This window comes from Synechococcus sp. PROS-7-1, from assembly GCF_014279795.1.
Taxonomy (GTDB): Bacteria; Cyanobacteriota; Cyanobacteriia; order PCC-6307; family Cyanobiaceae; genus Synechococcus_C.
Genome location: NZ_CP047945.1, coordinates 1,918,876 through 1,972,557, shown reverse-complemented (window position 1 = coordinate 1,972,557; position 53,682 = coordinate 1,918,876). Strand labels below are relative to the sequence as shown.

60 protein-coding genes and 1 tRNA gene (2 of these 61 cut by a window edge) are annotated in these 53,682 nt (G+C 62.0%); 33 read left to right on the top strand and 28 right to left on the bottom strand.

Annotated features, from left to right (window positions below):
* Positions 1–1,251, top strand: partial view of an aminopeptidase P N-terminal domain-containing protein gene (locus SynPROS71_RS10805; RefSeq protein WP_255442128.1) — the 3' portion only. It extends 102 nt beyond the left edge of the window; 1,251 of the gene's 1,353 nt are visible here — the last part of the coding sequence; the start codon falls outside the window, past its left edge; its stop codon occupies positions 1,249–1,251.
* Positions 1,252–1,253: 2 nt separating this feature from the next.
* Here SynPROS71_RS10805 and SynPROS71_RS10800 read toward each other — a convergent pair whose 3' ends face one another.
* Together SynPROS71_RS10800 and SynPROS71_RS10795 are read right to left on the bottom strand one after the other, a co-directional pair.
* A complete protein-coding gene (locus SynPROS71_RS10800) occupies positions 1,254–2,390 on the bottom strand; it encodes a calcium:proton antiporter (protein ID WP_186595041.1) in 1,137 nt (378 codons plus the stop codon).
* Between the two features lie 75 nt (positions 2,391–2,465).
* Positions 2,466–3,239 (bottom strand): TIGR01548 family HAD-type hydrolase, encoded by a 774-nt coding sequence (locus tag SynPROS71_RS10795; RefSeq protein ID WP_186598049.1) that lies wholly within the window; start codon positions 3,237–3,239, stop codon positions 2,466–2,468.
* Positions 3,240–3,303: 64 nt separating this feature from the next.
* Here SynPROS71_RS10795 and SynPROS71_RS10790 point away from each other — a divergent pair, with 64 nt between their 5' ends.
* Complete coding sequence (locus SynPROS71_RS10790; RefSeq protein ID WP_186595039.1) at positions 3,304–3,807, top strand: 30S ribosomal protein PSRP-3; 504 nt, start codon at positions 3,304–3,306, stop codon at positions 3,805–3,807.
* Positions 3,808–3,935: 128 nt separating this feature from the next.
* Here SynPROS71_RS10790 and atpC read toward each other — a convergent pair whose 3' ends face one another.
* On the bottom strand, positions 3,936–4,346 hold the full coding sequence (atpC, locus tag SynPROS71_RS10785; protein ID WP_011933894.1) for an ATP synthase F1 subunit epsilon: 411 nt from the start codon (positions 4,344–4,346) through the stop codon (positions 3,936–3,938).
* A gap of 82 nt (positions 4,347–4,428) precedes the next feature.
* Positions 4,429–5,892, bottom strand: a complete 1,464-nt coding sequence (gene atpD, locus SynPROS71_RS10780; protein ID WP_186598048.1) for a F0F1 ATP synthase subunit beta — start codon at positions 5,890–5,892, stop codon at positions 4,429–4,431.
* Between the two features lie 217 nt (positions 5,893–6,109).
* Here atpD and groES point away from each other — a divergent pair, with 217 nt between their 5' ends.
* The 3 genes from groES (at position 6,110) to SynPROS71_RS10765 (ending at position 8,601) form a co-directional block, all read left to right on the top strand.
* On the top strand, positions 6,110–6,421 hold the full coding sequence (gene groES / locus SynPROS71_RS10775) for a co-chaperone GroES (RefSeq protein ID WP_186583297.1): 312 nt from the start codon (positions 6,110–6,112) through the stop codon (positions 6,419–6,421).
* Positions 6,422–6,474: 53 nt separating this feature from the next.
* Complete coding sequence (gene groL / locus SynPROS71_RS10770) at positions 6,475–8,109, top strand: chaperonin GroEL (protein ID WP_186583296.1); 1,635 nt, start codon at positions 6,475–6,477, stop codon at positions 8,107–8,109.
* A 120-nt stretch (positions 8,110–8,229) separates the two neighbouring features.
* The gene (locus SynPROS71_RS10765; protein ID WP_186595037.1) at positions 8,230–8,601 is read left to right on the top strand and encodes an MscL family protein; all 372 of its coding nucleotides are present in this window, start codon (positions 8,230–8,232) and stop codon (positions 8,599–8,601) included.
* A gap of 1 nt (position 8,602) precedes the next feature.
* On the opposite strand, the gene secG is transcribed toward SynPROS71_RS10765, so the two are convergent.
* Positions 8,603–8,833, bottom strand: coding sequence for a preprotein translocase subunit SecG (gene secG, locus SynPROS71_RS10760; RefSeq protein ID WP_186471875.1), 231 nt, complete (start codon positions 8,831–8,833; stop codon positions 8,603–8,605).
* Positions 8,834–8,857: 24 nt separating this feature from the next.
* Complete coding sequence (gene gpmI, locus SynPROS71_RS10755; protein WP_186595035.1) at positions 8,858–10,489, bottom strand: 2,3-bisphosphoglycerate-independent phosphoglycerate mutase; 1,632 nt, start codon at positions 10,487–10,489, stop codon at positions 8,858–8,860.
* Between the two features lie 150 nt (positions 10,490–10,639).
* Here gpmI and pyrR point away from each other — a divergent pair, with 150 nt between their 5' ends.
* Positions 10,640–11,200, top strand: coding sequence for a bifunctional pyr operon transcriptional regulator/uracil phosphoribosyltransferase PyrR (gene pyrR, locus SynPROS71_RS10750; protein ID WP_186595033.1), 561 nt, complete (start codon positions 10,640–10,642; stop codon positions 11,198–11,200).
* Here the strand turns inward: pyrR and SynPROS71_RS10745 are convergent.
* The 3 genes from SynPROS71_RS10745 to SynPROS71_RS10735 all read right to left on the bottom strand — a co-directional run bounded on the left by SynPROS71_RS10745 (position 11,185) and on the right by SynPROS71_RS10735 (position 13,985).
* A complete protein-coding gene (locus SynPROS71_RS10745) occupies positions 11,185–11,406 on the bottom strand; it encodes a ferredoxin-thioredoxin reductase variable chain (protein WP_186595032.1) in 222 nt (73 codons plus the stop codon). The two genes, pyrR and SynPROS71_RS10745, sit on opposite strands and share 16 nt — an antisense overlap.
* 30 nt (positions 11,407–11,436) lie before the next feature.
* Positions 11,437–12,282 carry a hypothetical protein gene (locus tag SynPROS71_RS10740; protein ID WP_186595031.1) on the bottom strand — a complete coding sequence of 282 codons (846 nt, stop codon included), beginning with the start codon at positions 12,280–12,282 and terminating at the stop codon, positions 11,437–11,439.
* Positions 12,283–12,356: 74 nt separating this feature from the next.
* The gene (locus SynPROS71_RS10735) at positions 12,357–13,985 is read right to left on the bottom strand and encodes an Hsp70 family protein (protein ID WP_186595030.1); all 1,629 of its coding nucleotides are present in this window, start codon (positions 13,983–13,985) and stop codon (positions 12,357–12,359) included.
* A gap of 39 nt (positions 13,986–14,024) precedes the next feature.
* Between SynPROS71_RS10735 and SynPROS71_RS10730 the strand changes: the two genes are divergently transcribed.
* The 4 genes from SynPROS71_RS10730 (at position 14,025) to SynPROS71_RS10715 (ending at position 15,528) form a co-directional block, all read left to right on the top strand.
* Positions 14,025–14,309, top strand: coding sequence for a hypothetical protein (locus SynPROS71_RS10730; RefSeq protein WP_186583289.1), 285 nt, complete (start codon positions 14,025–14,027; stop codon positions 14,307–14,309).
* 25 nt (positions 14,310–14,334) lie between these two features.
* The gene (locus tag SynPROS71_RS10725) at positions 14,335–14,562 is read left to right on the top strand and encodes a DNA-directed RNA polymerase subunit omega (protein ID WP_006043334.1); all 228 of its coding nucleotides are present in this window, start codon (positions 14,335–14,337) and stop codon (positions 14,560–14,562) included.
* Entirely contained in the window at positions 14,559–14,948 is a 390-nt protein-coding gene (locus SynPROS71_RS10720) for a DUF1818 family protein (RefSeq protein WP_186595029.1), read from the top strand. Before SynPROS71_RS10725 ends, SynPROS71_RS10720 begins: the two co-directional genes overlap by 4 nt.
* A gap of 298 nt (positions 14,949–15,246) precedes the next feature.
* Positions 15,247–15,528 (top strand): DUF2811 domain-containing protein, encoded by a 282-nt coding sequence (locus tag SynPROS71_RS10715; protein ID WP_255442124.1) that lies wholly within the window; start codon positions 15,247–15,249, stop codon positions 15,526–15,528.
* On the opposite strand, the gene SynPROS71_RS10710 is transcribed toward SynPROS71_RS10715, so the two are convergent.
* From SynPROS71_RS10710 to SynPROS71_RS10685, 6 genes are all read right to left on the bottom strand, one after another.
* Entirely contained in the window at positions 15,480–16,253 is a 774-nt protein-coding gene (locus tag SynPROS71_RS10710; protein WP_186595028.1) for a hypothetical protein, read from the bottom strand. The two genes, SynPROS71_RS10715 and SynPROS71_RS10710, sit on opposite strands and share 49 nt — an antisense overlap.
* Positions 16,237–16,683: an EVE domain-containing protein gene (locus tag SynPROS71_RS10705; protein WP_186598047.1), complete on the bottom strand. Its 447-nt coding sequence runs from the start codon at positions 16,681–16,683 to the stop codon at positions 16,237–16,239. The genes SynPROS71_RS10710 and SynPROS71_RS10705 overlap by 17 nt, the downstream gene beginning before the upstream one ends.
* Positions 16,684–16,722: 39 nt before the next feature.
* Positions 16,723–18,111, bottom strand: a complete 1,389-nt coding sequence (murD, locus tag SynPROS71_RS10700; RefSeq protein ID WP_186595027.1) for a UDP-N-acetylmuramoyl-L-alanine--D-glutamate ligase — start codon at positions 18,109–18,111, stop codon at positions 16,723–16,725.
* A 28-nt stretch (positions 18,112–18,139) separates the two neighbouring features.
* Positions 18,140–18,211: transfer RNA gene (locus SynPROS71_RS10695), tRNA-Val, on the bottom strand.
* A 74-nt stretch (positions 18,212–18,285) separates the two neighbouring features.
* Complete coding sequence (locus SynPROS71_RS10690; protein ID WP_186595025.1) at positions 18,286–19,065, bottom strand: photosystem II S4 domain protein; 780 nt, start codon at positions 19,063–19,065, stop codon at positions 18,286–18,288.
* Positions 19,062–19,592, bottom strand: coding sequence for a hypothetical protein (locus SynPROS71_RS10685; RefSeq protein ID WP_186595024.1), 531 nt, complete (start codon positions 19,590–19,592; stop codon positions 19,062–19,064). The genes SynPROS71_RS10690 and SynPROS71_RS10685 overlap by 4 nt, the downstream gene beginning before the upstream one ends.
* A 137-nt stretch (positions 19,593–19,729) precedes the next feature.
* Here SynPROS71_RS10685 and serA point away from each other — a divergent pair, with 137 nt between their 5' ends.
* The 4 genes from serA (at position 19,730) to SynPROS71_RS10665 (ending at position 23,141) form a co-directional block, all read left to right on the top strand.
* Positions 19,730–21,316: a phosphoglycerate dehydrogenase gene (serA, locus tag SynPROS71_RS10680; RefSeq protein ID WP_186595022.1), complete on the top strand. Its 1,587-nt coding sequence runs from the start codon at positions 19,730–19,732 to the stop codon at positions 21,314–21,316.
* The gene (prmA, locus tag SynPROS71_RS10675; RefSeq protein WP_186595020.1) at positions 21,316–22,209 is read left to right on the top strand and encodes a 50S ribosomal protein L11 methyltransferase; all 894 of its coding nucleotides are present in this window, start codon (positions 21,316–21,318) and stop codon (positions 22,207–22,209) included. Before serA ends, prmA begins: the two co-directional genes overlap by 1 nt.
* 141 nt (positions 22,210–22,350) lie before the next feature.
* A complete protein-coding gene (locus SynPROS71_RS10670; RefSeq protein ID WP_006043345.1) occupies positions 22,351–22,650 on the top strand; it encodes a ferredoxin in 300 nt (99 codons plus the stop codon).
* A gap of 101 nt (positions 22,651–22,751) precedes the next feature.
* Positions 22,752–23,141, top strand: a complete 390-nt coding sequence (locus tag SynPROS71_RS10665) for a hypothetical protein (RefSeq protein WP_186595018.1) — start codon at positions 22,752–22,754, stop codon at positions 23,139–23,141.
* An 87-nt stretch (positions 23,142–23,228) separates the two neighbouring features.
* On the opposite strand, the gene psbV is transcribed toward SynPROS71_RS10665, so the two are convergent.
* Both psbV and rnz read right to left on the bottom strand, forming a co-directional pair.
* Positions 23,229–23,741, bottom strand: coding sequence for a photosystem II cytochrome c-550 (psbV, locus tag SynPROS71_RS10660; RefSeq protein ID WP_186595016.1), 513 nt, complete (start codon positions 23,739–23,741; stop codon positions 23,229–23,231).
* Between the two features lie 86 nt (positions 23,742–23,827).
* Positions 23,828–24,799 (bottom strand): ribonuclease Z, encoded by a 972-nt coding sequence (rnz, locus tag SynPROS71_RS10655; protein WP_186595015.1) that lies wholly within the window; start codon positions 24,797–24,799, stop codon positions 23,828–23,830.
* Positions 24,800–24,887: 88 nt separating this feature from the next.
* Here rnz and SynPROS71_RS10650 point away from each other — a divergent pair, with 88 nt between their 5' ends.
* From SynPROS71_RS10650 to SynPROS71_RS10640, 3 genes are read left to right on the top strand one after another with little or no spacing between them, the layout of a single operon-like run.
* Positions 24,888–26,273, top strand: a complete 1,386-nt coding sequence (locus SynPROS71_RS10650; RefSeq protein ID WP_186595014.1) for a SpoIID/LytB domain-containing protein — start codon at positions 24,888–24,890, stop codon at positions 26,271–26,273.
* Positions 26,264–27,073: a glucosamine-6-phosphate deaminase gene (locus SynPROS71_RS10645; RefSeq protein ID WP_186595013.1), complete on the top strand. Its 810-nt coding sequence runs from the start codon at positions 26,264–26,266 to the stop codon at positions 27,071–27,073. Before SynPROS71_RS10650 ends, SynPROS71_RS10645 begins: the two co-directional genes overlap by 10 nt.
* Positions 27,070–30,759 (top strand): hydantoinase B/oxoprolinase family protein, encoded by a 3,690-nt coding sequence (locus SynPROS71_RS10640; protein WP_186595012.1) that lies wholly within the window; start codon positions 27,070–27,072, stop codon positions 30,757–30,759. Before SynPROS71_RS10645 ends, SynPROS71_RS10640 begins: the two co-directional genes overlap by 4 nt.
* Before the next feature lie 18 nt (positions 30,760–30,777).
* Here the strand turns inward: SynPROS71_RS10640 and SynPROS71_RS10635 are convergent, their stop codons facing one another.
* Together SynPROS71_RS10635 and truB are read right to left on the bottom strand one after the other, a co-directional pair.
* A complete protein-coding gene (locus SynPROS71_RS10635) occupies positions 30,778–31,521 on the bottom strand; it encodes a YebC/PmpR family DNA-binding transcriptional regulator (protein ID WP_186595011.1) in 744 nt (247 codons plus the stop codon).
* Positions 31,522–31,575: 54 nt separating this feature from the next.
* On the bottom strand, positions 31,576–32,478 hold the full coding sequence (gene truB / locus SynPROS71_RS10630; RefSeq protein ID WP_186595010.1) for a tRNA pseudouridine(55) synthase TruB: 903 nt from the start codon (positions 32,476–32,478) through the stop codon (positions 31,576–31,578).
* A 79-nt stretch (positions 32,479–32,557) separates the two neighbouring features.
* Here truB and SynPROS71_RS10625 point away from each other — a divergent pair, with 79 nt between their 5' ends.
* Both SynPROS71_RS10625 and SynPROS71_RS10620 read left to right on the top strand, forming a co-directional pair.
* Positions 32,558–33,316, top strand: a complete 759-nt coding sequence (locus SynPROS71_RS10625; protein ID WP_186595009.1) for a bifunctional 2-polyprenyl-6-hydroxyphenol methylase/3-demethylubiquinol 3-O-methyltransferase UbiG — start codon at positions 32,558–32,560, stop codon at positions 33,314–33,316.
* 8 nt (positions 33,317–33,324) lie between these two features.
* Entirely contained in the window at positions 33,325–33,786 is a 462-nt protein-coding gene (locus tag SynPROS71_RS10620; protein WP_186595007.1) for a DUF2127 domain-containing protein, read from the top strand.
* 15 nt (positions 33,787–33,801) lie between these two features.
* Here the strand turns inward: SynPROS71_RS10620 and rpmA are convergent, their stop codons facing one another.
* Together rpmA and rplU are read right to left on the bottom strand one after the other, a co-directional pair.
* Entirely contained in the window at positions 33,802–34,071 is a 270-nt protein-coding gene (gene rpmA / locus SynPROS71_RS10615) for a 50S ribosomal protein L27 (RefSeq protein ID WP_186583253.1), read from the bottom strand.
* 44 nt (positions 34,072–34,115) lie between these two features.
* On the bottom strand, positions 34,116–34,490 hold the full coding sequence (rplU, locus tag SynPROS71_RS10610; RefSeq protein WP_186595005.1) for a 50S ribosomal protein L21: 375 nt from the start codon (positions 34,488–34,490) through the stop codon (positions 34,116–34,118).
* Between the two features lie 127 nt (positions 34,491–34,617).
* Here rplU and SynPROS71_RS10605 point away from each other — a divergent pair, with 127 nt between their 5' ends.
* The 3 genes from SynPROS71_RS10605 to kaiC all read left to right on the top strand — a co-directional run bounded on the left by SynPROS71_RS10605 (position 34,618) and on the right by kaiC (position 37,469).
* Positions 34,618–35,508, top strand: a complete 891-nt coding sequence (locus SynPROS71_RS10605; RefSeq protein ID WP_186595003.1) for a circadian clock protein KaiA — start codon at positions 34,618–34,620, stop codon at positions 35,506–35,508.
* On the top strand, positions 35,505–35,864 hold the full coding sequence (kaiB, locus tag SynPROS71_RS10600) for a circadian clock protein KaiB (RefSeq protein WP_011933861.1): 360 nt from the start codon (positions 35,505–35,507) through the stop codon (positions 35,862–35,864). The genes SynPROS71_RS10605 and kaiB overlap by 4 nt, the downstream gene beginning before the upstream one ends.
* A 66-nt stretch (positions 35,865–35,930) precedes the next feature.
* Positions 35,931–37,469, top strand: a complete 1,539-nt coding sequence (gene kaiC, locus SynPROS71_RS10595) for a circadian clock protein KaiC (RefSeq protein WP_006043362.1) — start codon at positions 35,931–35,933, stop codon at positions 37,467–37,469.
* Here the strand turns inward: kaiC and SynPROS71_RS10590 are convergent, their stop codons facing one another.
* Together SynPROS71_RS10590 and purD are read right to left on the bottom strand one after the other, a co-directional pair.
* The gene (locus SynPROS71_RS10590; RefSeq protein ID WP_186595001.1) at positions 37,470–39,515 is read right to left on the bottom strand and encodes an ATP-binding protein; all 2,046 of its coding nucleotides are present in this window, start codon (positions 39,513–39,515) and stop codon (positions 37,470–37,472) included.
* A 24-nt stretch (positions 39,516–39,539) separates the two neighbouring features.
* Complete coding sequence (purD, locus tag SynPROS71_RS10585; protein WP_186594999.1) at positions 39,540–40,856, bottom strand: phosphoribosylamine--glycine ligase; 1,317 nt, start codon at positions 40,854–40,856, stop codon at positions 39,540–39,542.
* Positions 40,857–40,957: 101 nt separating this feature from the next.
* On the opposite strand from purD, the gene SynPROS71_RS10580 reads away from it, so the two are divergent.
* The 9 genes from SynPROS71_RS10580 (at position 40,958) to SynPROS71_RS10540 (ending at position 49,406) form a co-directional block, all read left to right on the top strand.
* Positions 40,958–41,962 (top strand): hypothetical protein, encoded by a 1,005-nt coding sequence (locus tag SynPROS71_RS10580; RefSeq protein ID WP_186594997.1) that lies wholly within the window; start codon positions 40,958–40,960, stop codon positions 41,960–41,962.
* Complete coding sequence (gene purC / locus SynPROS71_RS10575; protein ID WP_186594995.1) at positions 41,959–42,711, top strand: phosphoribosylaminoimidazolesuccinocarboxamide synthase; 753 nt, start codon at positions 41,959–41,961, stop codon at positions 42,709–42,711. The genes SynPROS71_RS10580 and purC overlap by 4 nt, the downstream gene beginning before the upstream one ends.
* Positions 42,712–42,757: 46 nt before the next feature.
* The gene (locus tag SynPROS71_RS10570; protein ID WP_186594993.1) at positions 42,758–45,052 is read left to right on the top strand and encodes a BamA/TamA family outer membrane protein; all 2,295 of its coding nucleotides are present in this window, start codon (positions 42,758–42,760) and stop codon (positions 45,050–45,052) included.
* The gene (gene lpxC, locus SynPROS71_RS10565; protein WP_186594991.1) at positions 45,052–45,906 is read left to right on the top strand and encodes a UDP-3-O-acyl-N-acetylglucosamine deacetylase; all 855 of its coding nucleotides are present in this window, start codon (positions 45,052–45,054) and stop codon (positions 45,904–45,906) included. The genes SynPROS71_RS10570 and lpxC overlap by 1 nt, the downstream gene beginning before the upstream one ends.
* Before the next feature lie 5 nt (positions 45,907–45,911).
* A complete protein-coding gene (fabZ, locus tag SynPROS71_RS10560) occupies positions 45,912–46,382 on the top strand; it encodes a 3-hydroxyacyl-ACP dehydratase FabZ (protein WP_255440126.1) in 471 nt (156 codons plus the stop codon).
* Positions 46,383–46,384: 2 nt separating this feature from the next.
* Positions 46,385–47,239, top strand: a complete 855-nt coding sequence (gene lpxA, locus SynPROS71_RS10555; protein ID WP_370586875.1) for an acyl-ACP--UDP-N-acetylglucosamine O-acyltransferase — start codon at positions 46,385–46,387, stop codon at positions 47,237–47,239.
* The gene (gene lpxB, locus SynPROS71_RS10550) at positions 47,239–48,432 is read left to right on the top strand and encodes a lipid-A-disaccharide synthase (protein ID WP_186594987.1); all 1,194 of its coding nucleotides are present in this window, start codon (positions 47,239–47,241) and stop codon (positions 48,430–48,432) included. Before lpxA ends, lpxB begins: the two co-directional genes overlap by 1 nt.
* 23 nt (positions 48,433–48,455) lie before the next feature.
* On the top strand, positions 48,456–49,067 hold the full coding sequence (msrA, locus tag SynPROS71_RS10545; RefSeq protein ID WP_255442119.1) for a peptide-methionine (S)-S-oxide reductase MsrA: 612 nt from the start codon (positions 48,456–48,458) through the stop codon (positions 49,065–49,067).
* 156 nt (positions 49,068–49,223) lie between these two features.
* On the top strand, positions 49,224–49,406 hold the full coding sequence (locus SynPROS71_RS10540) for a hypothetical protein (RefSeq protein WP_186594985.1): 183 nt from the start codon (positions 49,224–49,226) through the stop codon (positions 49,404–49,406).
* Here the strand turns inward: SynPROS71_RS10540 and SynPROS71_RS10535 are convergent.
* Genes SynPROS71_RS10535 through SynPROS71_RS10515 form a run of 5 tightly spaced genes read right to left on the bottom strand, consistent with a single transcriptional unit; the run spans position 49,403 to position 53,128 of the window.
* The gene (locus SynPROS71_RS10535) at positions 49,403–49,651 is read right to left on the bottom strand and encodes a hypothetical protein (protein WP_186594983.1); all 249 of its coding nucleotides are present in this window, start codon (positions 49,649–49,651) and stop codon (positions 49,403–49,405) included. The two genes, SynPROS71_RS10540 and SynPROS71_RS10535, sit on opposite strands and share 4 nt — an antisense overlap.
* A gap of 24 nt (positions 49,652–49,675) precedes the next feature.
* Positions 49,676–51,166, bottom strand: a complete 1,491-nt coding sequence (locus SynPROS71_RS10530; protein ID WP_186594981.1) for a leucyl aminopeptidase — start codon at positions 51,164–51,166, stop codon at positions 49,676–49,678.
* A gap of 37 nt (positions 51,167–51,203) precedes the next feature.
* Positions 51,204–51,791 (bottom strand): GIY-YIG nuclease family protein, encoded by a 588-nt coding sequence (locus tag SynPROS71_RS10525; protein ID WP_186594979.1) that lies wholly within the window; start codon positions 51,789–51,791, stop codon positions 51,204–51,206.
* Positions 51,792–51,795: 4 nt separating this feature from the next.
* Entirely contained in the window at positions 51,796–52,368 is a 573-nt protein-coding gene (locus tag SynPROS71_RS10520) for a type II secretion system protein GspK (protein ID WP_186594977.1), read from the bottom strand.
* 34 nt (positions 52,369–52,402) lie between these two features.
* Positions 52,403–53,128, bottom strand: coding sequence for a response regulator transcription factor (locus SynPROS71_RS10515; RefSeq protein WP_186594976.1), 726 nt, complete (start codon positions 53,126–53,128; stop codon positions 52,403–52,405).
* A 125-nt stretch (positions 53,129–53,253) separates the two neighbouring features.
* Here SynPROS71_RS10515 and SynPROS71_RS10510 point away from each other — a divergent pair, with 125 nt between their 5' ends.
* Positions 53,254–53,580: a DUF1825 family protein gene (locus tag SynPROS71_RS10510; protein ID WP_011933843.1), complete on the top strand. Its 327-nt coding sequence runs from the start codon at positions 53,254–53,256 to the stop codon at positions 53,578–53,580.
* Between the two features lie 41 nt (positions 53,581–53,621).
* On the top strand, positions 53,622–53,682 hold the 5' end (the start) of the coding sequence (gene tyrS, locus SynPROS71_RS10505) for a tyrosine--tRNA ligase (protein WP_186594974.1). It continues 1,184 nt past the right edge of the window; only the first 61 of its 1,245 coding nucleotides appear in the window; it begins with the start codon at positions 53,622–53,624; the stop codon falls past the right edge of the window.

Here is a 53,682-nt window from a genome sequence, read left to right as displayed (position 1 = left end):
ACCCTGGTTACCCATCATGCCGATACGGAATGGCCGTTCCGTCAGGACAGTGATTTCTGGTACCTCACCGGTTTTGACGAGCCCGACGCGGTCGCCCTGTTCCTCCCCCATCGACCGGAGGGAGAACGTTTTGTGCTGTTCGTGAACCCGCGCGAACCGGCCGCTGAGGTCTGGACCGGACGACGCTGGGGCTGTGAGGGGGCTGTGGAGTGTTTCGGTGCTGATCTCGCCCACCCCCGCGCCGAGCTTGAGCAGCGACTGCCGGACTATCTGCAAGGCGCTGAGGGAATCGCCTTCCGCGTCGGTCGCCATCCCGCAGTCGAGCCCCTTGTGGTTGCCGCCTGGGCGGGGCAGCTCGATCGTGCGTCGCGAACTGGCAGCGCAGCCCTGGCCTTGGTGGCTCCCTGTTCCTTGCTGCATCGCATGCGTCTGCGCAAGGAGCCGGCAGAGCTGGAGCGACTGCGTGAGGCCGGACGGATTTCTGCAGCCGCCCACGAGTTGGCCCGCTCCGTTGTGAAACCGGGGATGCGCGAACGTCAGGTTCAGGCCTTGATCGAGGAGCATTTCCTCGATCAAGGGGCCCGTGGTGTGGCCTATGGCTCAATCGTGGCGGGTGGCGACAACGCCTGCGTTCTCCACTACATCGAGAACAATGCCGTGCTCCAGGATGGCGATCTACTGCTGATTGATGCCGGCTGTTCGCTGCCTGACTACTACAACGGAGACATCACGCGAACGTTCCCGGTTAATGGTCGTTTCAGCGGCGAGCAGCGTGAGCTTTACAGCCTTGTGCTCGCTGCGCAGCAGTCCGCGATTGACAGCGTCCGGCCAGGGCAGACTGCTGAGGGTGTTCATGACACGGCCGTGCGCGTTCTGGTGGAGGGGCTCGTGAGCCTTGGCCTCCTTCAGGGGGATGTGGATGGCCTGATTGAACAGGGTGCTTATCGCCACCTCTACATGCACCGCACCGGCCATTGGCTTGGACTGGATGTTCACGATGTGGGTGCTTATCGGCTTGGTGAGCATCACGTGGAGTTAGAACCTGGCATGGTGCTCACCGTGGAGCCCGGGCTCTATGTGAGCGATCGTCTGCCCGTTCCGGAAGGGCAACCCAGCATCGACGAGCGCTGGAAGGGCATCGGCATTCGCATCGAGGATGATGTGGCCGTTAGGGATCACGACGAGGTGCCCGAAGGCCATGAGGTGCTCAGCGCTGACGCCCTCAAGTCGGTTCAAGCCATGGAGCGCTGAAGTCAGACCAGATCCAGCATCAGCCAGAACAGGAACACCACGAGAAGCATCAACCCTTCGCTCCCGAGCACCTTCGGATGGGGGCGAAGCAAAAACAGGGTGAGGGCCAGCAGCACCATGGAGGCGGGCTCGAGGCCCAGGATCACCTCAGAGTGGATGATCTGCCCGATGATGAGCACCGCCGGAACGGTGAGGCTGATCGTGGCCAGTACCGACCCGAAGAGGGTGTTGAGGGCGCGCTGCAGCTGGCCACGGCGCGTGGCCTGAATGGCGTTCAGCGCCTCAGGGATCAGGATCAACATGGCCACGAGAATCCCAGCCAGAGCTCCAGGGAGTTGCAGTTCGTTCACGCCCCGTTCGATCAGCTGCCCCATGGACTCAGCGATCAGCACCACCACCCCGAGACTGGCGACCAGCAAGCCGCCTGCTCGCCACGGTCGGTTCGTGTGGATGAAGCCCTCAGGGTTGTGTTCGCTGTTGAGGGACGCTCGCTCCTGAGCATCCATGAAGAAACAGCGGTAAGGGCCCATCTGGTTGATCAGAAAGATCACGTAGACGCCGACGGCGACCACGGACAACACCACCTCGATCGGCAGGCTGAATTCACCCTCTGGAGAATCAGTGCTGAAGTTGGGGATGATGAGAACGAGCACGCTCATCGTGCTGATGAGGTTGTAAAACACCATCGATCCGGCCATGTTCGGGCCCGCGAGGTCCTCCTCACTCATTGCTTCGTCAGACTCGAGTCCCTGCCTCGATTGCCTGGAGGTGAGCGCCATGCATAACCCGGTGATGCCGGTGAGGGCGATCATCAGCACGGAGAACATCGAGTCACGGGCGAGCGTGGGGTTCTGCTCGCCCGTGATCATGGTGCTGCCGATCAGGGCCAGCTCGATCACGATCACAGATCCTGTGAGCACCAAGGTCCCGTAGGGCTCGCCGAGTGTCTCCGCCAGCAGTTCGGCCTGATTGGCCACTTGCTGGGAGAGGAGCACCACAACGGCTCCCAAGATCAGCAGTCCAGCAATGATCAACCCTGCATCACTGGCCAGCAGCCACTCCAGAACTCCGCTGAAACTGAGCAGGGCGAGCACACCGCCTCCCAGGGCGAGGGTGGACAGCTCGTTGCGGATCTCCATGACCGAGGAGGACAGTGCCGATCGGCTGTTCATGGACGCCTGGGGGTGTTCACAGCCCACACGTTGGCAGTCCTTTCAGTGCTGCGCCGAGGATTCCAGCCATTCAGTCACGGCCATGGTGCTGCTCAGGATGTGGTCAGCACCAGCCTCCTTCAACCGCTGTTCGTAAGCACGACGCTCCACAGGGTGAGCATGAAGGTGCGGAGGTGCGACTGCCAGGCTGATCCAGGTTCGTTCTGGTTGCTCTGCCCTGGCACGGATGACGGTTTGAACGTCGGCCACGGTGTCTCCGAGGTAGGCCACCGTGGTTGGTTCACGGCTGCTGAGCAGAGCATGACTGAGCTGCAACAGTCCAGTGGGATCTGGTTTGTCGGGAGCATCTCCCATGGCGATCAGAGGCGGCGCTTTGAGCCCCAGGCGCTGCTCGAGCACGAAGCGTGCGGAGGGTGGCTCTGCGCCGCTGACGAAACCCCAGGCCCATCCGAGGGCATGAATGGTCTCAAACAGAGATGCATTCACAAGCAGCGGCTCATCGCCGATGTAACCGCTCCAGCTTTCGGGTGAAGCCCCAGGATCGCCACCGAAATAAAAGTCGCTGAACCGATCGATCAGGGCCTGGCGTTCCGGCAAGGGTGAACCATGCCGTTTCAGCAGTTCGAGGCTGGCATCCCAATCGTTGTTCCATCTCCCCTCTCCCTTGAGAGCATCGATCTGCGAAGGGCTTGGTCGCCAGCCGCTGTAGTGCTCAACCGTTGCTTGCAGGGCACGGCGGTAGCTTCCGGCGACATCCCGAATGACGCCGTCAATATCGAACAGCAGGAGCTGGCGAGGATCGCTGGAGAGGCTCAGATGAGATGGGGTGAAGGCGGCTGTTAGGTTAGTTGTTTGTCCTTAATCCTTGAGCGCTGACACCATGACGGTTTCCGAAGGCGCTGCCGTCGACCAGGAGGTCGCCACTGAGGCAGCAGCAGCTGATCAGGCACCGCAAACAACTGACGCCGATCAGCAGCAGGAGCCAAAGGAAGGCCGCCCTGTGATGCGCGGCGGAAGCGCTGCACTGGCCTCTGCCACCATCGATGCCGACGGTGTTCCTTCTGGCTACACACCGAAAGCGGATGAAGGACGCTTTCTCCTCAAGATTCTTTGGCTGCCCGACAATGTGGCGCTGGCCGTTGATCAGATCGTGGGTGGCGGTCCCAGCCCTCTGACTGCTTATTTCTTCTGGCCTCGTGAGGATGCCTGGGAAACGCTCAAGGGTGAGTTGGAAGGGAAGTCCTGGATCACCGATAACGAGCGCGTTGAAGTGCTCAATAAAGCCACAGAAGTGATCAACTATTGGCAAGAAGAGGGCAAGGGCAAGAGCCTGGAAGATGCCAAGGTCAAGTTCCCTGATGTCACCTTCTGCGGTACCGCCTGAATCCAGCGCTCATTCGTGTTCTCAGTACGACCTGCAGTTGCAGGTCGTTTTTTTGTCCATCTGTTCAGATAAAAAAGCCGGGATCTTTCGACCCCGGCTTTTTTGAGAATTCAAGTGCTTGAAAACTATTAGTCCTGGTTTTTCGCTGCCTGTACGCGAGCGCGAGCTCGATCAAGGGATTGCTGAGCCTTCACTTTGTCGGCTGAAGCCGGCTGTCCCTCCATTTTGGAGACTTCGTTTCTTGCAGCTTGCAAGTCCGATTCGGCACTTGAAGCGTCAATGGAACTGCCGAGCTCAGCAGAATTCACCAGAACGGTGACGTCATCGGCATCCACTTCCGCGAAGCCACCCATGAGGGCGATGGACTTCCAACCCCCATCGGCGCGTACACGCAAAACACCCACATCAAGTGCGGCGAGCAAGGACACGTGGCCGGGGAGGATTCCAAGCTGACCAGTGGTACTTGGAAGAATCACCTCGTCAGCTGAACCGTCGAACACACTCTGGTCGGGTGCCAGCACGCGGAGGGTGAGGGACATGGAAAGGGAAGACTTGGGGTCGGTGCGTTGGAGCTGAATCGTGGTTTTGGGGACCGACCGTGGATGGTGGTCCCCGGAAGCCTCACTTGGCTTCTGCCGCGATCTTCTCGGCCTTGGCCTTGACCTGGTCGATACTGCCGACGAGGTAGAAGGCCTGCTCAGGGAGGTGGTCGAGCTCACCAGCGAGGATCTGGTTGAAGCCGGAAATGGTTTCCTCCAGCTTCACGTACACACCAGGCATGCCGGTGAAGATCTCAGCCACGAAGAACGGCTGGGAGAGGAATTTCTCAATCTTGCGCGCACGATCCACGATGCGGCGGTCATCTTCGGAGAGCTCATCGAGACCCAGGATGGCAATGATGTCCTGAAGCTCTTTGTAGCGCTGCAGTGTGGACTGCACGGCACGGGCCGTCTTGTAGTGCTCTTCGCCAACAACGGCTGGCTGAAGCATGGTGCTAGTGGAATCGAGAGGATCCACAGCGGGGTAGATGCCCTTGGAGGCCAGGCCGCGACTCAACACGGTGGTGGCATCAAGGTGAGCAAACGTGGTAGCAGGCGCCGGGTCGGTCAGGTCATCAGCAGGCACGTAGACCGCTTGAATCGACGTAATGGAGCCCTCGAGGGTGGACGTGATGCGCTCTTGAAGTTCACCCACGTCGGTGCCAAGGGTGGGCTGGTAACCAACAGCTGACGGCATGCGGCCCAACAGTGCGGACACTTCAGATCCGGCTTGAACGAAGCGGAAAATGTTGTCCACAAACAGGAGCACGTCCTGCTTGTTCACATCGCGGAAGTGCTCAGCCATGGTCAGTGCCGAGAGACCGACGCGCATCCGTGCACCGGGGGGCTCGTTCATCTGGCCGTAGCAGAGGGCCACCTTGGACTTCGACAGGTCTTCGGCATTGATCACCCCGGAGTCCTTGAATTCCTCGTAGAGATCGTTGCCTTCGCGGGTGCGCTCACCCACACCGCCAAACACAGACACACCGCCGTGCTCTTTGGCGATGTTGTTGATGAGTTCCTGGATCAGAACGGTCTTGCCCACGCCGGCACCGCCGAAGAGGCCGACCTTTCCGCCCTGGCGGTAAGGGGCCAGGAGGTCGATCACTTTGATGCCTGTTTCGAAAACCTTGGGCTTGGTTTCCAGCTCAGTGAGCTTGGGGGCTGAACGGTGGATCGGTGCCGTTGCAGAGGCGTTCACTGGGCCCTGTTCGTCAACGGGCTCGCCCAGAACGTTGAAGATGCGGCCGAGGGTGGCTTCACCCACGGGAACACTGATCGGAGCGCCTGTGTCGAGCGCTTCCATGCCGCGGACCAGGCCGTCAGTGCCGCTCATCGCCACGGCACGAACGCGATGATCACCCAGCAGCTGCTGAACTTCTGCGGTGAGGGCTACCGGCTGACCTGCCGTGTTGGTTCCCTCGATTCGAAGTGCGTTCAGAATTTTGGGCAGCTTGCCGGCGGGAAATTCCACGTCCAGAACCGGGCCAATGACTTGGCGAACAACGCCCTTGGTACCGGCGGAGGCGGGAGCAGCAGCGGCCATAGGAAAGGAGGTGTGTGAGGGACGCGACATGCGCACCCTTCTCGAGCGGCGCAACGATACCACCGCCGTGAGCGCCACCGGAGGGTTCGGTCACCCGCACGCTCAAATCATGGTCTGAGGGTGGTCGGCACGCATAGGTTGGCAGTCGGTGACCTTGAGTGCCAGCTCGGGTCGCTTTCGCGCTTCGGCGCCCTGTCCCTGCTCCCGCAAGTCCCCCATGGCAGCTGTTTCTCTCAGCGTCTCCACCGTCAAGCCCCTCGGCGATCGCGTCTTCGTCAAGGTCTCCGAATCCGAGGAGAAGACCGCTGGTGGCATCCTTCTTCCCGACACCGCCAAGGAAAAGCCCCAGGTGGGCGAGGTGGTTCAGGTCGGCCCCGGCAAGCCCAACGAAGATGGCTCCCGTCAGGCTCCAGAAGTCGGCGTCGGCGACAAAGTTCTCTACAGCAAGTACGCCGGAACCGACATCAAGCTCGGCAGTGACGAGTACGTGCTTCTGTCCGAGAAGGACATCCTCGCTGTCGTCAACTGAGACGGCACCGCTTCGGCTGAACATCACTCCACCTCCTCTGAACATCGCCTCCCATGGCTAAGCGCATTATTTACAACGAGAACGCACGCCGCGCGCTCGAGAAAGGCATCGACATCCTTGCCGAATCCGTTGCCGTCACCCTCGGCCCCAAGGGTCGCAACGTGGTGCTGGAAAAGAAGTTCGGCGCTCCTCAGATCATCAATGACGGCGTCACCATCGCCAAAGAGATCGAGCTCGAGGATCACATCGAGAACACTGGTGTTGCTCTGATCCGTCAGGCCGCCTCCAAAACCAACGATGCTGCCGGCGACGGCACCACCACCGCCACTGTCCTGGCCCACGCCATGGTCAAGGCGGGTCTGCGCAACGTGGCTGCCGGCGCCAATGCCATCACGCTGAAGAAAGGCATTGATAAGGCTTCCGATTTCCTCGTTGCCGAGATCAAGAACAAGGCCAACCCGATCAGCGACAGCAACGCCATCGCTCAGGTGGGCACGATCTCCGCTGGCAACGATGAGGAAGTGGGTCGGATGATCGCCGACGCCATGGACAAGGTCGGTAAAGAAGGAGTGATCTCCCTCGAGGAAGGCAAGTCGATGACCACCGAACTGGAGGTCACCGAAGGCATGCGTTTCGACAAGGGCTATATCTCCCCTTATTTCGCCACCGACACCGAGCGCATGGAAGCGGTGCTGGATGAGCCCTACATCCTGCTCACCGATAAGAAGATTGGTCTGGTGCAGGATCTTGTTCCCGTGCTGGAACAGATTGCCCGCACCGGCAAGCCTCTGCTGATCATTGCTGAGGACATCGAGAAGGAAGCTCTGGCCACCCTGGTGGTGAACCGTCTTCGTGGTGTGCTGAACGTGGCTGCTGTCAAGGCTCCTGGTTTCGGTGACCGCCGTAAAGCCATGCTCGAAGACATGGCTGTGCTGACCAACGGGCAGCTGATCACTGAGGACGCCGGTCTCAAGCTCGAAAACGCCAAGATCGAAATGCTGGGCACTGCCCGCCGCGTGACGATCAATAAGGACACCACCACGATCGTTGCCGAGGGCAATGAAGTGGCTGTGCAGGCGCGCTGCGAGCAGATCAAGAAGCAGATGGACGAAACCGAGTCCACCTACGACAAGGAGAAGCTGCAGGAGCGTTTGGCCAAGCTTGCTGGCGGTGTCGCTGTGGTGAAGGTGGGTGCAGCCACCGAAACCGAGATGAAGGACAAGAAGCTTCGCCTCGAGGACGCCATCAATGCCACCAAGGCGGCTGTTGAAGAGGGCATCGTTCCTGGCGGCGGCACCACCCTGGCCCATCTGGCCCCTACCCTCGAGCAGTGGGCTTCGTCCACGCTCACCGGCGAGGAACTGATCGGTGCCAACATCGTGGCCGCGGCTTTGACCGCTCCACTGATGCGCATCGCTGAGAATGCCGGTGTCAATGGTGCTGTTGTGGCCGAAAACGTGAAGGCCAAGTCCTTCAACGAGGGCTACAACGCTGCCAATGGTGAGTATGTCGACATGCTGGCTGCTGGCATCGTCGATCCCGCCAAAGTAACCCGTTCCGGTCTGCAAAACGCGGCATCCATTGCTGGCATGGTGCTCACCACCGAGTGCATCGTGGCCGATCTTCCCGAGAAGAAGGAGGCAGCACCAGCTGGTGGCGGCATGGGCGGCGGCGACTTCGACTACTGATCAGCACGAATCAGTGGCGTCGATCGGTATCGACTCTGTTCAACCTCAAGACCCCTGCTTCGGCGGGGGTTTTTTTGTGGATCTCTGCGAGCTTTAATAATTGAGAGTTGTTGGCTTGTGATGATCCTGCGTCGTTGGTTGCGCGAATTTACTGAGTTCTTCTTTCAAAAAGGCAATGCCCTCAACCTGGCCATCGCTGTGGTGGTTGGCACGCAGTTCCAGCAAATTGTGGATGCCATCAGCAAGGATCTGCTGATGCCTCTCCTCAACCCTTTGGTGCGTGGAGGGGACTGGCAAAACCTCGTGATTCCTTATTACGGAGGAGACTTGGCGATCGGGAAAATTCTCGATGTCATACTCAACTCCCTGATTGTTGGTTGGGCCCTTTTCTTCATCATCAAAGCCATCAACCGGTCACAGCGCACTCTTGAGGGTGGAGTGAAAACGATCAGAGAGTCGGTTAATCCGAAGCAGGGCAACGACGGGAACTGAACTATTTCAGCCAGCCAGCGCTGAGGATGATCGCAAGGGTGAGAAAGACCGCCAAGGTGGTCCAGGTGATGCGGTTCAGGGTTGCCTCAGCGCTGCTTGAGCTGGTGAACGTTGAACTGCCACTGGCGGCCAGTCCTCCCATGCCGTCGCCCTTGGGGCTGTGCAGAAGGACAAACAGAATCAGCAGAAGTCCACTGCCGATCCAGATCCAAGAAAGAACGGTTGTAATCATCAATCGATCCTATGGCGGTTCGGGTCAAACAGGCTGGGGCAGTCTGGCGCTGGCCGGCGCTGCCGTGTCAATCGCTTCAATCAAGCTCTGACCCGTCATGGCGGCAGGTTTCTCGAGGCCCAGCAGCTGCAGCAAGGTTGGGGCGATGTCTGCAAGACCCCCTTCGTCGCGCAGGCGCAGGGCATTGCCCATGCCAACCATCTTGCGCTTTTCACCCTCCACAAGAATCACCGGCACAGGATTGGTGGTGTGCGCTGTCCAGGCTTCTCCGTCTTCACCGCGCATGCACTCAGCGTTGCCATGATCTGCGGTGATCATCAAGGTGCCGCCCATGCGTCCCACCGCATCGAGTAGGCGACCGATGCAGTGGTCCACGGTCTGGATCGCTTCGGTGGCGGCCTCCATGACTCCGGTGTGCCCCACCATGTCGGGGTTGGCGTAATTGATCACCACCAGGGAATAGATCCCCTTTTCGATGGCTGCGATGCAACTGTCCGTGAGGGTGTCCGCCGCCATGGCCGGGGCTAGGTCGTAGGTGGCAACGCGGGGAGATGGAACCAGATGTCGGTCTTCTCCCGCGAGGGGCTGCTCGATCCCGCCATTCATGAAATAGGTCACGTGGGGGTATTTCTCGGTTTCCGCCGTGCGGTACTGCTTCAGTCCCTCGGCAGCCACCACCTGGCCGAGGAGGTCGTCGAGGGATTCGGGGGGGAAGGCGACCTCCACGGGCAGTCCGCTCTCGTACTGCGTAAAGGTCACGACATCCAGTTTCGGTCGGTGCGGACGCGGAAAACCCTCGAAACCATCAAGGGAGAGACTCTGAATGATCTGGCGTGCGCGGTCCGGACGGAAATTGAACATGAGCAGGGCATCACCGTCTTGGAGGTGGCTGTTGCTCAGCCGAGTGGGCTCTAGAAATTCATCGGTGGTTCCAGCGGCATAACTGGCTTCGAGAACCGCCTTGGGGGTGCTGCTGCTGCAGGGATACGCAGGGTCTGTGAGCAGAGCGTGGGCGCGTGAGGTTCGTTCCCAACGCTGATCGCGGTCCATGGCCCAATAGCGGCCGCACAGGCTGGCGATCTCACCCACACCGCTGGACTGGATGGCTTCTTCGATCGTGTGGACATAACGCGGAGCACTCTGGGTGGGTGTGTCCCTCCCATCCGTGATGGCATGAATGGCCACGGTCTTGATGCCTTCCGCTGCGGCCCAGCGCAGCAGTCCACAGAGGTGATCAACGTGGCTGTGCACCCCGCCATCGGAGCAGAGCCCGAGGAGGTGCAGGGTCCGGCCGCTCTCACGCAGACGCGCAGCCAGCGTGTTGAGCGCGGGCACCGCGGGGAGCTGATTCCCGCGCACCGTGTCGCCGATGCGCACCAGTTCCTGGCGAATGATTCGTCCTGCGCCGATGGTCAGATGGCCGACCTCAGAATTCCCCATTTGCCCGTCTGGGAGTCCCACATGGGAACCACTGGCGTGGATCAAGGTGTTCGGATAGGCGTGCCTCAAGGCATCCATCACCGGGGTTTCAGCCGATCGGATGGCATTGAAGTCGCTGCCGTCACGATCGCCCCATCCATCCAGGATCGCTAGCACCACAGGCGCTACTGAAGACCTCTGCTTGGGATGTCCATCCTGGCGATCAACCGCGTTCACTCAGCGTTTCTCCCTTCTTAAGGACTTCTCCAGATTCACAAGTTACCTCCGGATCCCTCCCCAGGTGAATCGCCCCCTGATGAATGGTCAGCTTTCTCGGACGCTCCGCCGGCCAAAACGCATACACTCGGCCTCCCAGGCATTGAATCCATGGGGACGGGCGCCCAGGATGAACGGGTCGAGATTCTCTCGTCCGACGAACTGAGGAGAACATTGATGCGCCTCGCTTCTCAAGTGCTTGAGAGCGTTGGCGGGCTTGATGATCTCGTCCTGCTTGGAATTCCAACGCGTGGCGTCCAGCTGGCCTCGGTTCTGGCGCGCTCACTGGAAGAGCAGGCCGGCCGCCCAGTGGCCCGAGGAACTCTTGATCCGACCTTTCACAGGGACGATCTGGAGCGCGTGGCGATGCGACCTGTGAAAGGCACCGACCTTCCGGTGGGAGTTGAGGGGCGCGACGTGGTGCTTGTGGATGACGTGATATTTACCGGTCGCACGGTGAGGGCTGCGCTTGAAGCCATTCAGGCCTGGGGACGTCCCCGCAGAGTTCTGCTGCTGGTCATGGTGGACCGAGGTCATCGAGAACTGCCCATTCAGCCAGATTTCTGTGGGCGAACAGTTCCAACGCGTCGCAGTGAAACGATCGAACTGCGTCTACTCGACGTGGATGGGGAAGAGGGGGTGTTTTTGCGTCGAACTCAGGACGAGACCTGAAGTTCATCACTGCGGAAATGTGCCTTGTAGCGACCGAAGGCCACGATCACAGGAAGGGTTGGGCTGATCGGACGCCCTTTCCACTCCGTCAGCACGGTCACCACTTCTCCCTCACTGCCCTGGAGATCGAAGGATGTGCCCCGATGTTCCGGATGGTTGTAGACCACCACTGATGAGGCGACGACGACCTTGTCACCAGGCTGCATGAAGTTACGAATCCAATGGGGCGAATTGTCTCACGGCTCCTTCGCTTTACAGAGGCTTTCAGGCCCCTCTTCCACCAGGACACCTCCAAGATCCGAGCACCCTGCGACGAAAGCGCTCCAAGGATCCATGCCTTCGCCAATGCGCTGTTCAACGGCATCGTTCAAGCGCTCCGTGTCCACGGTGTGATCAGGGAGGTCACCATGACTGGTGTGGCTTTGCTGGTCGCGAAGGTTCTTGATGGCGGTTTCGATCTGTCGTCGAAGCGGCAGGGCATGGCGTTGCCACCAGGGATGGTCGAGTTGGTTCAGCACACTCAGGGCTTCCCACCACTGCTGACGCTGTACGCGCTCCTGTAAGCGCTCGTGATCGACGCGATTGCGGTTCCAAGTCTCTTTCAAGCTGTCGCTGAGTTGGGTCCCCGTGCGTTGCCCCCTGGTTTCGAGGGGGGACAGCGTGGCCAAGGCCGCATCGAGATTTCCGGCACGAAACTGAGCCAGTGCCTTGTTGCGCACTTCACGGCGCCAATCCTGCAGCCGCTGGCGATCACTGACTCGTTCAGCTGGGCTGCCGACTGCCGAATTCACCAGCTGAGTTTGCAGTTCCAGCGCTCTGGTTGTGTCTCCCGCTTCCCAGGTGCGCTGTGCCTGGCGGCGTCTGCAGAGAGCCTGCTCCAGGGGAGCTTCTTTCCCCAGCCAACGCAGGGCGGCCAGCTGCTCTCCGTAGCGCAGGCACGCGTCCAGATCCCCAGCAGCAGCTGCCTGCTCAAGGCGCTTTGGCAGCTGCTGCTCCCACCAGTAGGCGACTCCACAAAGGGCGACCACACCACCCAGCGTGGCGATCAGCCAGAAGCGGGGAAGGGGGCGTCGGAGCGCCAAGGAGAGATCACTTTGAAAGATCCCCTGTTCTATGAATTCAGGCGACGCCGTACATGCCGTTGTGGACGGACCGATTACCGCACGGTCCCGAGGCTGATTCTCTCGAGACGTGAACCGTTCCGAAGGTCTTCGCCCTCCATGATCAGCTCTGCCTGTTCATCGATGTGAAATTGCAGTTTCAAACAATCCTCTCCCGGCTGGCCGGGTGGATTGAGCATGAGCTTGAAGCAAGGCGAGGGACGCTCCTTTACTTCTGCAGCGCCGGGGATGCGTTCGATCACTTGCGGAAGTCCATCGATGAGTCTCACCTCATGGCGAGCCTCCAGCTCAGGTTCGCCCAGGACGAACTCAATGGTGGTTTGCTCTGCCGCACTGGCACTCAGCACGAGCTCAAATGGCTGGCTTGATGGCCAGGGCTGTCCTGCCACAAAGAGGGGATGCCAGTGATGTCGATTGCTGCGACGGTCCCAGCAGCGCAACGAAATTCCCCGTTGCAGAAGATCGAGAATCCGCACTCCCGGTGTGAGGCTGAGGGCACCGCAGGCGACGGCTTCCATCGGCGGCGGTGTGCGCAGTGGAACCGGACTCATGAAGCTGGTGAGCCACGAGCGCAACTGAGGAAGATGAGCGCCTCCACCCACCATCACAACAGCGTTGAGGTCGCTGCGGCGACAGCCGTGAACCTCGGCAGCCCGCAGGGTCTGATTGAGAAGCTCTTCAAGAAGCTGGAACAGTCCCCGTTCCTCCAACAGCTGAGTGAACCGTTTGCGGTTCATCCGCAAGGTTGTGGGTGCTGTTAATTCGGGACTACTGGCGAGTTCCGTCAGTTCTTGTTCATCGTTGATGTCGGTGCTTGAAAGCCGGCATTTGAGCCGCTCGGCCGCATCGAGAAGGGCGGTGTGTCCAGCGCCCTCCGGTGGGAGGCCTTGCGGCTGGAGCGCGTCGAGGATCCATCGGTCCAGATCTCTCCCCCCCAGCGCGATCCCTGCTTTTCCAAGTACGCGCGCTTGGCGGAGGGCCTGGCGACTTTTTGTGAGGTTTCGGCTCTGGAAGCGCAGCAGCTGCGCCAGAGGTGCTGCGCGTCCTTCGCCACCCTCTAGAGCCACAAGGGATAGATCAAGGGTGCCTCCGCCGAGGTCAACAACCAGCAATTTCGCGCCAGCCGGTAACCCTGCACCAAGCGCTGCGGCGGTGGGTTCATCCACCAGTGCGATCTCGGGAATTTGCAGCGACTCACAGGCTTCTAGAAGCCACTGGCGGTAGGCCGATCCAGCCTCCACCGGTGCGGTGAGCACGAGCCGATCAATGGTCAGATCCTGGGGAATTCGCTTCCAGATTTCCTGAAGCAAGCGAGCCCCTGCCTCATCAGGACTGAGCAGTTGACGCCATGGCGAGGGGACGGGAAGGCCGATCCAACGCTTGAAGTCACGGTGAAGCTGGGGAACATTACGGTCACCGAGACCGCTTTCCAGCACCTGCCGGCCCGCCAGAACGCTGGGAGAGTCTCGTTCATCAAGCCAAAGCATCGAGGGCACTTCTCCCTCTTTCCGGCTGATCGGCGCCAGGTCAATCAGCTTGATGCGCGCATCGTTGCAGGCCTGAAAGGCCACCACGGTGGTGGTGCTCCCCAGATCGATTGCCAGGGTCCCGCGTCCGGAAAGATGAAGGTTTTGTTCGCCAGCGAGGGGCTTCGCCATCCCCATGGGCAGTTTGGAAGAAGGATGAGGCTACGGGGATCTGCAATGGATCGGTTACGTCGACTGGTGTTTTCCTTTTATCGGGAGGAACCTGAGATCGAGGCGGAGTTGGAACCCCTCCGGGACTGCCGGATGTCGCGGAGCTGGGGAACCATCCGCGTGGAGTGTGTTGATGCTGGTCATCTTGAGGAGGTGAGTGCATTGCTCAGCCACTTGCGGCGCCCGTTGGTGGCCATGGGCCTGGGGCGTCAGATCGTGTTGCGCGTGCCGGGTCGACCACAACGTTGCTATCCGATGCACGTTCCTTTCCATAGCGACCTGTTCACATAAGATTGAAGATTCCTAGGAACTGGGCATGCTCACGGCCGGTGTCGACCATCAGGATCTTGCCAAGCGGGGGGAAAGCCTCATTCGTCAGTCCAGCAATCGTTACCTGACCACGGTTCGCATTGCGTTTCGTGCCAAGCAGCGTCGCTTTGATGACTTCGATGGATTGCTCGAGGAATCCAGTGTGAAGCCTGTGCAGCGAGCCATCGTTGAGCTCAGTGATGAGCAGGATCAGCCCGATCTCCTGCCGGGATGATTCAACAGGAGGGTCCAGGCTGGAGACTGGCCAGAGACCCTCAGCGCCATCCCTACGGCGCACTGATCGGTGGGGAGACCTGGGCCATTGAGCTCACCGAGTCCGAGGCCGGCGCGTTGGCCTCGGTGATCAAGGATCTTGTCGCTCAACATGCTGCGCTTCGTGGGCAGTTGATGGATGAGGAGCAGATCACGCTCGAGCTTGAACGCGCCCCTTGGTGGGGATGTCTTGAGGGAGATCGTCGATCCTGGTCCTTGCAGTTGATTCTGAGACCTGCCGATGTCTGCGAGCGGGGGGTGGAGGTGTCTTGGCCAGCTCCAGCGGCAGAAGCAGCGGCCGCAGCCATGAGAACGCTTTGGGACATCTCCAATGATCAGCTGAACTGATCATTGGAGATGCATTGAATTTTCCCGAGACTTTTCCGCGCTTATTTCGGCGTTTTCCACAGTGCTGGGCGCGGTATCGGCCTTGCAGCCTTGCTCTGTGGAAAACTTGAGCCAATTGGTGCAAGCGGGTTGACGAAGGTCCTTGTTGCAGGCCTGTCGTTCAACCCGGCAAATGCCCCGCTGTGAATGCTGTCTGCCACTGAAATCTCATCGGGAGAGTTGTTGGGATCGCTGGACGAGCGCTGCCTTGACGCGGCGGCATTCATGTGGAGAACTGGTAGCCATTGGAAGGGATTGCATGCATTTGGTTGACCAAACTGTCGCGACAGCAGACCAGCGGGTTCTGGCTCCTGAAGGATTGGATGAATCAGGAACCGTGAGCTTTCAGACGCAGCTCCCCCAGCCTCTTCAGCAGGCCATGGTGGGGTTCGTTGAGCGTTGTCCCAACTGGGATCAGTACCGCCTTGTGCAGGCTGCAATCGCTGGTTTCCTGATTCAGAACGGTGTCGAATCCCGCGAGATCACCCGTCTTTATGTGGGAAGCATGTTTCGGCGGGAATCCCTGTCCCAGGGGGTCTGAGTCCGGCAACTGGCCATCAGGAGCAGGGCTGAGAGCGGAATGCTCAGAAGAAGTCCCAGGCAGGCGCCCATCAGCCCGATCAGGTTGACGCCCAGGAGGAGCCCGAGCAGGGCAAGCACCTTGATGCGGTTGGCTTGAACAATTTTCCGGCTGTGCTCCATCGCTGCCAGGGGGCGATGCCCGTGATGCACCAGCAAGGGAAGGGCCAGGATCTGGCTCAGGGCCCAGGCCGACAGCGCCAGGAGTCCGATGACAAGAACCGCTGTGGATAAAACTCCGCTGTGGGACGCGATGAGCCCGCTCAGGATTCGGGTCACATTCAAGCCTCCGAGGAACACCACCCCCTCGAGCAGAACGAGCGCTGTGGTTTGGCGCAACAGCCAGCGAAGAGGTCGCCCCTTGCTGGGATTTGCCTCCGCTTCGGAGCCAGCGCCCGTCGGCAGAAGCTGGTCGGCCAGGCGCAGCAGCGACACCAACGGGCCGAGTGATGCAGGGATGGTGAGCACCAGCAAGGCGTTGCCCGTCATTTCCAGGCCTCTGTGACCGCTCTCCTGCAGGTCCCGAGCCAGCACGCCAAGACCGGTCAGGACGATCAGGGTGAGGGCGGTCAGCCCGACGCAGTGCCAGGGAGCCTTCCCGAACCCGATCCAGGCTCTTGGAATGATGGTGGTTAGCGGCAAGCGCTCGGCGCTGGACGCCTGATCCGGGTCACTGAAGAGGGCCAAGTCGCTTCAGCAGATCGTGGGCGATGGGCTCGTCGACAGGGAGGATCGACAAGCGATTGCCACGCTTCACAACGGCCAATTCTTCGGGTTGGTACGACTGGCGCAGATCATCGAGGCTTAAAAGGCTTTGAAACCGGCCCTTGTAGGTGAGTCGAACGCAGTCCCAGCGGGGCGCGTCCGGCTTTGACGCTGGATCGTGATATTTGGAGGAAGGATCGAACTGGGTGGGGTCAACAAGACCCGTTTCGCTGACCTCCATCAGACCAATGATTCCTGGGGGCTTGCAGTTGGAGTGATAAAAAAAAGCCTGATCACCAATGGCCATCGTGCGCATGAAATTGCGGGCCTGGTAATTGCGAATTCCATCCCAAAGGGTGGTGTGCTCTTGTTGGAGATGGTCAATCCCGTAGACATCGGGTTCGCTTTTCATCAACCAGTAGGCCACGGATTTCGAAGGGTTTTCCGCAGCCTAGGGATCTTTCACCGCGTTGATTAACTGCCGGAAATGATCGCCTCTCGCCTCGAAGTTCGGGTATTGGTCGAAACTGGCACAAGCCGGTGACAGCAGCACGCTGTTGGCCTGGCAGGCCTTGGCAAGGCTCAGAGCCTGCGGCACGGCAGTGTCCAGGTCGGGGCGGTGAATCACAGGACCTTTGAAGCCTGCGGCCTCGATCAAATCGGCAAGTTCCCCGGCACCTGCTCCAAACAGCACCACACCGCCCACTTGAGATTGGAGCAGTTCCAGCCATGGACCTGCATCGCCCTGCTTCGTCTGACCGCCGGCCAGGAGCACCACTGGTGCCGGCACGGACCGCAAACCCACGGCGGCGGCGTCGTAGTTCGTGGCCTTGCTGTCATTGAAGACGGGAATGCCGCCGACGGATCCCAGTGGTTCGAGCCTGTGCGGTACCCCGGTGAAGCAGCGCAGCGCCGCCTCGATGCTGGAAGCAGGTACACCTGCTTCCAGAGCAGCAGCGGTCACCAAAAGCATGTTCTGGCGGTTGTGATCGCCGGGCAGGGGCAAGGAATCGGCAGGGAAAAGTAGTTGCTCTCCCTGGCTCACCCAACCCTGCGCGTTCACGGTGATCGGGGGGAGTCCCCCTTCCGGACTGTGACCTCCGCAGGACACCCAGCGAAGGCCGGACCGTGACCATTGGCCGCAGTGGTGGTGGATATCGGGGTCATCCGCATTCAACACGGGGATCTCTGCCCTTTCGAGGAGCCCTCGCTTGATGGATCGGTAAGCCTCGATGGTTCCATGCCTTTCGAGGTGATCAGGTGTGAGGGTTGTCCAGATTCCGATGCGCGGCGACACCTCCTCAGCGGCTTCGATCTGATAGCTGCTCATCTCCATCACGACCCAGTCGGGTTTGGGCCTGATCCCTTGCAGCACTTCGAGGGCCAGTTCGGCTGCGGAATGCCCCACGTTGCCGGCCATGGGCGCTTCCAGGCCGGCATGGGCCAGCACGTGCTGGAGAAGATGGGTCACCGTGGTTTTTCCGTTGGTTCCGGTGATGCCAATCCAAGGAATGTCTCGGAGGGCATCCCAGGCCACAGACATCTCACCTCGGACCCGGAGGCCACGGGCACGCAGGGCATTGAGGGTGGGGTGATTCCAGGCAATTCCAGGACTGATCACCACCTCCCCGGCACTGTCGAGCCAGGGGGCGAAGCTGTTGAGCTCCAGAGGGCATCCCAGTTCGATGGTGATGTTCCTTTGGCGCAGGGCATGGGCTTTGTCTCGCAACGCTGGTTCATCACCCCGTTCAAGCACGACGACGTCGCACCCTTGAGCCTGCAGCAGCCGAGCCGCACCTGAGCCGGAACGCCCCAGGCCCACGACGACGGTCCGTGCCATCAAGAAACTCCTCTCCCACCAAGGGAAATGGGCGATACTGGAATCGAACCAGTGACTCCTACCGTGTCAAGGTAGTGCTCTACCTCTGAGCTAATCGCCCGCATTGTCACCCTTCAGAGAATCTGCGGTGATCGGATGGATCGAAGTCCACCGGGTGGAATTGAAGTTAGCAGCTCACCGGCGCATCATTTCGACGCGCCAGCGCTCACGCTTGGTCAGCGTCAGGCTCAGCACCTCCACGCTTCCCCGGTCTTGAAGTTGCAGTTGATCGCCCACCTTGATGTCTCGACTGGCCTGACGGATCGCTCCCCAATTCAGCCTGAGACGTCCTTCCTTGATCTCGCGCGTCACCTTGGAACGGGAGAGTCCAAAGCCAGCTGAAGCGATGGCATCCAAACGGCATGACGCCTCCACGCTGCGCAGCAGTCGCGGGGTTCGTTGGGCTGGCCACTGCAAGGCTTCGAGAGGAACCGTTTCCAGGAGAAGCGGCACATCACGAACCTGTCCGGTCAATCCGTTGAGATGCTCTCCTGCTTCTGGAGTACAAACGGCTTGCGCTCCCCGGTCACCCCGTAGCCAAAGATCACCAATGGCATCCGCGCTCACATCGAGATGCATCAGTGCCTGGCGCATGTCATCGGGTTCGGCGCGGTCAAAGAGAAAGTTGCCTTCCAGGCGGAGACCACACATCGGGGCTGATTCCGAGTCCGTCTCCTGGTCGCGGCGGCTCAGCTGAAGTCGACAGCGCTCGGCGCCTTCCCGACCTCCATCGCGCACCATCCGCAACTCCGAGAGGGCTTCCAGCTTTGCGGCATCCTCCAGTTCAGGGCCGCTGAGAAAGGGACTCCAGCTCGGTTGCCAGGTGCGCAGCACCTCCTCAGCCTGATCGAGCAGCCGAGCCATCACCGGCCGATGGGCAGAGCCAGCGAGGAGCGCATCTCTGGGGAGCGTCATAACTCACTCAGTCGCACGACCTGCTGCGGGCGGACCTTTTGAACGAGCGTCCAGGGAAGCTCCACGCCTGGCCGGGTCTCGAGCAGAAGTAACCAGGCATTCTCTTTGTGACGGTTGCGCAGAATTCGCACCCCGTCTTCATTGTCGGAGGGAACGCTGGCGGCAGCGGCGTAGCTGCCCATCAGGCCGGATCCCAGGCCCAGCAATCCTCCAAGCACCATTTCGCCGATCGTTCCGAAGCGGGCAAAGGTGTCGAGCGTTGTGATCTGAGTAAACGTTGCTCCGGCCAGGAAACCGAAGGGCATCAGCCAGCGCGACATGGAACGCTGACGCCTGTTTCTGGCCAGGTTTGGATTCAAAAGGTCGACATCGTCCATGCGCTCTGCTGTAAGGCCACCGGAGGAGGTGAGTTCACCGTCGGGGGCCACAAGGGCCACCCGCAGTAGATGGGTGCCTGCATCCCGCAATGACGTCACCAGGCTTTCAGCGGCGTCGCGTTGACTCAGCACCAGGACACAGACGGGCATGGACAGACTCGGCGCGTCGGCTCATTCTCCATGGTTCGACGCTGAATCAGGGGGCTGCGACGCAGGGTGATCTGCAAGGTCCCAGGGAGCGATCGGATCAATCTCTAGAGTGGATAGCGGCTTTCTCCCGCCGCTGGATGACCAAAGTTCTCGTTTCAGACCCCATTGATCAGGCGGGGATCGACATCCTCGGGCAGGTGGCTCAGGTGGATCAGCGAACGGGCCTGTCGGCCGAGGAGCTGAAGGCCGTGATCGGTGAATACGACGCCCTGATGATCCGCTCAGGCACTCAGGTGACGGCGGATGTGATCGCCGCCGCTGATCGTTTGCGCATCATCGGCCGGGCTGGCGTGGGTGTTGACAACGTGGATGTTCCCGCTGCGACCCAGCGAGGAGTGCTTGTTGTTAACTCACCCGAAGGCAACACGATCGCGGCGGCTGAGCATGCCCTCGCGCTGCTTCTGTCCCTGTCGCGTCATGTGCCCCAGGCCCATGGCTCCATGCGCGCCGGTGCCTGGGACCGCAAGAAGTACGTGGGAAATGAGCTTTACAAGAAGGTTCTCGGCGTTGTCGGTCTTGGAAAGATCGGCTCCCATGTGGCTCGGGTCGCCAAGGCGATGGGAATGGAGGTAATCGCCTTCGATCCCTTCATTTCTGCCGATCGCGCCCAGCAGATGCAGGTGCGGCTCACCACGCTCGAGGATCTGTTCCGTCAGGCCGACTACATCACGCTTCATATTCCCCGCACGCCGGATACCGAAAACCTCGTCAATGCTGAGCTGCTCCGCTCGATGAAGTCCACGGCCCGCATCGTGAATTGCGCGAGGGGCGGAATCGTGGATGAAGCGGCTCTGGCCGAAGCGATCGAGAACGGTGTCATCGCTGGGGCAGGGTTGGATGTGTATGCCTCAGAACCGCTGGCTGAGGATTCTCCGTTGAGGACCGTGGAACTCGGATTGGTCCTGACCCCTCACCTTGGCGCCTCCACTGAGGAAGCCCAGGAAAATGTGGCGACGGATGTGGCAGAGCAGATTCGTGATGTGCTGCTCGGTCTTCCAGCGCGCAGCGCTGTGAATATTCCCGGGCTGAGCGCGGAGATCATGGAGCGGCTCAAGCCCCATCTCCAGCTCGCTGAGACGCTGGGACTGCTGGTAAGTCAGCTCAGTGGCGGGCAGGTGCAGGAGCTTGAGGTGAGGCTTCAGGGTGAATTCGCCCTCCATCCCTCACAGCCTCTGATGGTGGCAGCGCTGAAGGGTTTGCTGACCAGTGCTCTCGGCGACCGCATCAACTATGTGAATGCCTCTCTGGAAGCCAAGGGACGTGGCATTCACGTGCTGGAGGTGAAGGATGACGCCAGCCGCGACTTCGCCGGTGGATCGCTGCAGCTGACCACTCGCGGCGGCCAGGGAGGGCACAGCGTGACCGGTGCTGTGTTCGCTGATGGTGAGCTGCGGGTGACCAACATCGATGAGTTCCCTGTGAACGTGCCTCCCAGCCGTCACATGCTCTTCACCCGCCACCGGGATATGCCCGGGATCATTGGCCACCTTGGCTCACTGCTGGGTGAGCACAACGTGAACATTGCCTCCATGCAGGTGGGGCGGCGGATCGTGCGCGGGGATGCCGTGATGGTCCTGAGCATCGACGATCCGATTCCGCCGGCGTTGCTGGCCACGATCAACGGGATCAACGGGATCCAGGAAGCGCATCCCGTCACGCTGTGATGTGGTGGCGCCTGTCTCTGCCACTGCAGCCAGAGCTGGAGGAATCCCTGCTCTGGAAGCTCACGGCCATGGGACTCCACCGGGTGGCGGTTCAGCATGCCCCTGAGGCCCCAGATCAACGCACGCTGCTGGCCTGGCTGCCTGCCCATGAGTGGCCGGAAGACCAGCGCCTTCAACTGATTGGGAGTCTCTCTCCCCTCGCAGAAACATTCGGCCTTCAGCTGGCCACCCCGCAATGGGACGAGTTGGCTGATGAAGATTGGAGTCGCAGCTGGAAGCAGCACTGGCAGCCGGATCCTGTCGGGAAGCGGCTACTGATCCTTCCCGCCTGGCTCAGCGTTCCCGAGGAGCATGCCCAGCGCCTGGTGCTGAAGATGGATCCCGGGAGTGCTTTCGGGACCGGGAGCCACCCCACAACGCGATTGTGCTTAGAGGCTCTCGAAGCAGCACCTCCCCAAGGGCTGCGGGTGGCTGATCTCGGTTGTGGCAGCGGAGTGCTTGGTCTGGCGGCACTGGGTCTGGGGGCCCGTGAGGTGATGGCTGTCGATACCGACTCCCTGGCCGTGCGAGCCACCTCCGAGAACGCTGCTCTCAACAATCTGGCCCCCGACGCGCTGCGCGTCCGTCAAGGGTCTCTGGAGAGTCTGGAGCCCCTTTTTGCCGGCAAACCTGCCGATCTTCTGCTCTGCAACATCCTGGCGCCGGTGATCGAAGCCCTGGCACCGGGCTTCGAATCCATCCTCAGCGCCCAGGGGCGGGGACTTCTGAGTGGGCTCCTCGTGGAGCAAGCTCCACGCCTAACGAATGTGCTGGAGGCATTGGGCTGGTCGGTGCAGCATCTCGACAGCCAGGGACGCTGGGGACTCCTGGAGATTCGCCGGCAAGTTCGATAAGCGGGGCTTATGTAAGCGTCGGGTTTGATTGGCCTTGCCCCCAATGCTCGGTTGAAGCGTGTAGGTGGAGGCCGGTCCGATGTAGAAGGGTGCGGTCCTGCGAGTCCGATTGCTTCGGGTCTCTGCACACTTCATCCATCCATGGCTTCTTACAAGGTCACTCTGGTCAGCGAGAGCGAAGGTCTCAACAAGACCATCGAGGTTCCCGACGATCAGTACATCCTCGATGCCGCTGAAGAGCAGGGCATCGACCTGCCCTACTCCTGCCGCGCCGGCGCTTGCTCCACCTGTGCTGGCAAGATCACTGCTGGCACCGTTGACCAGTCCGATCAGAGCTTCCTGGACGACGACCAGATCGAAGCTGGCTTCGTGCTGACCTGCGTGGCTTACCCCACCTCTGACTGCACCATCAAGACTCACGCCGAAGAAGAGCTCTATTGAGCCCCTCCTCCAACATCAGCTCTCTCTGACGGGAGAGCCATCAGCCACCCCCAGGGGTGGCTTTTTGTTGGCAGTGTGGTGTGTGTCTGGCCGATCGAAGGATGTCCTCCGCCACCGCTGCTACGCCCCTGCGACCTGAAGTTGATGGGCTTCTTGCCCACGGCACGGTGCATACCAGTCCTGGCGGCCAGTACAGCTTCAGGGTGATCGGTCCCTGTTGCCGGCTATTCGATCGCAATGAGCTTCCCTGGCCCTGCTGTCGGCTTGTGTGGCGCAGCAAGGAGCCGAGTTGGCGTCGGGTAGGACGTCGTTTTGTTCCCGACCTTGCCTCCCGTCGTTGCCCCTCCTATGTGGTCGAGCTGCTCCAGCCCGGCTCCAGGCCTACGGCCACCGTGCTGACGCTGTTTTCCATGCGCTTCACGCCTGAGCTTCAAGAGTGGTGGTACAGCCGCCACCCCCGCTCCTTCGATGCGGCCAATCAACAGCCTTGATCAAGCCCGGCTCTTGCAAGCCATCAAAAAAGCCCGCCGGATGGCGGGCTTCCCTTGAACATTCACCGTGAATGCCTACGGGGTTCATCAGAAGTAAATCTTGCCGCCGCCCCATTCCTGGCCCAGTACTTTCGGTGCCACAAGGATGTAGGCCGACATCAAGCGGAGATCCTCATCCGTGAGGTCACGCATGGCGGGATACAGATCGCGGCTGCGCATGCTCGGGTGCAAGTCAGCAATGCTGTACTCGCCGTCGTAGGAGGTGGGGTCTTGGAGGTAGTCCACCAGAGCTGCCACATTGTCGCGGGCTGGTGTGGCCAGGGCCAGGGTTTCAGGGTCGAGGCCAACGTTGTGGTTGGTCTTGGTGATGCCGCCGGCATGGCAGGTGCCGCAGCTGGTGTTGAACACCTTGCGACCAGCCTTGACCTGCTGCTCCGTAAAGGTGACAGGACTGCCTTCGGCGTCGGCGGGAACCGTCAAGGTCTCCGCATCCCAAGAAGCGGCCTGGGCAGGGGTGCCGATCACCAGGACGGCGAAAGCCGACAGCACGATCAGCAGTCGGCTCAGGGAGCGACGCAGGTTGGGGAGAAAAGAGGCCATAAAAATGCCGGAGACTGATGAAGACAGCGCACAACGCTCTTGTATCACGGGGTGGGATCCCCCCGTGGGTGATCTCGCTCAGGCGATCACGAACTGTTGCAGCCCGACGGCTGCATCTGGGGGGTTACCTCGATCGAGAGGAAGTCTTTGGCGAGCACCGTGGCTGGAAAGATCGCCTGGGCTTCGGCCAGTAGATCGTCTGCAGTGACCGCATTCCCAGGGGCATAACGGGGGCTGAGGTGGGTCAGCACCAGCTGGCTGACACCCGCTTCCGCTGCCGTTTGTGCCGCCATGGTGCTGGTGGAGTGCTGGCGTTGGAATGCCATCTCCGCCTCGGCATGGGAAAAGGTGGATTCGTGAATCAGGAGATCCGCCCCCTGCGCCAGCTCTACGGCGGCTTCGCAGAACACGGTGTCGGTGCAGTACACCACGCTGGCCCCGCGACGCGGAGGGCCGCAGAGGTCGCGGCCGTCAATGCTGCGGCCATCCTCGAGGGTGACGGTCTCGCCGCGCTTCAGTGCGGCATAGACAGGCCCCGGCGGGATGTTCAGATCCCGGGCTTTGGCCACGTCGAACCGACCGGCCCGTGGCTTCTGATCCACCCGGTAGGCATAGGCGGGCACCCGGTGATCCAAGGGGGTGGCCCGCACCTGCAAATCGTCGTCCTCGAAGACGATCCGTCGTGCTTCGGCGGCTCCGCGCACCGGATGCACGGCCAGCGGGTAGCCAATCCGGGTGGAGCTGGTGCGCAGAACGCCCTGCAGGTAGGCATCCAGGGGATCGGGTCCGTAGAGATCCACCCCGGCGCTGCTGCCGCTCAGGCCCAGGCTGGCCAGGAGCCCCGGCAGCCCGAACACATGGTCGCCGTGCATGTGGGTGATGAACACTCTGCGCAGCTGAGAGAGGCGCAGATCGCTGCGTAGAAACTGATGCTGGGTGCCTTCCCCGCAGTCAAATAACCACAGCTCTGACCGTTGCGGCAGTCGCAGCGCCACGGCAGACACATTGCGGGCGCGGGTCGGAACTCCGGAACTGGTGCCGAGAAAGGTGACCTGCACGGCGGGGTGGGCTCAATGGCCAATCTGCCACGCAGACCTGGCTCTCCCGCGATGGGAGGGGCACACTGGGCGCCCATCTGTTTTTGGAGTGCCGACGCTCGTCTCCATCCTTCGACCAGGGCTCAGGGCGGCATCGCTGGCTCCCCTTGCCGTGATCGCCCTCGTGAGCGAGCCGCGGGCTGCGGTGACCGCCCAGGAGCCGATGATGCGAGTTCTCGTGGCCGAAGGGCAGGCGCTGCAGTTGAGGGCCGACGACGCGCTGCCGCTTCGGGTGCGCGGGCTCGGTGGACAGGAGCGTTCTGTACGGCGGCTGTCGGTCAGCCTCCATGGCGGCGCACTGCTGCTCGATGGCCTTGGCCAGGCGCCCTCTGTCCGCGTGTCTACGGATGATCCGCGGGGGCTCTGGCTTGGCAAGCGGCGCTATCGCGGGGATGTGGTGCTTCTGCCCCGGGGCGGTCGCGTGATGGCCATCAACCGGCTCGGGATCGAGACCTATTTACCCAGCGTGGTGGGCAGTGAGATGCCGGCCAGCTGGCCTCTCGCCGCACTGCAGGCCCAGGCGGTCGCCGCTCGCACCTACGCCTTGCGGCAGCGTGGCAAGAAGGGCGATTTCGATGTGAAAGCCACCGTTGCCAGCCAGGTGTACAAGGGCATCGAATCCGAGACGCCACGCACCCGGGAGGCCGTCGATACCACCCGATCCTTGGTCTTGGTGCATGGGGGGCGCCTGATCAATGCGGTGTTCCACAGCAGCTCGGGGGGCGCCACGGAGCCCAGCGGCGAGGTGTGGCGTCAACAACTCCCCTACCTGGTCAGCGTTCGTGATCACGATGACCACAGCCCTGTTCATCGTTGGAACAAGCGCTTCGACGTCAGCGATCTGCAACGGCTCTTCAAGGAGACCGGTGGTGTGGAGGGGGTGCGTGTCCTGAGCACCAGTTCCACAGGACGGGTGCGTTCGGCTCGCATCCAGGGGCCGAGGGGTGCCTTGGTGCTGTCAGGGCGCGAGCTGCGTCAGCGCCTTGGTCTCAAAAGCACGATGGTGCGCTTCGACATGGTGCGTGATGGCGATATGGAACGCTCTCCAGGAATCCCGTTGGATTCCGAGCCGACCCGCGAGCCGCCGGCTCTGATCGGCCTGTGGAGCGATTCGGCCAGCGGTTCCAGTGAAGCTGAGGATCCGGGGTTTGCGCCACCACTACCACCACCACCTGTGCAGTCGCCTCGCAGCAGCCTCGACCGACCGAGCAGCCTTGTGCGTCCGAACAGCCTTGTGCTTGAAGCGCGGGGACAGGGGTATGGGCATGGCGTGGGCATGAGCCAGTGGGGGGCTCACGGGCTGGCTGAGCAAGGGGCTGATTTCCGCCAGATCCTTCTGCACTACTACCGAGGGGTGCAGATTCGTCCCTACCGGCCTGGCGATGATCCATCGCTGGCATTCAGCCCTCGATCGGAGCCAGCCTGGTGGGGTTGATCCCCGCCCGATCTGTGCCGCAGCTTCCCCCATCCATTTCGGTTCAGCGCCGCCAGGATCCCGCTGCGTTGATGGAGGCGGTGGTGGATGCTCTGGACGCTTTCCTGCAAACGCGTGTTCAGCAGCGAGAGTTCTGGCCCCTGGGACTGGCCACCGGGCGCACGATGGAACCCCTGTATGCGGCGCTTTGTGAGCGACTCAGGGCATGGCCCGCGCCGCATCTGCAGTGGCTGCGGGACCATTGGTGCAGTTTCAATCTCGATGAATACGTTGGTCTGCCGGCCGGTGATCCGCGGAGTTTCGCCGCCTACATGCAGACCCACCTCACGGGGCCCCTTGATCTGCCGTCCGACCAGGTGAGGATTCCTGACGGTATGGCCAGCGATCCAAGCTCGGAGGCCCGTCGCTACAGCACGGCGCTGCACCAGGCGGGGGGGATCGGGCTGCAGCTTCTCGGCCTTGGCAGCAATGGCCATGTGGGCTTCAACGAGCCGCCTTCAGGGTTCGACAGCCCGTGCCGCGTTGTGACCTTGCAGGCAGCGACCAGGATTCAGAACGCTGATGCTTTCGGCGGTGACTCCGATGCCGTGCCGAAGCAGGCGATCACCCTCGGGCTGCAGGAGATTCTCAGTGCCGAGGTGATTCATCTGATCGTGACGGGCAGCGCTAAGGCAGAGATTCTGCGGACGGCCTTGTTGGAGCCCAGCACTGGCCAGGTTCCTGCCAGCTGGCTTCAACAGCATCCGCAGGTGCACCTGTGGGTGGATGATGCCGCCCATTCCCGTCTTTGGGCACCTTGACCCGCTGGCAGTTCTCAATTGACCGCGGCGGCACCTTCACCGATGTGGTGGCCTGCCGGCCTGACGGAGGGCTGATCGTCCGCAAGGTGCTGTCGGTGCAGCCCGGCCAGAGGGGCGATCCGGCGGTGGATGCGATCCAGGCGCTCATGGCGATGGACGGCCTTGGTTCCACATCAGGCATCGAGGAGCTGCGCCTGGGAACCACCGTGGCCACCAATGCCCTGCTCGAGGGCCAGGGCGAGCCGGTGCTCCTGCTCACGAACACGGGCCTGGCCGACCTGCTGCGCATCGGTGATCAGCACAGACGGGATCTCTTCGCTTTGGAGATTCCCCTGCCTCCCTCCCTGATCGCGGCGGTTGAGGAGGTGTCGGGGCGCCTGGATGCGGCGGGGGATGAGCTGGAGCCTCTGGTGATTGATGCCGCTCTCACCAGCCAGTTGCGGGCGCATCGCCGGGCCGGTCTGCGCAGTTGTGCCATCGCCCTGATGCATGCCTGGCGGGAGCCGGCCCATGAACAGGCTCTGGCGGAGGCCGTTCTCGCCGCTGGCTTTGAGACGGTTATCTGCTCCCATCAGGTGAGCCCGCTGCCACGCCTGGTTCCCAGGGGCCAAACCACCCTGGTAGAAGCCGCTGTTCGGCCGGTTTTGGTGGCCTATCTCAACCAGGTGCAGGCTGCGCTGGAGGGACACCCCCGGCTACGGGTGATGACCTCCAGTGGAGGTCTGCAGGCCCCAACGTCTTTGCTGGCCAAAGACACCATCCTGTCTGGGCCGGCAGGGGGCATGGTCGGTGCTGTGGCTGCGGCTCAACAGGCCGGTGTGGGTCATCTCCCCCTGGTTGGTGTGGATATGGGAGGCACGAGCACCGATGTGTTCTGCCTGCCGGCGGGGGCGGTGGATCGGGACTGGGACCGCAGCCCCGAAACGGAGATCGCCGGTTTGCTGCTCACGGCATCGCGATTGCCGATTCACACGGTGGCTGCCGGGGGAGGCTCGATCATTCACGCCGATGCAGGCCGGGTGCTGGTGGGGCCCCGCTCGGCAGGAGCGGATCCAGGCCCCGCCTGTTACGGCAGGGGTGGCCCCCTCACCATCACCGATGCTCATCTGCTGCTGGGCCGGCTGCAGGCTCAGGCCTTCCCAGCGGTGTTTGGGCCGAACCGGGATGCCCATCCCTCCCTTGCGCTCTCGCGGCAGCAGTTTGCTGGTCTCGCTGAGTCATTGCAGCGAACACCTGAGGTTTTGGCGGAGGGGGCTCTCGACCTTGCGGTTGAGGCCATGGCGGCTGCCATCCGTCAGGTGTCGCTGTATCGCGGTCATGACATCCGCGGGGGCGTCTTGATCGCCTACGGCGGTGCGGCTGGCCAGTTGGCCTGCCGCGTGGCAACAGCCCTCGGACTCCGCCAGGTGTTGTTGCATCCCCTGGCCGGGGTGCTCTCGGCCTATGGGATCGGGCAGGCCCGTCAGCGCCAGCTGCGTCAGGCTGCGGTCCGGGAGCCCCTCGCTAGCCCCTGCTTGACCCGGTTGCCTGCGCTGGTGACAGAAGAGCTGGCCTTGGCTCACGCTGCCCTGGAGCAGGTGTGCGGTCGTTCCGTGGCGGTAGGGGAGCAGCGCGTCCGCCTGGAACTCAGGGATGTTGCCGCTGAGCAGGGACTACTCATCGCTCTCGACCCTCCTCCCCACCAGCCTTCCCTGGAGAGTCTGCGGGCAGCCTTTGCCCAGGCGCACCAGCAGCGCTTCGGGTATGCCCCATCCCCAGACACCCAGTTGGTGGTTGAGCGGATTGAAGTGGAGGTGCTGGCTGCGGAGGACGCTCAGGGGCAGGACAAGAACGCTCGTTTCGAGGATGGCGGCCATCTCGCCAGCGTTCCTGATTCGGCCATGGCGCATTGGCCGCAGACGGGATGGTGTGCCGTTCCGGTGGTGCAACGGCTGCAACTTCCTGTGGATCAGCGTCTGGAGGGTCCGGCATTGATCCTTGATCCCACGGCTGGAACCGTGTTGGAGCCTGGCTGGTCAGCCCGAAGATTGCAGAACGGCAGCCTGTTGCTGGAGATGGTCGGGGCGGTGCCAGGGGCTGCGGCGATGCCTGTTGGTGCCCGTCGCGAGCCATCCTTTAGCCAGAGCCCCGATCCTGTGGATCTGAGCCTGTTCCATCACCGTTTCATGCAGATCGCGGAACGGATGGGAGAGCGGCTCCGTCAGACCAGCCGCTCGGTGAACATCCGCGAACGGCTTGATTTTTCCTGCGCCCTCTTCGATGGGGAGGGTGCCCTGGTGGCCAATGCTCCGCATATCCCCGTGCATCTGGGCTCCATGGGTGATGCGGTGGCCGATCTGCTGCATCAGGTGCGCCAGGGCGAGCGTCCGGCGTTGCACGCCGGCGACACGATCATCAGCAATGACCCCTTCCACGGCGGGACCCACCTGCCCGACATCACCGCCATTACTCCGGTGTTCACCGACCGAGGCACAGCGCCGTTCGCCTTTGTGGCCTGCCGCGGGCACCACGCGGATGTGGGGGGACTGACCCCGGGGTCGATGCCCCCCTTCAGCAGGCGAATCAGCGAGGAAGGCTTGCTCGTACGCAACTGGTGGCTCGTGCGACAGGGCGTTCTGGATCAAGACGGCTGGGGCGAGCTGTTGCGCCATCAGCCCATCCCCCCGAGGGCTCCAGACCTCCTCTGGGCAGATCTGCAAGCTCAGGTGGCAGCGAACCACCTCGGGGTGCAGCTGCTCGAAACGCTTCTTCAGGCTGAAGGGCGGGCTCGTGTGGGTCTTTATTTCCAGCATGTTCAGGACCATGCGGCCAACACCGTTCGCCGCCTGATCGATCGGTTGCAGGACCGGCACTGCGAGGTGCAGCTCGATAACGGGGCCTGGTTGCGGCTGGCTCTGCGGGTGCAGCGGCACCGTCGCCAAGCGGTGCTGGATTTCAGCGGCAGCTCTCTGCAAGGCGATCACAACTTCCATGCCCCGCTGGCAGTGACCAAGGCCGCCGTGCTGTACGTGCTGCGCTGCCTCGTGGAGGAGCCGATCCCCCTCAATGCCGGCTGCTTTAAGCCCTTGCTGTTGGTGGTGCCGGAGGGCTGTCTGCTCAATCCCCAGCCGCCTGCTGCGGTGGTGGCGGGGAATGTGGAAACCTCCCAGGCGCTCTGCAACCTCCTGTTCGCCTCCGTGGGCGCCATGGCGGCGGCTCAGGGCACCATGAACAACCTCACCTTTGGTGATGGGCGCCGGCAGTACTACGAAACGATCGCAGGGGGTGGCGGTGCGGGGCCCGGCTTTCCTGGATCCTGTGGTGTGCAGACCCACATGACCAACTCCAGGCTCACGGATCCTGAAATCCTCGAACAACGGTTTCCCGTGAGGCTGGAGCGCTTTGGATTCCGCCCTGGCAGTGGCGGTGCCGGCCGTTGGCCAGGGGGTAATGGCTTGGAGCGGGAGTTCAGATTCCTGGAACCACTGACGGCGGCACTGTTGTCGGGCTCAAGGTTGGTGGCACCCTTTGGACTCGAGGGTGGACTTGATGGCGCTTGCGGGGCTGCGGTGCTGACGCGCGCGGATGGTTCACGCGAGCGGCTTCAGGGGTGCGCCCAGCTCGAGGTGAAGCCGGGGGATCGTTTGTTGATTGCCACGCCTGGCGGCGGCGGCTGGGGAAAGCCAGCAGAGACGTCTGTTCCCTGAGCGCTCCACGGCGCCTGCTCACGAGAACAGGGCGTCGTCGATCTCCAGGTTGGTGCTGATGCTGTTCACATCATCCAGCTCCTCGAGTGCTTCGAGCAGCTTGAGGCACTGGCGGGTGGTCTCTAAATCCTGCGGGATCACCTGGGTGAGGGGATGCCATGCATGGGTCCACTCCTGAACCGGCCAGCTCTGCTGCCTGAGCCCGTTCTGCAGGGACTCCAGCACTTCAAAGGGGCCATGGACCAGGGCCTGGCCGTCGTCGTCGAGTTCATACCCATCGGCCTCGAGGTTCAGCAGGCTCTCCAGAAGAGCCTCCTCGCTCGCTGCTTCAGCAAGAATCCTCACCTCGCTCCGATGCTGGAACAGGTAGCTGACGCATCCACTTTCGCCGAGGTTTCCGCCGTGCTTGCTGAAGGCCAGACGGAGTTCCGCTGCAGTGCGATTGCGGTTGTCACTGAGGGCTTCCACCAGCACGGCCATGCCGCCGGGGCCATAGCCCTCGTAGCGGATGGATTCCAGTTTGATGGCCTCTCCGCCTTGCCCTGATCCCTTGGCGATGGCCCGCTCGATGTTGCCGGCCGGAACGCCGGCGGCCTTGGCCTTGGCAATGGCCGTTCTGAGCTGGAAGTTGCCATCGGGATCAGCACCCTGTCTGGCCGCAACGGTGATCTCGCGACCGATCCGGGTGAAGACTGCGCCGCGTTTGGCATCCACCACCGCCTTGGTGCGCTTGATCTGGGACCATTTGCTGTGGCCGGCCATCGGATGCGTTGGCGTCCATCTCTGGCACAGCACGGTACCGACCCGTCATCCGATTCAGCCTTTGGCTTCGAACACCACCTTCGGTCGCAGGCCACCGGCTTCATCCGGTACTCCAATGCCGAGCATGCGTCCGGAGTCGCTGAGCACCACCACCGCGTCGCTCTCAACGTTGACCCCCGGGGTGATCCGTCGCCCGCAGCTCCAGTCTTCCCGCTCACTGGGCGATAACCGACGCTGCGGCAGGTGATGGAGGGCGTCCTGCGGAGGAAGCAGCGGGAGCACCGCCGGATCTGCAGAGGTCACCCCTGGCTCCAGTTGCTCCGGGAGGGGAATCGCCTGGACGTCTTGGAAACCAAGCGCCTGGGTGCGGCGCAGGCTGGCCAGACAGCCGCCACAGCCAAGATTCTCCCCCAGATCTCTGGCCAGTGAACGGATGTAAGTGCCTGCTGAACAGTGCACTTCAACGCTCAGCTGGCCCTGCTCCGGGCACCAGTTGAGGAGGTGCAGGTGGTGAATTGTGATGGCGCGCTCCGGCAGATCCATGTGTTCACCGCGCCGAGCTCTGGCATGGGCGCGTTCTCCATCCACATGAACGGCTGAGACCTGGGGCGGGCGCTGCTGGATCAGGCCGCGGAACGGGGCGATCGCCTGCTCCAGCTCGGCGCTGCTCAAGGCAGGCAAGGGATGGCGTGAAACGATCTCTCCTTCGAGATCATCGGTCGTGGTGGTGACGCCCAGTTGGATCACCCCCCGGTAAGTCTTCTCGCCGGGGAGGTAGGGCAGCAATCGGGTGGCCTGCCCGACGGCGATCGGCAGCACCCCTGTGACCGCTGGATCCAGGGTGCCGCCATGGCCGACCCGACGGATGCCGAGCAGACGCCGGATCCTGGCCACACAAGCGTGGGAGGTGAGACCAGACGGCTTGTCAATCACAGCGAAGCCAATGGGCGCAGTCAAAGGACGGGCAGGAACGGTGCAGGGTTTCGACTGTGGCACCTGGCTCGCACGTAAGTTTGCCCACATCAGCAGGCAGGTCATGCAGCCAGTGATTGCGACCGGAGACGTGTCGATCCAGGAGTTTCTGGCCAGCGGTTTCTCGGTGAAAGACCACCTCGCCTCTTACCTCTCCCTTTCAACGGCTGAGGTTGAGGAGCGGCTTCCACGGAGCAAGGAGGATCTGGCTGCCATGCACCCAGGCGCCTTCGATCCCGAGCGAGCGGAGATGTTTTACGAAGACACCGTGGGCACAGGCCACCTGCTCGAATTGGCGGCCTGGCATCTCAGCAGTGCTGATTACATCGCTGACACCCTGCGCTTGCAGCAACAGTTCGCCCATGGGGATCTGTTGGATTTCGGTGGGGGCATCGGCTCTCATGCGCTGGCTGCCGCTGGCTTGAGCGACGTGCGGCATGTGTGGTTTGTTGATCTCAATCCCCAGAACCGGGCATTTGTTGCTCAACGCGCTGCAGCTCTCGGACTTGCGGATCGACTCTCCGTGCATCGCGATCTCGACAGTCTTCCCAGCCAGAGTTTCGACACGGTGGTGTGCCTGGATGTGCTGGAGCATCTACCCGACCCGGCAGCCCAGCTGATGGAGTTTCATCGCCGCCTTCGTGCCGGTGGCCGGGCCGTTCTGAACTGGTATTTCTTCAAAGGACACGAGGGTGAGTATCCGTTCCATTTCGATGACCCAGAGCTGGTCGACAGCTTTTTCCGTTGCCTGCAAGGGCATTTCCTGGAGGTGTTCCATCCCTTGCTGATCACAACCAGGGTCTACCGTCCGCTCGAGATCTGAGCAATCCAATGGCGCAGTCCCAGGGCCAAGGACGATGGCTGATCAAGCTGATCGTGCTGAAGAAGGTTTTTCTTGCCCTCGTGCTTCTGGCGATCAGCTTTGCTGCATTGTTCGGTCAAAGCCATTACGCCGAACTGTCCGATTTCGCCCAAACCTGGGGACAAGCCGATCGCGAACTGCTGTCCCACATGGCGGAGCAGGGCACCCTCCTCGGTCCCACGCGCCTGATTCGGCTGGCGATTGCATCAGCGGTGTATTCGGGGCTGATTCTGTTGGCCGCTTGGGCCACCTGGACAGGTCGGCATTGGGGAGAGTGGCTCTTGGTGGGTGTCCTCGCGCTGGCTCTGCCCCTGGAGGTGATCCATCTGCTCCATGAACCAAGCCCCAGAACGGCAATCGTCCTGGGGCTCACGGTTCTCGGGATGGTGTTCACCCTGAAACAGGCGATGCGCTCATCCCGTCACCACTAGGGAGTGGCGTGGTGCTCAGCCGGCTGCGGTGGCCACGTTGATCCGCTTGCGATTGCGAAGGCCGCGGCGGATGGTCTCGAATTTCACCACGCCGTCCGTCAGAGCGAACAGGGTGTCGTCTTTGCCTTGGCCGACATTGACACCGGGAAGAACGGAGGTGCCGCGCTGACGAATCAGAATCGAACCGGCAGTGACCGTTTCGCCGCCATAGGCCTTCACGCCAAGGCGTTTGGAGTTTGAATCGCGTCCGTTACGGGTTGAACCTGTGCCTTTCTTATGTGCCATGGGGTGGTGAGGAAAATCGTGAAGGGGCTAAGGGGTGGTTCGAGTCAGCTGATGGCTTTACCGCCGACGGAGATGGACTGAACCATCACCCGGGTGAGTTCCTGCCTGTGACCATTCTTACGACGCGTTTTCTTTTTGGGTCGCATTTTGTAGACGATCACCTTGGGCCCACGGCGATGGGCCATCACCTTCAGTTCAACGCTGGCATCCTTGACATAGGGCTTGCCAAGGGTGGCCCCCTTGGAGTCCTTCACAAGGAGCACGTTGTCGAGGGTGACCGTGGCATCGACATCGGCCTGAAGGCGGTCGAGATCGTAGTAACGGTTGGGTTGCAGCCAGAACTGCTGGCCCGAGGCCTCAACGATGGCGTAGGTCCCGGTCTCGGGAGCATCGGATCGGCTGGTACTGGTTTCGGCCATGGAACGAGAGGACGCAGTCAGGCTCGGCGAACCGATTTGGCCTGAACCGCAATCGAAAGACAAACAAAGATCTTCGGCCTTCGCAGCCCCCTTCGTCAAGATTCAACTCAGGACCCCTACGCGGTGGATGGCCCGTCCGGCACTCACGATCGCCTTATTGCTCACCACAAAGGAGCTTGTGGATGCCTGTGGGCAGTGGCTGCCGGTGAATCGGTACAAACCGGTGGATCTGCATCAGGCCGCCTCGGGTGAAGGACTTCTGGAGGTGCTGTCACACCAGCGTGAAGCGGTGGATGCGGTGGTCATCGAGCAGTCTCTTCTCGACGAGAGCACCCGCGAAGGCCTGCATCGCGAAGGGCTGCTCTTCCCCGCCGTGGTGGTGGGGGAGCTGATGGGGCGGGTCGATTACCACCCGGAGGAGGTGCATCTTCCCGTCGATCAGCTCGAGCAGCTGGGATACAACGTGGATGCTGCTATTTCGCGCTTTCTGCGTCAGGGTCAGAAAGAAGCAAGGCCGGGGGATGAGTCGGATGCGAACGCACTGCCCTCAGCGGAGAGCAGTGCGTGGAAGCTGTCGAGTCGTCTTCAGGAGCGCCTGGGCTACCTGGGTGTCTTTTACAAGCGGGATCCTTCCCGTTTTCTGGCCAATCTCCCCCCTGATGAGCAGCGGGAGCTGGTGCAGTCCTTGCAGCGCACCTACCGCGATCTTCTGATCAGTTACTTCCGTGACCCGGCCGCTGCCAACCAGGCCCTGGAGAGTTTCGTGAATACGGCCTTTTTTGGCGACCTGCCCATCACCCGCACTGTGGAGATCCACATGAATCTGATTGACGAGTTCTGGAAGCAACTCAAACTTGAAGGGCACAAGAACGATTTCCTCCAGGACTATCGGCTCGCTCTGCTCGACGTCATGGCCCATCTCTGCGAGATGTATCGACGCTCCATTCCTCCCGAGGTCGCTTTGGCGGTTTCTTCTGAGCAACGCCGCTCCCTGATCGATTCGGAGGTGTCCTCATGAGCCCACGGAAGACCTACATCCTCAAGCTGTACGTGGCTGGGAATACGCCGAACTCGATGCGTGCACTGAAAACGCTGCGCAACATTCTTGAGACTGAATTCAAGGGCGTTTATGCCCTGAAAGTGATTGATGTGCTCAAGAACCCACAGCTGGCCGAAGAAGACAAGATTCTGGCGACCCCGACGCTCTCCAAAATCCTGCCTCCACCGGTTCGTCGCATCATTGGAGATCTGTCTGACCGGGAGAGGGTGCTGATCGGCTTAGACCTTCTCTACGACGAGCTCGCCGACAACAGCCTGACGTCGACGCTGATGGATGCGTTGGAAGATGCAGACACAACGGATTCAGATTCTTAAGCCCGACCGTGTGACTGACCGCCCGCTTCGTTTTTCTCTTTAGCGTTTCTCCATAAGCTCGCCACCATGCAGATCTCCAGCTCCAGTGGTTCGCCACAGATGCAGGTTCAGAAGCTCCCAACAGGGATTGAGGGCTTTGATGATGTCTGCCATGGCGGGCTGCCGATCGGTCGCAGCACCCTGATTAGTGGCACGTCCGGAACTGGCAAGACGGTTTTCTCCCTGCACTTCCTGCATAACGGCATCGCGCACTTTGACGAGCCAGGCATCTTTGTCACCTTTGAGGAGTCGCCCCTCGATATCCTCCGCAACGCAGCCAGCTTCGGTTGGAATCTGCAGGAGATGGTGGAGCAGGACAAGCTGTTCATCCTCGATGCATCACCGGATCCGGATGGACAGGATGTGGCCGGAAGCTTTGATCTTTCCGGTCTGATCGAACGCATCAATTACGCCATTCGCAAATACAAGGCCAAGCGGGTGGCGATCGACTCGATCACGGCAGTGTTCCAGCAGTACGACGCGGTCTTCGTCGTGCGTCGTGAGATCTTTCGTCTGATCGCTCGTCTCAAAGAGATCGGCGTCACCACGGTGATGACCACGGAACGGATCGACGAGTACGGCCCCATCGCTCGCTACGGCGTTGAGGAGTTTGTCTCCGACAACGTCGTGATCCTGCGCAACGTGCTTGAGGGCGAGCGTCGCCGGCGCACGGTGGAGATCCTCAAACTCAGGGGAACCACGCACATGAAGGGGGAATTCCCTTTCACCATGGGAGCCCATGGCATCAGCATCTTCCCCCTCGGGGCGATGCGCCTCACCCAGCGTTCCTCGAATGTGCGGGTCAGCTCCGGCGTGCCTCGGCTGGATGAGATGTGCGGGGGTGGTTTCTTTAAGGACTCCATCATCCTCGCCACCGGTGCCACCGGAACCGGCAAGACCCTGCTGGTGTCGAAGTTCATTGAGGATGCCTGCCGGAATAAAGAACGGGCGATCTTGTTTGCCTATGAGGAGTCACGTGCCCAGCTGCTGCGCAATGCCACAAGTTGGGGGATCGACTTCGAGCAGATGGAGCAGGACGGACTGCTGAAGATCATCTGTGCCTATCCCGAGTCGACTGGTCTCGAGGATCACCTGCAGATCATCAAGACCGAGATCAGCCAGTTCAAGCCGTCACGGATGGCGATTGATTCTCTCTCCGCCCTGGCCCGTGGCGTCAGCCACAACGCCTTCCGCCAGTTTGTGATCGGTGTGACCGGCTATGCCAAGCAGGAGGAAATTGCCGGGTTCTTCACGAACACATCGGAGGAATTCATGGGCAGCCACTCGATCACTGATTCCCATATCTCCACCATCACCGACACGATCCTGCTGCTGCAATACGTGGAAATCCGAGGGGAGATGGCCCGAGCCTTGAACGTGTTCAAGATGCGTGGCTCATGGCACGACAAAGGAATCCGCGAATTCGTGATCACAGGCAACGGTCCTCAGATCAAAGACTCCTTCTCCAATTTCGAGCGGATCATCTCCGGCGTTCCCCATCGGGTGACCACCGATGAGCGCAGCGAGCTCCTACGCATTGCGCGGGGCGTGGATCCTGATGCCTGATCAGGCCTCTTGCTGCCGTTCAGCCTTCCACTGCAATTCTTCGGGATCTTCCTGAGATAAAGGCAGATCGAACCAGAAGGTGGTGCCCACTTCGAGTTCGCTGGCCATGCGGATGTCGGTTCCATGCTTCTCGAGGATGCCGCGCACGATCGAGAGGCCAAGCCCGGTGCCCACTTCCGTATGCACTGCATTTTCAACGCGGTAGAAACGCTCGAAGATGCGCTGTTGATTCTCTGGGCTGATCCCGTATCCGGTGTCGGAGATCTCCACCCGCATGCGCGGAAGCGGTGATGTGAGTGGGCATGTTGGCCACTCGATCTCCTCCTGTGGTGGGGTCATCTGACAACTGTCCGGCCAGGTGTAGGCACGGATCACCAGCTGACCGCCCTCGCGATTGAATTTGAGGGCATTGCCCACAAGGTTGTCGAGCACCTGGAGCAGCAGATCCCAGTTGCCAAGAATGTCGGGGAGGTCTCGATCCGCTTCAAGGCGGAGCTCCACTTTCTTGTCTGACGCATTGAGCTGATAACTGCGCAGGGTCTGCTCCAGTCCCGGACGCAGCTCAATCGGCGCGAAGGCGACGCTGCGGCTCGATTCCAACCGCGACAGGTCGAGCACATCATTCACCAGTCGCGTCAGGCGATCGGTCTCTGAGTTGGCAATGCTCAGAAAGTCGCGCCGGTCTTCATCGCTGAGCTGATCCCCCATGTCGTGGAGGGTTTCCACATAGCTCTTGATGTTGAAAAGGGGCGTGCGCAGTTCGTGGGACACATTGCTGATGAAGCGACTCTGCGCAGCGTTCAACTCCACTTCGCGGGTGAGATCCTGGATCGTGACCGCCATGCCTTTCAGTGTTTCTCCGCTGGGCTCGCGAACGGCTTGCAGAACGAATCGGAGGGTTCGCGGTGGATCGCCGATGCTGCTGCGGAGCTCGTTGGTGTCGGTGCGGTTGCTCGACACGGCCTCAATCGGCTCATGCAGCTCCACGGCGAGAAACTCGGGGAGTTCGTTGAGAAAGTCCTGTCCCTCGAGGTTGCGTCCTTCCCAACGGAACAGACGCCGAGCTGTTGGATTGGCCAGCACGATGCGTCCGTCACCGTCCAGGAGAACAGCGCCGTCAGCCATGGTGGCAATCAGGGATGCCTGTTTCACCTGCGCGGCCTGCAATTCCTCGATGTTCGCCGCGTCATAAACCTGAAGCTGGGAGGCCATGGCGTTGAAGCCCTCCAGCAGTTCGCCAAGTTCACCGCCAACGGGGAGGCCGATCCGGGCGCGGAAGTCGCCACTGCCGATCGATCGGACCCCTCGAAGCAGCTCCTTCACGGGTCGGGTGATCGTGAGGGCATTGAACACGGCCCCCAGGATCACCAGCACCCAGATGGAGATGAACACCGCCACCGTCACCTCTCGGGTGAGAGCCGCACTGGCCAAAGCTGTCTCGTTGGGATTGACTCCTAGGGCCAGCACGCCCAGGTAGCGGTTTTGCTCCACCAAGGGGACAAAAACGTCGGTGACCAGACCCTGGGGAGTGATGTGCTGCCGCACCAGTGGGTTCTTGGGGCGGTTCTGCATTTCCGCGGGCAGTTCCAGTCGCCGATTGAGACGGAGATCACCATCTGAAGCGCTATCGCTTCCGCTGATAGGAATTCCCAGGTAGACGATCCCCTCCGGGTCGGCGAAAAAGATGTAGCGGAGGCTTCGGCTGGATCGCCAGAACGTTTCGGCCACATTGGCCAATTCCCGATCGCGACCCTCGGCAACCAGCTCGCTGACATTGCCCGCCAGCAGCAGCCCGAGATCTCTGGCGTAGCGGGTGTCGTTCATCGCGGCATCGCGCTGGATGCCATTCAGTGCGAAGAAGGTGATGCCCGTCATCATCAGGCTCACCACCAGGGTGGCCACCGCCAGCAGCTTCGTTTGAAGGCTGAATTCAGCCCACCAAGCCCCGATCCGCTCTCTCCAGCCCCGGCCTTCACCCTGGTTGGGTTCGATCACCGCCCAGGAGGCCAGGCCATCGTTCGAGGCCGTCGCTGGTTCGCTGGCCATGGCTCCGACTCGCGTTGGTTGAGCCTAAGACCGGCGTACCTGGTGGCCGATGTCCCGGCGGTATTGCATTCCTCTGTAGTCCACCGTTTCGAGGGCTTGGTAAGCGCGAGCGAAGGCCTGGTCGAAACTGTCACCCTGTGCCACCTGGGTCAGGACCCGTCCTCCGCTGGTGAGCAGACGACCGTCCTGATCCCGGCGGGTTCCGGCGTGGAACAGCTGGCGCTGGGGATCGGCATCCGGCGCAATGCGAATCGCATCCCCTTTGCTGGGAGCCTCGGGGTAGCCCTCCGCGGCGGTCACCACACAGGCACTGCATGCCTCGGTGATGGCGAGAGGTGGTGCCAGATCAAGGCATCCCAGTGCACAGGCCTGAAGCACCTGGGCCAGTTCCGGCCCCATCAGCGGCATCAGGGTCTGGCACTCCGGATCCCCAAACCGGCAATTGAATTCGATCACCTGGGGGCCGGCGTTGGTGAGCATGAGGCCGGCGTAGATCACACCCCGGTATTGAATGCCTCGGCTGCGCAGAGCATTCAAGGTTGGTGTGAGTACCTGCTCCTTCACCTGCTGGATGCCGGCGGCGTCGAGCAGAGGGGCTGGGGCATAGGCGCCCATGCCGCCGGTGTTGGGACCCCGATCCCCTTCGAGAAGACGTTTGTGATCCTGGGCGGGTGGGAGCAGCACCATGCGTTCGCCATCGCACAGAGCGAACACCGAGACCTCTGGTCCTTGCAGGCGTTCTTCGAGCACCAGGCGTTCGCCCGCGCTGCCGAACCGGCCGGCGAAGGCCTCCTTGATCGCGGCTGCCGTGGCTTCGATGGTCTCGGCCACGGTGACCCCTTTCCCGGCGGCCAAACCATCAGCCTTCACCACGAGAGGCCGCTGTAGGCGATCGAGCAAGGCCAGTGCCTCGGATTGCTCCGACACCGCCCAGTGCCCCGCAGTGGGGATCCCTCCTTCCTGCATTAGTTGCTTGGCCCAGGCTTTGCTGGCCTCCAGCTGTGCACCATCGGCACCCGGTCCGAACACCGCCAGTCCGGCCTCACGCAGACGATCGGCCACCCCTGCAGCCAGGGGTGCCTCTGGGCCGATCACCACCAGATCAATGGCGCTGTTGCGGCAGTGCGTGATCAGGCCGTCGGCATCGAGCTCGCTGATGCCAAGCGCCCGACAACCTTCGAGATCCATGGTGCCGCCGTTGCCAGGGGTGACCCACACCTCATCCACCCCTGGGCAACGGCGTAGCGCCCAGGCCAGGGCCTGCTCACGGCCGCCGCTGCCCACCACGAGCAGGCGGTGCAGAGGTGGCAGAGACTGGGGACGGGAGCTGGAATGGGCCATGGAGGCAGGCGTGATGGGCGAAGACCCTTAGGTTTGAACGCTCCATCACAGTCTTCGACGGTGATGGGGTCCATCCATCTTTGTTGAGCGCCTGCCGGCCCATGGGTTTTCTCCCCCTGTCCCTGACGCTTTTGCTGGCGGCAACCCCGATTCCTGTGGATGCCCCCCCGCTTCAGGACGATGCTGCACCTGTACTGGAGCAGGCGATGGCGCCGGAGGCATTCGAGGCCGTGCTTCTCGAGGGCGATCTTCCTGCGCTCCAGCTGGCGTGTGCTGATGCCGCTCAGTTTGGGTTGGAGGAGCGATTGCGCTTGCTGCGCAATCGCTTGATGGTGGTGGCACCGTCTCCTCAGCCTTTTGATGTGGTGATGGCGAATGCCCGGGCGCTGATGCAATGCAAGGCGCCCGACAGTGTGCCTGTGGTGCTCAGTCGCTATGGCCCAGCGCCAGGCCAGCAGCGCCGGGACTGGCTGCTGCTCTCCTGGCAGGCGGCTGCTGCGGCTCTGGATCAGGAGCGGGCGATCCTGGCCCTTCTGCGCCTGGCTGAAGGGGATCCTTCTCGACTGGAGGCTGAAGCGCTTGTGGTGGGGCTGGATGAGGAGGGGCAACCATTGACGCGCTCTGCTCTTGATCTGCTGGCGGACCACCAGATCGCCAACGGAGAGACAGCTGAGGCTGTGATCACCCTGCTGGCCGGGCGCAGCCCTGGGGTGGCGGCGGCTCGCCGGCTCGGCTTGGCGTCTGAGCTGCTGGGAGCGTTGGAACCCGAGCGCAGTGCTCCCCTGCTTGAAGCGGCCCTGGATCAGGCAGCCGCCTCTGAGGCCTGGAACTTGGCGGAGGATCTTCTGCGGCTGCAGCTGACGCTGGAGTTGGAGAACGGCGGCAGTGGTGATCGTCCGCGTGAGCGTCTGCGCCGCCTGGCCACGCGGGTGGATGATCGCTTCACCCTCTTGGATCTGGATCGGAACGTGCCGGTTTTGGAGCCTGGGCAGCGTGAGCAGCTGGATCAGGAGCTGCGCTCCCCGCGTGCGCCGGGAGGACATGCCGCACTGGGAGAATCAGAGCCGTCCGAGGCCGACGCGACCGTTTTCCCCGCACAGCCATGACCCTGTCCCACGGCGAACTTCTTTACGAAGGCAAAGCCAAACGCATCTATGCCGGCGCAGACGCCCAGCAGGTTTTGGTGGAGTTCAAGAACGACGCCACCGCCTTCAATGCCCAGAAAAAAGCCCAGTTGGAGCACAAGGGGCGTTTGAACTGCCAAATCTCGGCCTGCCTGTTCGAGTTACTCGAGCGCCATGGGATTCCCACCCATTACGTGGGTGTTGCCGATGCCACCTGGATGGTTGTCCAGCGTGTGGAGGTGATTCCGATCGAGGTCGTGCTGCGCAACACGGCCACCGGTTCGCTCTGCAGAGAAACCCCGATCGCCCAGGGCACAGCCATCGATCCGGCTCTTCTCGATCTCTATTACAAGGACGATGCGTTGGGGGATCCGCTGCTCACGGATGCTCGGATCGCCCTGCTTGGCGTGGTGAGTTCTGAGTTGCGCCAGCGCATGGAGGCTCTGGCCCGCCAGGTGAATGCTGTGCTGCAGCCGTTCTTCAGGGACCTGGGGTTGCAGCTGGTGGATTTCAAGCTGGAGTTGGGTCTGAATCAGGCCGGCGAGCTGCTTGTTGCCGATGAGATCAGTCCCGATACGTGCCGCCTCTGGGACCTCAGCAATACCGATGCCAATGAGCGAATTCTTGACAAGGATCGATTCCGTAAGGATTTGGGCGGTGTGATCGAGGCCTACGGGGAGGTCTGCAAACGGGTACAAGGGGCATGCCCACAACCCCGGAACTGCGGGTAAGTTCTCCAGACGTTTGTGGCCTTCACGGCCGACTTCCGTCCCCCCCATGGTGACCTTCTCCTCCAGCCGAACCAGGACGTCCGTTCGGAGGAGCGTTCTTGGGGTGGCGCTGTCGCTTCCACTGATGGCCCTCCCTGCCAGGGCGCAAGCTGAGGCTGAAGCAGTTCAGGTCGATGCATCGGAAACCGAAGCGGTTCAGGTGGACGATGCCGCTGGAGAGGCTGAGGTCGAGCAGAGCACGACCGAACAGATCGACGTCACTCCAGCCGCGCCGGATCAAACCCCTCCCTCAGAGCAGCCACCTGCGGCAGAAACCGTTCCCCAGGCTCCCTCCAGTCCCAGGGTGTTGATTACTGAGGTGATCATTGAAGGCATCGCCGACCATCCGGAGCAGGAACGTCTTGAGTTGGCGGCCTACGACGCGATGAACGTGCGTCCGGGCAGCAGGGTGACCCGGGAGGAGCTCAAGCTCGATCTTGATGCCATCTATGCCACCGGCTGGTTCTCCGATGTGCGCATCGAGCCGATCAATGGCCCGCTGGGTGTGCAGCTGGTGGTTCAGGTGGTGCCCAATCCAGTGCTCACTCGAGTGGAACTCGAGCCGGAGGACAACAAGATCAAGCCGGAGGTGATCGAGGACACGTTTAGTTCCGATTACGGCCGCACGCTCAACCTCAACGAGCTGCAGCTACGCATGAAGGAGCTGCAGAAGTGGTACGCCGATGAGGGCTACTCCCTGGCCCGGGTGAGTGGTCCGACACGGGTGAGTCCCGATGGTGTGGTGCAGCTCAAGGTGTTGATCGGCACAGTTGATGGCGTTGAAGTTCAGTTCATCACCAAAGAAGGAGAAACCACCAACGACAAAGGTGAGCCGATTAAAGGGAAGACCAAGCCATGGGTGGTGACCCGGGAAATTTCGATTGAGCCTGGCGAGCCCTTCAACCGCAAACAGCTTGAAGAGGACATCAAGCGCCTTTACAGCACGTCGCTATTTAGCGACGTCAAAGTGACCCTCAAGCCTGTGGCTGGGGAGCCGGGCAACATCACGATCGTGCTCGGCATTGTGGAGCAATCCACTGGTTCTCTCTCCGGTGGTTTGGGTTACAGCCAAAGCCAGGGTGTGTTCGGCCAAGTGCAGCTCTCGGACAGCAACCTGTTCGGCCGTGCCTGGAATCTGGCGCTCAACATCACCTATGGCCAGTTCGGCGGGCTCGCCAACTTCACCTTCACCGATCCGTGGATCAAGGGAGACAAGCACCGCACATCCTTCCGGACCTCCATCTTCCTGAGTCGGGAAGTCCCCCAGGTGTTCCAGAGCCAGAACGAGGGTGACATCGTCACCGTGACTGACTACCAGGACAACAACTCCAAGTACGCCTACGACATCAGGAATAACAACAACCCTGCAGACCGGCGCTTCAACAATGTGGCCCAGGCCAGCAAGCAGTTCCCCGAAGAGAGCTGGTTTGATTTCGAAGGGGATTCCGTCGCCCTGCAGCGGGTGGGAGGCAACATCATTTTCGCCAGACCTCTGAATGGGGGGGATCCGTTCAAGAAGGTGCCCTGGCAGGTGCTGGCCGGTGTGAATCTCCAGAATGTGCGGCCGATCAATTTCAACGGCGACACCCGCCCCTACGGCGTGCCCAGCGGCAACATTCGAGATGGCCGTATCCCCAACGATGAGGTGATCTGCGTCGCCTTTGATTGCGCGGACGAAAACAATCTGGCCAGTGTGCGTTTTGCGGCCACCTACAACACCCTCAACGATGGGCGCAATCCCACCTCAGGCAACTTCTTCAGTTTCGGCACGGAGCAGTACGTGTCCATCGGAGCGAATTCACCAACCTTCAACCGCTTCCGCACCACTTACACCCACTTCATTCCTGTGAAGTGGCTCAAGTTATTCAAGGGATGCCGACCCAAACCCGGTGAAAAAGAGAACTGTCCCCAGGCTCTCGCCTTCCAGGTGAAGGCCGGCACGATCGTGGGGCAATTGCCCCCCTACGAAGCCTTCTGTTTGGGTGGTTCCAACTCGGTGCGTGGTTGGTTCGACTGCGACCTGGCGGTGGGTCGCAGTTTCGGTGAAGCCACGATCGAATACCGCTTCCCGATCATCAGCATCTTCTCCGGCGAGGTGTTCTTCGATGCCGGTACGGATTTCGGATCCCAGGCCAGTGTTCCAGGCAAGCCCGGTCAACTGCTCAAGAAGCCTGGATCCGGTGTTTCCCCTGGTATCGGTGTGATCGTGACCACGCCTGTGGGTCCGCTGCGACTGGAAGTGGCCAGCCAGGACTTCACCGGGGAGTGGCGCTTCAATCTTGGTGTGGGCTGGAAGTTCTGATGGTTCGCTGGCCCGTTGATTACGACGGTGCCTGGACCCTGGCGGGGCCTGTGCGCCGAAGTGGCATTGGTTTGCACAGTGGCCAGCCCGTGTCGGTGACGCTGAAGCCGTCGGCCGATCCGGGCGTGTGGGTGCAGTGGTCGTCAGATGCCGCATCCCCCGTGCGGCTCGAGCCGTCTCAGGTGCGTGACAGCCAGCTCTGCACCACCCTTGAACTTGGGGACCGCCGTTTGGCCACGGTTGAACATCTGTTGGCCGCTCTGGCGGGGTGCGGGCTCACCCATGCCCTGCTCGAGGTTGAAGGAGAGGAGATTCCTCTTCTTGATGGCTCAGCCCTTGGATGGGTGGAGGCGATCGCTGAAGCGAATCTGCAGGAGGTTTCCGGTTGGAGGCCGCAGCGCCCCATGCTCGAGCAACCGCTCGCCTTGCATCGCGGCAGCAGTGTGATCACCGCGACTCCGGCCGAGCAGTTCAGTGTTGTGGGCGTGATTGATTTCCCCCAGCCCGCGATCGGCCGGCAACAGTTCGCGTTGGAGCTCACGCCGCAGCGTTTCGTCGACGAGATCGCCCCGGCTCGCACCTTCGGCTTTCGGGAGCAGGTGGAACAGCTGCGTGCCGCTGGATTGATCCAGGGTGGAGCACTTGATAATGCCCTTGTTTGTGATGGAGAGCACTGGCTGAACCCACCACTGCGCTACCCGGATGAACCGGTGCGCCATAAGCTGCTGGACCTGATCGGTGATCTGGCGCTCGTGGGATTCCCGCGCGCGCAGGTGCTGGTCTACCGAGGCTCCCATGGTCTGCATACCGACCTGGCGGCGGCCCTGGCCGATCGTTCCCCTGTTCAGCCCTGACTGTTTTGACCTCTTCCTCCGCCAACGACATCGCGTCGTCCCAGCCCGTGCTCAATGCGGAGCAGATCATGGGTTTGTTGCCGCACCGCTACCCCTTTGCCCTTGTGGATCGGGTGTTGGAGCACGTTCCTGGTGAAAAGGCTGTGGCCATCAAGAATGTGACCCTGAACGAGCCCCAGTTTCAAGGGCATTTCCCAGCCCGACCGCTGATGCCCGGCGTGCTGATCGTGGAGGCGATGGCCCAGGTGGGCGGGTTGATCGTCACCCAGATGCCTGATCTGCCGAAGGGACTGTTCGTGTTCGCCGGCATTGACGGCGTGCGTTTTCGCCGGCCAGTGGTCCCTGGTGATCAGCTGCGCATCAGTTGTGAGCTGCTCAGCCTTAAGCGCAAGCGTTTTGGCAAGGTGAAGGCGGAAGCCACAGTGGATGGCCAGCTGGTGTGTTCCGGCGAGTTGATGTTCTCGCTCGTGGATTGACGATGATGAGCGAACAGCGTTCCACTGTTGTGACTGCCGAGAACCGGCCCGCCCAGGTGCACCCCCTCGCTGTGGTTGATCCGCGCGCTGAGCTTGCGGCTGGCGTGGTGATTGGTCCTGGCGCCGTTGTGGGGCCCGACGTGCAGATTGGTGCTCATACCTGGATTGGCCCCAATGCCGTTCTTGATGGGCGACTGATCATCGGTGAACACAACAAGGTTTATCCCGGTGCCTGTCTGGGACAGGAACCCCAGGATCTGAAATACAAAGGTGCGCCCACGGAGGTGGTGATCGGAGATCACAACACCATCCGCGAGTGCGTCACGATTAACAGAGCCACCGATGAGGGGGAGCAGACCCGAATCGGAGATCACAACCTGTTGATGGCTTACTGCCACCTCGGCCATAACTGTGAGTTGGGCAATGGCATCGTGATGTCGAACAGCATCCAGGTGGCGGGTCACGTGTTGATCGAAGACCGGGCGGTGATCGGTGGTTGCCTGGGCATTCATCAGTTCGTGCAGATCGGTGGCATGGCGATGGTGGGCGGCATGACCCGGGTGGATCGGGATGTGCCGCCTTACTGCCTGGTGGAGGGACACCCTGGTCGGGTTCGCGGTCTGAACCGGGTGGGATTGCGCCGGCGGGGGCTTGATCGCAAGGACGATGGCCAGGACCTCAAGCAACTGCAGGAGATCTGGTCGTTGCTGTACCGCTCGGATCATGTGATCGCCGATGGCCTCAAGCTGGCCCGGGAGCAGTCCCTGCTGCCGCTGGCGGATCATCTCTGTTCCTTCCTGGAGCGCTCCATTGCGCCCGGGCGCCGTGGCCCCATGCCGGCCCTCGGCTCTCGCTGATGGTGCGATTGCTGATCAGCACCGGTGAGGTGTCCGGTGATCTGCAGGGAAGTCTGTTGATCGAGGCCCTGCACCGGCAGGCTGCCCTCAGGGGGTTGGATCTGGAAGTGCTGGCTCTCGGCGGGAGCCGGATGCAGGCGGCTGGAGCGGAACTGCTTGCGGATACGGCGCCGATGGGGGCGATTGGCCTGTGGGAGGCCCTGCCTCTGGTGATGCCCACCCTCAAGCTGCAGGCCCGCGTGGATCAAGTGCTGCAGCGGCGTCCACCGGATGGGGTGGTGTTGATCGACTACATGGGGGCGAATGTGCGCCTGGGCAACAGCTTGCGGCGGCGGTTGCCGACTGTTCCGATCACGTACTACATCGCACCGCAGGAGTGGGCCTGGCGAATCGGTGACGGCGGCACCACCCAGCTGCTGAAGTTCACCGACCGGATTCTGGCCATTTTCCCGGAGGAGGCTTCGTTTTATGCCAGTCGTGGGGCAGACGTGACCTGGGTTGGCCATCCCCTGCTTGACAGTGTGGCCAACCGTCCGGACCGGGCAGCCGCCCGCGCGCGGCTGTCGTTGCCGCCGGAAGGCCGGCTGCTCTTGTTGTTTCCTGCATCCAGGCCCCAGGAGTTGAAGTACCTGATGCCGGTGTTGGTGCAGGCTGCAGCCCGTCTTCAGGCCCGGGATCCCTCCCTGGATGTGATGGTTCCGGCCGGATTGGCCTCCTTTGAACAGCCCCTCAAGCAGGCCCTAGCCGCTGCTGGTGTGCGGGCCTCCGTGGTGTCGGCCGCAGAGGCCGACACCCTGAAGCCGTGGTTGTTCGCGGCGGCGGATTTGGCCCTGGGCAAATCAGGCACGGTGAATGTGGAGTTAGCGCTCCATGGAGTGCCCCAGGTGGTGGGGTACCGGGTGAGCCGGGTCACGGCCTGGGTGGCCCGTCATCTGCTGCGCTTTCAGGTAAAGCACATCTCTCCGGTGAATCTGTTGCTGGATGAGCGCTTGGTGCCAGAGCTGCTCCAGGATGCGTTCGATGCCGACCATCTCGTGGAGTTTGCGGCGCCGCTTCTGGATGATCCTCAGGCGCGGGAGGCCATGCTGAGTGGCTACAAACGGCTCACAGAAAGGCTTGGCGAACCCGGCGTGACCGATCGCGCCGCCTGCGCCATTCTCGACCAGCTTCCCCCCACCCCAACCGCCTTGTGATACGCCTCGTTCTGCCTCTGTTCATGGTGGGAGCTCTGCTTCTCGGGGCTCCTGGTTCCGTGTTCGCGGCCGTGGAAAACGCCGTGCTTGCCGGGGGATGTTTCTGGTGTCTGGAGAGTGACCTGGAGAAACTTCCCGGGGTGCTTTCGGTTGAGAGTGGCTACAGCGGCGGAAGCGTGGCCAAGCCCACCTACCGGCAGGTGACCAGCGAGACCACGGGGCACCAGGAGGTGGTGGAGGTGCGGTTTGATCCGGCCAAGATCAGCTACCCCCGCCTGCTGCAGTCGTACTGGCGCAATGTGGACCCCTTGGATGGCGGCGGCCAGTTCTGTGACCGGGGCGATTCCTATCGGCCGGTGATTTTCACCAACAGTGAGGGGCAGGCCCAGGCTGCCCGCGCCAGCCGCGCTGCGGCCGCCAGAGAGCTGGGGGTGCCAGAAGCGAAGCTCAAGGTGGAGATCAAGCCTCTTAAGAAGTTCTGGCCGGCCGAGGGGTATCACCAGAATTACGCCAAGAACAACTCCCTCCGCTACCGCTTCTACCGGTTCAGCTGCGGTCGTGATCGCCGGCTGGATCAGGTGTGGGGCAGCAAGGCCCGCAGCGGCGCTGCCTGGAGTACACCGGCGAAGCGTTGACAACGGCGGTCCACTTGGCTTAGCGAATTCTGTGGAAATTCTGTAGTCGTTGATTCGCTCTGACTCACTGACTTCTCAGTGAAGGTGCGGGTTTTACCCCCTCCCCTTCCTCGATTGATCTGCGTACCATGGCCTCGGGACGCGTAGGAGGTCTGTATGTATCTGCTGACCATCAAGGACGGTCTTGTCACCCGTCACGTGGGCCCGTACCCATCACCGAAGCAGGCCTCCGATGATCTCGATCGGGTGATGGCCAGTTGCTCTGAGCGGGCTCGCTGGCAGATTCATGCCCTTGAGCACCCGCTCTCCGTCGTTAAGACTGCAGCCGTGGCCTCTTAGGGAGACGTCTGATCGGATCGCCGGCCCGGGTAGCCACGCAGTAGGCCGGATTCGATCATCAACCCCACGCCAGCATTGATGGCAATCAGGCTGAGGGTGCCGTACCAGAACCAGGGCCCCCGATCCTGACCGAGCATCTGCACGATGCGCCGACTCACCGCTTCCCCGAAGAGGCAAAGTCCGGCGGGAAGCAGCAGCACCCCCAGCTGGGCTCGGATGTACCAACGCAGCGGTTTGGAAGCCATGGCGTGCGGTGACGGCTCCCGAACTTAGGTGGTGGTGGTGCCTGCCTGGCTGCGGACCCAGTTCACCAGAGTGCGAACTCCGTAGCCGGTGGCTCCCGATGGATCCAGCCCCCGGCCCTTGTCGCTCCAGACCGTGCCAGCGATATCGATGTGGGCCCAGGGAATGCCGGCATCCACAAACTCCTTGAGGAACAGGGCGGCTGTGATCGAACCACCCGGCCGGGGGCCGGTGTTTTTCATGTCCGCCAGCAGGGATTTGAGCCCTTTGCGGTAAGAGCTGTGCAGGGGCATGCGCCACAGTCCCTCGCCGGCGGATTGGGCGGCCAGCTCCAACTGGGAGGAGAGGTTGTCATCGCCGCTCCAGAGGCCGGCGATTTCATCGCCAAGTGCAATTACACAGGCACCCGTGAGCGTGGCCAGATCAACGATGGCGTCGGGTTTGAGCTTGCAGGCATACACGAGGGCGTCGGCGAGGGTCAGCCGCCCTTCGGCATCGGTGTTGTTGATCTCGATTGTGGTGCCGTTGGAAGCGGTAACGATGTCGCCGGGGTGCACGGCGGAGCCATTGATCATGTTTTCGCAGGAGGCCACCAGCATGTGCACCTCCACGCCGGCAGGACGCAGTTCGGCGATCGCCCGCATGGCGCCGAACACAGCGGCGCTGCCCCCCATGTCGAATTTCATCATGTCGATCTGGGCGGCGCCCACCTTGAGGTTGTATCCGCCTGAATCGAAGGTGAGCCCTTTACCCACCAGCACCAGCCGCTTGCTTGCTTCGCCGTTGGGGCGGTAGGTGAGGTGGATGAATTTGGGGTCCATGTCCGACCCTTGGCACACCGAGAGGAAGGAGCCCATGCCGCGCTCCTCGCAGTCGGAGCGCTCGAGGATGGTGAGCTCCAAGCCGTGTTCATGGGCCAGGTGGCTGGCGGTGCGTGCCAGTTCCGTTGGGGTGACGCTGTTGGGAGGGGCGGCAACCAGCTCGCGGGCCAGTTCCACGCCGGCGCACACCGGATGCACGGCTTCCAGGCCTTGAGAAAAGCCTCCGGGCAGAGGTCCCAGCAGCTCAAGCTGGTCGGGTTTGGGGCTGGGTTCGGGCTTGCTGCGGAAGCGCTCGTCGCTGTAAAGCGCCAGACGCACCGCTTCGGCAGCGGCGGCGGCATCCTCTTCGGGGCTGTCGCTGCTCCAGGGGAGCAGCAGGCCCAGGGTGCCCCCTTGCCCCTGCGCAGCCCTGGCCGCGGCGGCTGCAGCAAGGCGCAGGCGGTCGCGATCAACGCTGGAGGCCTCTCCCAGGCCAACCAGCACAAGGGCTGTGCAGTCGCTGCGCAATAGGGGCAGGCTGACGCAGTCGCCGGGCTTGCCGCTGAAGGGTTTCTGCTTCAGCCAGCCGCTGAGTTGCAGGCTGAAGCGCTGCTCCATGGCCGCCACCAGGCCCTGGGGGTCGTTCTCAGGGATGCCAAGGGCCAGAACGGAACCGCTCCAGGCCTCAAGGGTGGCCGGAGAGAGGGAGATCTTCATGGGGAGCCGATGCCTGCAGCGATGCTAGAAGCCACCCTCAGCCCGCATGGAAGGGTGTGGCCCAGCGCTCGCGCGTTTCCTTGTTGAAGGGCGGTTGCCAGCGCCGGATCAGGGTCTGCTCCAGCTGCCGGCGGGCTCGGGTGGCCGTGGGCACATCGCCCCAGAAGCGGATGCTGGTGCTGCAGCGCAGACCACAGGCCATGCAGGCTTCCTGGTAAGCGGCCAGGTAGGCCTTGCAGTCGTGCTCCCCCTTCCAGCGACGATCGGCAGCGATCGTTTCACCGATGTAGAGCAGCAGGGGGTGTTCGAGATCGGCAGGCCGGTCCATTACCAGGTAAAGCGCTGCGCCTTGATGGGGGCCTTCCGGCCAGCGCCAGAAACTGAGCGGTAACGGTTTGAGCTGCAGGGGGTCAAAGCTCGCGAGCGGATCCTGGACCGCCTCGAACAGGGCACCTTGCAGCGCCTCCGGGGGTGTGGGCGTAAACAGCGGTGCCTGGAAGGCATGCACCCGCTGTTGCCAGCGGCGCAGCTGGGTGGCCGTGATCACCAGCTCTGCGCCGCCACCCGCCGCGCTGGCCTGGGAGGCACCAGCAAAGAGATCGCCCTGGCGGGGTGCCTCAGCCATGCACTCAGCGCCGCGGCGGCAGGCTGGGGCCGGAGGGCTTGGCTCCAAAGGTCACCCGGCCGATGAGGGCTTCCACGGCATCAGGCGGAAGACAGAGTCGCTCCTGCAGGTCCGCCAGGTGCTGGAACGGTTGGCGCCGCCGCTCGCTGATCAGGCGCTGCAGCCGTTCCTCCGGCCATCCCAGGCTGGCGGCCAGCAGGGAGGGACTGCCGGCATTGAGATCGAGAGTTGTTTGATTCGGCAGCGGGGGTGCGTCGCCATGCCAGCGGAACACCAAATAGGGGCGCCATCGATCGCAGAGCGCGGGTGGCAACTCGAGCAGACGGGCCAGATCCTCCAGCTGGCTGAACTGCACCCCGCCCTGCTGCAGGCGCAGAAGCAGATCCACCATGGCCTCACTGCAGCCGGGCAGTCGGCGCCAGTCGGCGGCCGTGGCTCGGTTCACATCAATGCACCAGCTGGATTCTTCGTCCCCAGGGGTGGGGGCAGCGGGTGGGCGCACCGGATCGGCAGGCAGGTCGCCGATGGCCTGCAGCACCTTGCGTGCCAGGGGATCGAGCCAGTGCCGGCGGGCCATTGCCGCGTGTCTCCTTAGCAGCCTGGCCAGGACCCTAGGTCCAGCGGGGCGGTCTGGCGGGAACCTGCACGAGCCCCTCACGAAAGGCGGTCACCACCGCCGCGGTGCGGTCTTTGGCCGGCAGCTTGCGCAGCAGGCTGCTCACGTGACTTTTTACGGTCTCCATGGACACCAGCAGGTCGTTGGCGATCTCCTCATTGCTCATGCCGCGGCACAACCCGCGCAGCACGTCTTCCTCACGCATCGTGAGTTCCTGCAGGGGCAGGGACTGGCCGCTGCTGGGAAGCCGGCTGTGGTGGAGCACACCGCTGATCAACGGATCGAGGTATTGCCCATCGCTGTCGACCGCGGTGAGGGCGGCGGCCACCGCTCCGGTGCCGGCGCTCTGAACGGCGCAGATGCCATGGCATCCGGCCTCGATCGCGTCCAGGATCGTGCGGGCGATCGGCCTGTGCAGCAGGATCAGGGCCTTGAGCTCGGGCTGAACAGCAAGGGCGCGCCGCACCAGGCTGATGCCGCTGCCGCTCTCCAGCAGATCGGTGCACAGCAGCAGGGTGGCTGCGTGGCTCTGAATGTTGCTGAGGCAGTCGTCTTCGCTGGTGCAGGCGGCCACCAAAGGCCCCTGACCTTCGAACCAGATCGTCCAGCTGGCGAGCAGCACAGGGTCGGCGGTGGCGATGGCGGTTTGGCTGCGCCGCAGCAGGCTGTGACCCTGGCGGGATTGCTGTTGCAGAGAGGGGATCCGTGAGCTGAGATCCATCGGGAGAAACGGTCGGGAACCGAGGCCGCTGGCGTTGTCATGGTGGCTCGAATCCAGGGGCGTGGATCCGCACTGTCAGCGACGGCGGCCATTGTTCAGACTTTCTCAAGTAAACGGATGGAGCCATGGCGTTCTTCGACTCCGAAATCGTGCAGGAGGAGGCCAAGCGGCTGTTCGGCGATTACCAGCAACTGATGCAGCTGGGCTCGGATTACGGCAAGTTCGACCGGGAGGGCAAGAAGAAATTCATCGACACGATGGAGGAGCTGATGGAGCGCTACCGCGTGTTCATGAAGCGTTTCGAGCTCTCGGAAGACTTCCAGGCCAAGCTCACGGTGGAGCAGCTGCGCACCCAGCTGGGGCAATTCGGCATCACGCCGGAACAGATGTTCGAGCAGATGCACGGCACGCTGGAGCGGATGAAAAGTCAGCTGGAGCAGCCCCCCAGCTGAGGCGACCCGTACGATTCAGCCCGCAACCGCTCCGCCTGTCCATGGCCCCGACCCCGTCCTTGCCGGCCTGGCTGTCGCGCGGCATGGCCGATCTCTTTCCTG

Bases quoted from the DNA above. Each gene is read 5' to 3' on its own strand.
- SynPROS71_RS10720 (WP_186595029.1), top strand. From the start codon at position 14,559: ATGATTCAACAGGAGGGTCCAGGCTGGAGACTGGCCAGAGACCCTCAG.
- lpxC (WP_186594991.1), top strand. From the start codon at position 45,052: ATGGTTCGCTGGCCCGTTGATTACGACGGTGCCTGGACCCTGGCGGGG.
- msrA (WP_255442119.1), top strand. From the start codon at position 48,456: ATGGTGGGAGCTCTGCTTCTCGGGGCTCCTGGTTCCGTGTTCGCGGCC.
- SynPROS71_RS10515 (WP_186594976.1), bottom strand. From the start codon at position 53,128: ATGGATCTCAGCTCACGGATCCCCTCTCTGCAACAGCAATCCCGCCAG.
- purD (WP_186594999.1), bottom strand. From the start codon at position 40,856: ATGGCCCATTCCAGCTCCCGTCCCCAGTCTCTGCCACCTCTGCACCGC.
- murD (WP_186595027.1), bottom strand. From the start codon at position 18,111: ATGGCACGGACCGTCGTCGTGGGCCTGGGGCGTTCCGGCTCAGGTGCG.
- SynPROS71_RS10670 (WP_006043345.1), top strand. From the start codon at position 22,351: ATGGCTTCTTACAAGGTCACTCTGGTCAGCGAGAGCGAAGGTCTCAAC.
- psbV (WP_186595016.1), bottom strand. From the start codon at position 23,741: ATGGCCTCTTTTCTCCCCAACCTGCGTCGCTCCCTGAGCCGACTGCTG.
- lpxB (WP_186594987.1), top strand. From the start codon at position 47,239: ATGGTGCGATTGCTGATCAGCACCGGTGAGGTGTCCGGTGATCTGCAG.
- SynPROS71_RS10530 (WP_186594981.1), bottom strand. From the start codon at position 51,166: ATGAAGATCTCCCTCTCTCCGGCCACCCTTGAGGCCTGGAGCGGTTCC.
- pyrR (WP_186595033.1), top strand. From the start codon at position 10,640: ATGGGGACGGGCGCCCAGGATGAACGGGTCGAGATTCTCTCGTCCGAC.
- SynPROS71_RS10540 (WP_186594985.1), top strand. From the start codon at position 49,224: ATGTATCTGCTGACCATCAAGGACGGTCTTGTCACCCGTCACGTGGGC.
- secG (WP_186471875.1), bottom strand. From the start codon at position 8,833: ATGATTACAACCGTTCTTTCTTGGATCTGGATCGGCAGTGGACTTCTG.
- SynPROS71_RS10570 (WP_186594993.1), top strand. From the start codon at position 42,758: ATGGTGACCTTCTCCTCCAGCCGAACCAGGACGTCCGTTCGGAGGAGC.
- SynPROS71_RS10590 (WP_186595001.1), bottom strand. From the start codon at position 39,515: ATGGCCAGCGAACCAGCGACGGCCTCGAACGATGGCCTGGCCTCCTGG.
- SynPROS71_RS10665 (WP_186595018.1), top strand. From the start codon at position 22,752: ATGTCCTCCGCCACCGCTGCTACGCCCCTGCGACCTGAAGTTGATGGG.
- rpmA (WP_186583253.1), bottom strand. From the start codon at position 34,071: ATGGCACATAAGAAAGGCACAGGTTCAACCCGTAACGGACGCGATTCA.
- SynPROS71_RS10690 (WP_186595025.1), bottom strand. From the start codon at position 19,065: ATGACGCTCCCCAGAGATGCGCTCCTCGCTGGCTCTGCCCATCGGCCG.
- SynPROS71_RS10625 (WP_186595009.1), top strand. From the start codon at position 32,558: ATGCAGCCAGTGATTGCGACCGGAGACGTGTCGATCCAGGAGTTTCTG.
- SynPROS71_RS10730 (WP_186583289.1), top strand. From the start codon at position 14,025: ATGGATCGGTTACGTCGACTGGTGTTTTCCTTTTATCGGGAGGAACCT.
- SynPROS71_RS10525 (WP_186594979.1), bottom strand. From the start codon at position 51,791: ATGGCTGAGGCACCCCGCCAGGGCGATCTCTTTGCTGGTGCCTCCCAG.
- SynPROS71_RS10790 (WP_186595039.1), top strand. From the start codon at position 3,304: ATGACGGTTTCCGAAGGCGCTGCCGTCGACCAGGAGGTCGCCACTGAG.
- SynPROS71_RS10800 (WP_186595041.1), bottom strand. From the start codon at position 2,390: ATGGAGATCCGCAACGAGCTGTCCACCCTCGCCCTGGGAGGCGGTGTG.
- SynPROS71_RS10520 (WP_186594977.1), bottom strand. From the start codon at position 52,368: ATGGCCCGCCGGCACTGGCTCGATCCCCTGGCACGCAAGGTGCTGCAG.
- SynPROS71_RS10685 (WP_186595024.1), bottom strand. From the start codon at position 19,592: ATGCCCGTCTGTGTCCTGGTGCTGAGTCAACGCGACGCCGCTGAAAGC.
- groL (WP_186583296.1), top strand. From the start codon at position 6,475: ATGGCTAAGCGCATTATTTACAACGAGAACGCACGCCGCGCGCTCGAG.
- SynPROS71_RS10605 (WP_186595003.1), top strand. From the start codon at position 34,618: ATGGCCCGTCCGGCACTCACGATCGCCTTATTGCTCACCACAAAGGAG.
- kaiB (WP_011933861.1), top strand. From the start codon at position 35,505: ATGAGCCCACGGAAGACCTACATCCTCAAGCTGTACGTGGCTGGGAAT.
- SynPROS71_RS10735 (WP_186595030.1), bottom strand. From the start codon at position 13,985: ATGGGGATGGCGAAGCCCCTCGCTGGCGAACAAAACCTTCATCTTTCC.
- SynPROS71_RS10510 (WP_011933843.1), top strand. From the start codon at position 53,254: ATGGCGTTCTTCGACTCCGAAATCGTGCAGGAGGAGGCCAAGCGGCTG.
- atpD (WP_186598048.1), bottom strand. From the start codon at position 5,892: ATGGCCGCTGCTGCTCCCGCCTCCGCCGGTACCAAGGGCGTTGTTCGC.
- SynPROS71_RS10635 (WP_186595011.1), bottom strand. From the start codon at position 31,521: ATGGCCGGCCACAGCAAATGGTCCCAGATCAAGCGCACCAAGGCGGTG.
- SynPROS71_RS10580 (WP_186594997.1), top strand. From the start codon at position 40,958: ATGGGTTTTCTCCCCCTGTCCCTGACGCTTTTGCTGGCGGCAACCCCG.
- SynPROS71_RS10535 (WP_186594983.1), bottom strand. From the start codon at position 49,651: ATGGCTTCCAAACCGCTGCGTTGGTACATCCGAGCCCAGCTGGGGGTG.
- kaiC (WP_006043362.1), top strand. From the start codon at position 35,931: ATGCAGATCTCCAGCTCCAGTGGTTCGCCACAGATGCAGGTTCAGAAG.
- SynPROS71_RS10705 (WP_186598047.1), bottom strand. From the start codon at position 16,683: ATGAAAAGCGAACCCGATGTCTACGGGATTGACCATCTCCAACAAGAG.
- SynPROS71_RS10725 (WP_006043334.1), top strand. From the start codon at position 14,335: ATGCTCACGGCCGGTGTCGACCATCAGGATCTTGCCAAGCGGGGGGAA.
- groES (WP_186583297.1), top strand. From the start codon at position 6,110: ATGGCAGCTGTTTCTCTCAGCGTCTCCACCGTCAAGCCCCTCGGCGAT.
- SynPROS71_RS10765 (WP_186595037.1), top strand. From the start codon at position 8,230: ATGATCCTGCGTCGTTGGTTGCGCGAATTTACTGAGTTCTTCTTTCAA.
- prmA (WP_186595020.1), top strand. From the start codon at position 21,316: ATGTGGTGGCGCCTGTCTCTGCCACTGCAGCCAGAGCTGGAGGAATCC.
- SynPROS71_RS10745 (WP_186595032.1), bottom strand. From the start codon at position 11,406: ATGCAGCCTGGTGACAAGGTCGTCGTCGCCTCATCAGTGGTGGTCTAC.
- SynPROS71_RS10620 (WP_186595007.1), top strand. From the start codon at position 33,325: ATGGCGCAGTCCCAGGGCCAAGGACGATGGCTGATCAAGCTGATCGTG.
- atpC (WP_011933894.1), bottom strand. From the start codon at position 4,346: ATGTCCCTCACCCTCCGCGTGCTGGCACCCGACCAGAGTGTGTTCGAC.
- serA (WP_186595022.1), top strand. From the start codon at position 19,730: ATGACCAAAGTTCTCGTTTCAGACCCCATTGATCAGGCGGGGATCGAC.
- rplU (WP_186595005.1), bottom strand. From the start codon at position 34,490: ATGGCCGAAACCAGTACCAGCCGATCCGATGCTCCCGAGACCGGGACC.
- SynPROS71_RS10715 (WP_255442124.1), top strand. From the start codon at position 15,247: ATGCATTTGGTTGACCAAACTGTCGCGACAGCAGACCAGCGGGTTCTG.
- lpxA (WP_370586875.1), top strand. From the start codon at position 46,385: ATGATGAGCGAACAGCGTTCCACTGTTGTGACTGCCGAGAACCGGCCC.
- purC (WP_186594995.1), top strand. From the start codon at position 41,959: ATGACCCTGTCCCACGGCGAACTTCTTTACGAAGGCAAAGCCAAACGC.